This is a genomic window from Pseudomonas sp. NFXW11 (assembly GCF_049887815.1).
Taxonomy (GTDB): Bacteria; Pseudomonadota; Gammaproteobacteria; order Pseudomonadales; family Pseudomonadaceae; genus Aquipseudomonas.
Window position 1 is genome coordinate 56,043 of the sequence record NZ_JAGEKI010000004.1, and the last position, 57,504, is coordinate 113,546.

Annotated in this window: 48 protein-coding genes and 3 pseudogenes (2 of these 51 running past the window's edge); 30 read left to right on the plus strand and 21 right to left on the minus strand. The window is 61.4% G+C overall.

All coding sequences use genetic code 11. From position 1 onward, the window contains the following. Together J4P02_RS08115 and J4P02_RS08120 are read left to right on the plus strand one after the other, a co-directional pair. On the plus strand, positions 1–321 hold the end of the coding sequence (locus J4P02_RS08115; protein ID WP_426189063.1) for a DMT family transporter. It extends 543 nt beyond the left edge of the window; only the last 321 of its 864 coding nucleotides appear in the window; its start codon lies beyond the left edge, outside the window; its stop codon occupies positions 319–321. Positions 322–643: 322 nt separating this feature from the next. Then, positions 644–1,018 carry a type 1 fimbrial protein gene (locus J4P02_RS08120; RefSeq protein WP_426189064.1) on the plus strand — a complete coding sequence of 125 codons (375 nt, stop codon included), beginning with the start codon at positions 644–646 and terminating at the stop codon, positions 1,016–1,018. Positions 1,019–1,038: 20 nt separating this feature from the next. Here the strand turns inward: J4P02_RS08120 and J4P02_RS08125 are convergent, their stop codons facing one another. Together J4P02_RS08125 and J4P02_RS08130 are read right to left on the minus strand one after the other, a co-directional pair. Further along, on the minus strand, positions 1,039–1,929 hold the full coding sequence (locus J4P02_RS08125) for a DMT family transporter (RefSeq protein ID WP_426189065.1): 891 nt from the start codon (positions 1,927–1,929) through the stop codon (positions 1,039–1,041). A 71-nt stretch (positions 1,930–2,000) separates the two neighbouring features. After that, positions 2,001–3,626, minus strand: coding sequence for a methyl-accepting chemotaxis protein (locus tag J4P02_RS08130; protein ID WP_426189066.1), 1,626 nt, complete (start codon positions 3,624–3,626; stop codon positions 2,001–2,003). A gap of 390 nt (positions 3,627–4,016) precedes the next feature. On the opposite strand from J4P02_RS08130, the gene aceK reads away from it, so the two are divergent. From aceK to J4P02_RS08160, 6 genes are all read left to right on the plus strand, one after another. Continuing rightward, a complete protein-coding gene (aceK, locus tag J4P02_RS08135) occupies positions 4,017–5,735 on the plus strand; it encodes a bifunctional isocitrate dehydrogenase kinase/phosphatase (protein ID WP_426189067.1) in 1,719 nt (572 codons plus the stop codon). Positions 5,736–5,891: 156 nt separating this feature from the next. Continuing rightward, positions 5,892–9,785, plus strand: coding sequence for an ATP-dependent RNA helicase HrpA (gene hrpA / locus J4P02_RS08140; protein ID WP_426189068.1), 3,894 nt, complete (start codon positions 5,892–5,894; stop codon positions 9,783–9,785). A gap of 323 nt (positions 9,786–10,108) precedes the next feature. Beyond that, positions 10,109–11,230 (plus strand): beta-ketoacyl-ACP synthase III, encoded by a 1,122-nt coding sequence (locus J4P02_RS08145; protein WP_426189069.1) that lies wholly within the window; start codon positions 10,109–10,111, stop codon positions 11,228–11,230. 77 nt (positions 11,231–11,307) lie between these two features. Then, positions 11,308–11,922, plus strand: coding sequence for an RNA polymerase sigma factor (locus J4P02_RS08150; RefSeq protein ID WP_426189070.1), 615 nt, complete (start codon positions 11,308–11,310; stop codon positions 11,920–11,922). Then, positions 11,916–12,149 carry an anti-sigma factor family protein gene (locus tag J4P02_RS08155; RefSeq protein ID WP_426189071.1) on the plus strand — a complete coding sequence of 78 codons (234 nt, stop codon included), beginning with the start codon at positions 11,916–11,918 and terminating at the stop codon, positions 12,147–12,149. The genes J4P02_RS08150 and J4P02_RS08155 overlap by 7 nt, the downstream gene beginning before the upstream one ends. Positions 12,150–12,444: 295 nt before the next feature. Next, complete coding sequence (locus tag J4P02_RS08160; RefSeq protein WP_426189072.1) at positions 12,445–13,779, plus strand: OprO/OprP family phosphate-selective porin; 1,335 nt, start codon at positions 12,445–12,447, stop codon at positions 13,777–13,779. Positions 13,780–13,877: 98 nt separating this feature from the next. Here the strand turns inward: J4P02_RS08160 and J4P02_RS08165 are convergent, their stop codons facing one another. Further along, on the minus strand, positions 13,878–14,279 hold the full coding sequence (locus tag J4P02_RS08165) for a nuclear transport factor 2 family protein (protein WP_426189073.1): 402 nt from the start codon (positions 14,277–14,279) through the stop codon (positions 13,878–13,880). Further along, positions 14,260–15,627: an MFS transporter gene (locus J4P02_RS08170; RefSeq protein WP_426189074.1), complete on the minus strand. Its 1,368-nt coding sequence runs from the start codon at positions 15,625–15,627 to the stop codon at positions 14,260–14,262. The genes J4P02_RS08165 and J4P02_RS08170 overlap by 20 nt, the downstream gene beginning before the upstream one ends. A gap of 85 nt (positions 15,628–15,712) precedes the next feature. Between J4P02_RS08170 and J4P02_RS08175 the strand changes: the two genes are divergently transcribed. Both J4P02_RS08175 and J4P02_RS08180 read left to right on the plus strand, forming a co-directional pair. Beyond that, entirely contained in the window at positions 15,713–16,621 is a 909-nt protein-coding gene (locus J4P02_RS08175) for a LysR family transcriptional regulator (RefSeq protein ID WP_426189075.1), read from the plus strand. A 67-nt stretch (positions 16,622–16,688) separates the two neighbouring features. Continuing rightward, positions 16,689–17,813 carry a GNAT family N-acetyltransferase gene (locus J4P02_RS08180; RefSeq protein WP_426189076.1) on the plus strand — a complete coding sequence of 375 codons (1,125 nt, stop codon included), beginning with the start codon at positions 16,689–16,691 and terminating at the stop codon, positions 17,811–17,813. A gap of 16 nt (positions 17,814–17,829) precedes the next feature. On the opposite strand, the gene aqpZ is transcribed toward J4P02_RS08180, so the two are convergent. The 5 genes from aqpZ to J4P02_RS08205 form a co-directional block, all read right to left on the minus strand. Further along, positions 17,830–18,528 carry an aquaporin Z gene (gene aqpZ / locus J4P02_RS08185; protein ID WP_426189077.1) on the minus strand — a complete coding sequence of 233 codons (699 nt, stop codon included), beginning with the start codon at positions 18,526–18,528 and terminating at the stop codon, positions 17,830–17,832. A 189-nt stretch (positions 18,529–18,717) separates the two neighbouring features. Continuing rightward, entirely contained in the window at positions 18,718–20,550 is a 1,833-nt protein-coding gene (locus J4P02_RS08190; protein WP_426189078.1) for an ABC transporter ATP-binding protein, read from the minus strand. 90 nt (positions 20,551–20,640) lie between these two features. Beyond that, the gene (locus J4P02_RS08195; RefSeq protein ID WP_426189079.1) at positions 20,641–21,204 is read right to left on the minus strand and encodes a peptidylprolyl isomerase; all 564 of its coding nucleotides are present in this window, start codon (positions 21,202–21,204) and stop codon (positions 20,641–20,643) included. Positions 21,205–21,207: 3 nt separating this feature from the next. Continuing rightward, complete coding sequence (locus tag J4P02_RS08200; RefSeq protein WP_426189080.1) at positions 21,208–22,011, minus strand: alpha/beta fold hydrolase; 804 nt, start codon at positions 22,009–22,011, stop codon at positions 21,208–21,210. Positions 22,012–22,041: 30 nt separating this feature from the next. Then, a complete protein-coding gene (locus tag J4P02_RS08205) occupies positions 22,042–22,965 on the minus strand; it encodes a LysR family transcriptional regulator (RefSeq protein WP_426189081.1) in 924 nt (307 codons plus the stop codon). Between the two features lie 50 nt (positions 22,966–23,015). On the opposite strand from J4P02_RS08205, the gene J4P02_RS08210 reads away from it, so the two are divergent. From J4P02_RS08210 to J4P02_RS08220, 3 genes are all read left to right on the plus strand, one after another. Beyond that, entirely contained in the window at positions 23,016–23,330 is a 315-nt protein-coding gene (locus tag J4P02_RS08210) for a 3-phosphoglycerate kinase (protein WP_426189082.1), read from the plus strand. 158 nt (positions 23,331–23,488) lie between these two features. Beyond that, a complete protein-coding gene (locus J4P02_RS08215) occupies positions 23,489–24,088 on the plus strand; it encodes an FMN-dependent NADH-azoreductase (RefSeq protein WP_426189083.1) in 600 nt (199 codons plus the stop codon). A 265-nt stretch (positions 24,089–24,353) separates the two neighbouring features. After that, positions 24,354–25,217 (plus strand): carboxylate/amino acid/amine transporter, encoded by an 864-nt coding sequence (locus tag J4P02_RS08220; RefSeq protein WP_426189084.1) that lies wholly within the window; start codon positions 24,354–24,356, stop codon positions 25,215–25,217. Between the two features lie 144 nt (positions 25,218–25,361). Here the strand turns inward: J4P02_RS08220 and J4P02_RS08225 are convergent, their stop codons facing one another. Further along, positions 25,362–26,660, minus strand: a complete 1,299-nt coding sequence (locus J4P02_RS08225; RefSeq protein ID WP_426189085.1) for a mechanosensitive ion channel family protein — start codon at positions 26,658–26,660, stop codon at positions 25,362–25,364. Between the two features lie 193 nt (positions 26,661–26,853). Here J4P02_RS08225 and J4P02_RS08230 point away from each other — a divergent pair, with 193 nt between their 5' ends. Further along, entirely contained in the window at positions 26,854–28,200 is a 1,347-nt protein-coding gene (locus J4P02_RS08230) for a DEAD/DEAH box helicase (protein ID WP_426189086.1), read from the plus strand. A 50-nt stretch (positions 28,201–28,250) separates the two neighbouring features. Here the strand turns inward: J4P02_RS08230 and J4P02_RS08235 are convergent. Further along, positions 28,251–28,433: pseudogene (locus tag J4P02_RS08235) on the minus strand (addiction module antidote protein); the annotation flags it as partial. A gap of 223 nt (positions 28,434–28,656) precedes the next feature. On the opposite strand from J4P02_RS08235, the gene J4P02_RS08240 reads away from it, so the two are divergent. The 8 genes and pseudogenes from J4P02_RS08240 to J4P02_RS08275 all read left to right on the plus strand — a co-directional run bounded on the left by J4P02_RS08240 (position 28,657) and on the right by J4P02_RS08275 (position 43,678). Then, complete coding sequence (locus J4P02_RS08240) at positions 28,657–30,399, plus strand: ShlB/FhaC/HecB family hemolysin secretion/activation protein (protein ID WP_426189087.1); 1,743 nt, start codon at positions 28,657–28,659, stop codon at positions 30,397–30,399. Positions 30,400–30,426: 27 nt separating this feature from the next. Continuing rightward, positions 30,427–39,657, plus strand: coding sequence for a hemagglutinin repeat-containing protein (locus J4P02_RS08245; protein ID WP_426189088.1), 9,231 nt, complete (start codon positions 30,427–30,429; stop codon positions 39,655–39,657). Positions 39,658–40,052: 395 nt separating this feature from the next. Beyond that, positions 40,053–40,445, plus strand: a complete 393-nt coding sequence (locus tag J4P02_RS08250) for a hypothetical protein (protein ID WP_426189089.1) — start codon at positions 40,053–40,055, stop codon at positions 40,443–40,445. Positions 40,446–40,519: 74 nt separating this feature from the next. Further along, entirely contained in the window at positions 40,520–40,870 is a 351-nt protein-coding gene (locus J4P02_RS08255; RefSeq protein ID WP_426189090.1) for a DUF596 domain-containing protein, read from the plus strand. Between the two features lie 122 nt (positions 40,871–40,992). Further along, positions 40,993–41,844 (plus strand): annotated as a pseudogene (locus J4P02_RS08260) (IS3 family transposase); the annotation flags it as partial. 68 nt (positions 41,845–41,912) lie between these two features. Then, positions 41,913–42,347, plus strand: coding sequence for a hypothetical protein (locus tag J4P02_RS08265; protein WP_426189091.1), 435 nt, complete (start codon positions 41,913–41,915; stop codon positions 42,345–42,347). 40 nt (positions 42,348–42,387) lie between these two features. Next, positions 42,388–42,891, plus strand: a complete 504-nt coding sequence (locus J4P02_RS08270) for an SMI1/KNR4 family protein (protein WP_426189092.1) — start codon at positions 42,388–42,390, stop codon at positions 42,889–42,891. 181 nt (positions 42,892–43,072) lie between these two features. Then, positions 43,073–43,678, plus strand: a complete 606-nt coding sequence (locus J4P02_RS08275; protein ID WP_426189093.1) for a hypothetical protein — start codon at positions 43,073–43,075, stop codon at positions 43,676–43,678. A 30-nt stretch (positions 43,679–43,708) separates the two neighbouring features. On the opposite strand, the gene J4P02_RS08280 is transcribed toward J4P02_RS08275, so the two are convergent. Next, positions 43,709–43,981 (minus strand): hypothetical protein, encoded by a 273-nt coding sequence (locus J4P02_RS08280; RefSeq protein WP_426189094.1) that lies wholly within the window; start codon positions 43,979–43,981, stop codon positions 43,709–43,711. Between the two features lie 287 nt (positions 43,982–44,268). On the opposite strand from J4P02_RS08280, the gene J4P02_RS08285 reads away from it, so the two are divergent. Continuing rightward, positions 44,269–44,850, plus strand: a complete 582-nt coding sequence (locus J4P02_RS08285) for a hypothetical protein (RefSeq protein WP_426189095.1) — start codon at positions 44,269–44,271, stop codon at positions 44,848–44,850. Between the two features lie 153 nt (positions 44,851–45,003). Here the strand turns inward: J4P02_RS08285 and J4P02_RS08290 are convergent, their stop codons facing one another. The 3 genes from J4P02_RS08290 to J4P02_RS08300 all read right to left on the minus strand — a co-directional run bounded on the left by J4P02_RS08290 (position 45,004) and on the right by J4P02_RS08300 (position 47,295). Further along, positions 45,004–45,951, minus strand: coding sequence for an AraC family transcriptional regulator (locus tag J4P02_RS08290; protein ID WP_426189096.1), 948 nt, complete (start codon positions 45,949–45,951; stop codon positions 45,004–45,006). A gap of 105 nt (positions 45,952–46,056) precedes the next feature. Beyond that, positions 46,057–46,800: a DUF899 domain-containing protein gene (locus tag J4P02_RS08295; RefSeq protein WP_426189097.1), complete on the minus strand. Its 744-nt coding sequence runs from the start codon at positions 46,798–46,800 to the stop codon at positions 46,057–46,059. Positions 46,801–47,103: 303 nt separating this feature from the next. Next, entirely contained in the window at positions 47,104–47,295 is a 192-nt protein-coding gene (locus J4P02_RS08300) for a hypothetical protein (protein ID WP_426189098.1), read from the minus strand. 351 nt (positions 47,296–47,646) lie between these two features. On the opposite strand from J4P02_RS08300, the gene J4P02_RS08305 reads away from it, so the two are divergent. The 3 genes from J4P02_RS08305 to J4P02_RS08315 all read left to right on the plus strand — a co-directional run bounded on the left by J4P02_RS08305 (position 47,647) and on the right by J4P02_RS08315 (position 49,953). Then, a complete protein-coding gene (locus J4P02_RS08305) occupies positions 47,647–48,483 on the plus strand; it encodes a CvfB family protein (protein WP_426189099.1) in 837 nt (278 codons plus the stop codon). A 29-nt stretch (positions 48,484–48,512) separates the two neighbouring features. After that, positions 48,513–48,935, plus strand: a complete 423-nt coding sequence (locus tag J4P02_RS08310) for a DUF2177 family protein (RefSeq protein ID WP_426189100.1) — start codon at positions 48,513–48,515, stop codon at positions 48,933–48,935. A gap of 94 nt (positions 48,936–49,029) precedes the next feature. Continuing rightward, positions 49,030–49,953 carry a DMT family transporter gene (locus tag J4P02_RS08315; protein WP_426189101.1) on the plus strand — a complete coding sequence of 308 codons (924 nt, stop codon included), beginning with the start codon at positions 49,030–49,032 and terminating at the stop codon, positions 49,951–49,953. Here J4P02_RS08315 and J4P02_RS08320 read toward each other — a convergent pair. Beyond that, on the minus strand, positions 49,950–51,113 hold the full coding sequence (locus tag J4P02_RS08320; protein WP_426189102.1) for an MFS transporter: 1,164 nt from the start codon (positions 51,111–51,113) through the stop codon (positions 49,950–49,952). The genes J4P02_RS08315 and J4P02_RS08320 overlap by 4 nt on opposite strands. 104 nt (positions 51,114–51,217) lie before the next feature. On the opposite strand from J4P02_RS08320, the gene ptrR reads away from it, so the two are divergent. After that, entirely contained in the window at positions 51,218–52,096 is an 879-nt protein-coding gene (gene ptrR, locus J4P02_RS08325) for a putrescine utilization regulator PtrR (RefSeq protein WP_426189103.1), read from the plus strand. Between the two features lie 133 nt (positions 52,097–52,229). Then, positions 52,230–52,358 carry a PA1414 family protein gene (locus J4P02_RS08330; protein WP_011059908.1) on the plus strand — a complete coding sequence of 43 codons (129 nt, stop codon included), beginning with the start codon at positions 52,230–52,232 and terminating at the stop codon, positions 52,356–52,358. Between the two features lie 91 nt (positions 52,359–52,449). On the opposite strand, the gene J4P02_RS08335 is transcribed toward J4P02_RS08330, so the two are convergent. From J4P02_RS08335 to speB, 5 genes and pseudogenes are all read right to left on the minus strand, one after another. Further along, positions 52,450–52,707 (minus strand): acyl carrier protein, encoded by a 258-nt coding sequence (locus J4P02_RS08335; RefSeq protein WP_426189104.1) that lies wholly within the window; start codon positions 52,705–52,707, stop codon positions 52,450–52,452. Between the two features lie 28 nt (positions 52,708–52,735). Then, a complete protein-coding gene (locus J4P02_RS08340) occupies positions 52,736–52,993 on the minus strand; it encodes an acyl carrier protein (RefSeq protein WP_426189105.1) in 258 nt (85 codons plus the stop codon). Between the two features lie 298 nt (positions 52,994–53,291). Beyond that, positions 53,292–54,680, minus strand: coding sequence for a sodium:solute symporter (locus tag J4P02_RS08345; RefSeq protein WP_426189106.1), 1,389 nt, complete (start codon positions 54,678–54,680; stop codon positions 53,292–53,294). A 176-nt stretch (positions 54,681–54,856) separates the two neighbouring features. After that, positions 54,857–55,009 (minus strand): annotated as a pseudogene (locus J4P02_RS08350) (DUF4440 domain-containing protein); the annotation flags it as partial. 9 nt (positions 55,010–55,018) lie between these two features. Next, complete coding sequence (gene speB / locus J4P02_RS08355) at positions 55,019–55,969, minus strand: agmatinase (RefSeq protein ID WP_426189107.1); 951 nt, start codon at positions 55,967–55,969, stop codon at positions 55,019–55,021. A gap of 358 nt (positions 55,970–56,327) precedes the next feature. Here speB and J4P02_RS08360 point away from each other — a divergent pair, with 358 nt between their 5' ends. Together J4P02_RS08360 and J4P02_RS08365 are read left to right on the plus strand one after the other, a co-directional pair. Continuing rightward, positions 56,328–57,221 carry a LysR family transcriptional regulator gene (locus J4P02_RS08360; protein ID WP_426189108.1) on the plus strand — a complete coding sequence of 298 codons (894 nt, stop codon included), beginning with the start codon at positions 56,328–56,330 and terminating at the stop codon, positions 57,219–57,221. A 9-nt stretch (positions 57,222–57,230) separates the two neighbouring features. After that, positions 57,231–57,504, plus strand: partial view of a tRNA-uridine aminocarboxypropyltransferase gene (locus tag J4P02_RS08365; RefSeq protein WP_426189109.1) — the start only. The gene runs 332 nt beyond the window's last position; only the first 274 of its 606 coding nucleotides appear in the window; its start codon is at positions 57,231–57,233; its stop codon lies beyond the right edge, outside the window.

Here is a 57,504-nt window from a genome sequence, read left to right on the forward strand (position 1 = left end):
TTGCCGGTGCAGTACCTGGCAGGTTTGCTGCTGTGCGCACTGTTCGTGCCGTTCCAGCCGTTTCACTTCGAACACAGCCTGGGCTTGCTGATTCCCGTGCTGTGGATGGGCCTGGTGGTGTCGGTACTGGCCACGCTGCTGCTGTACCGACTGATCGCCCAGGGCAACCTGGTGAATGTCACCAGCCTGTTCTACCTGGTGCCGGCGGTGACCGCGCTGATGGACTACGCCTTCTTCGGCAATCGCCTGGCGCTGCTGAGCCTGATCGGCATGGGCCTGATCATTGTCGGGCTGGTGTTCGTCTTCCGTAAAAGCGCCTAAGCGCTGCACCTGAGCACAGCGGCCGGGTGCAATGCCCGGCCGCTGTCCTTTCTCCATTGATTGCATGAATGATCGACTATAGCCTTGGATGGTGGCTATATGACATCAGTGTCGCCAAGGTCTCTAGGCCGAGGAAAGCAGGGCGCTTATCGCCCTTGGGCAAAAGTGCAGCAGGCTGTTTGAACGAACCCTCGAGGTTCAATAAATAACCAGATGATTGGACTTTTTTCAGGGTATTCCCAAATGGTCCATCAGCTAAACCCTAAAAGTTAAAGCCGGTACCTAGACTGACGACACAGTCCTTACACAAAGGAGAGTCAGCATGAACGTCAAGTTCGCCGTCACCGCGTTTGGCTTGTTGTTAGGACTATCAAGCAGCTGCTTCGCCGCAGCCCCCGTTGCCCAGGGCGTCATCCGTTTTACCGGCAGCATCGTCGAAACCAATTGCGCCTCCAGCGCTGCTAGCAGCGGCTTGAAACTGCGCCAGTGCCCCCAAGGTTCCCGGGGCGGCAGCATCGATGTGCAGCGCGTCGACCCCATGGCCAGAAGTGGCCTGGCGTCTTCCCGGGTCAAGGTCAAGCTGCTGGCCGACAGCGGTACCCAGGGCCGCTATTACGATCAGCGTTATGCCTTTGTCGACCAGGCCGGCAAGCCGCTGGTTTCCGGGACTTACCTGATTACCTTGAGCGTTCCCTGAAACCGCAAGCGGGATTCAGCTCAGGCCGGTTTCGCTGCCGGCCGCAGCACCAGCCACAGCGCGGCGGCAATCAGCGCGCCGCCGTAGAGGTGGGCCATGGACAGTGGTTCGCCCAGCAGCAAGGCCCCCCAGAGCACGCCGAACGGCGGAATCATGAAGGTCACGGTCATCGAGCGCACCGGGCCTATGGCGCTCAGCAGGCGGAAATACAGCACGTAGGCGAACGCCGTGCAGCCTAGGCCCAGACCCAGCAGCGATAGCCAAACGTTCCAGCCGCCCCAGTTGGCTGGTGGATGCTGGATGGCCTGGTAGGCGAACAGCGGCAACAGCAACAGGGTGGCGCCGAGCATGCTGCCCAGGGCCGAGAGGCGGCTGTCCAGGCCGCCGGCCTGGTCCAGCCAGCGCCGGGCGAGGAACCCGGCAAAGCCGTAGCAGGTGGTGGCCAGCAAGCAGGAGAGGGCGCCCAGCAGCAGGTCGTGGTCGAAGGCCACGGGGCCGGCGCGGGTCAGGATGCCCACGCCGAACAGCCCCAGGCAGACCCCGGCCAACTTGCTCGGGCTCAAGCGTTCGTGGAAAAACAGGCCGCCGATCAGTACCCCCATCAACGGCGTGGTGGCGTTGAAGATCGCCGAGTAGCCCGCTGGCAACACCAGAGCCGCCACCGAATACAGGGTGGCGGGCAAGCCGGAGTTGATCACCCCCAGCAGCAGTACGGTCTTGAGCTTGCCGCGAAAGTCCCAGTCGATGCGCATCAGTGCCAGCAGCACCAGCAGGCCCGCAGCGGCGATCGACACGCGGAAAAACGCCGTGGGCACACTGCCCAGCACCGGGGCGATGATGCGCATGAACAGAAAGCTCGCGCCCCAGATGGCGGCCAGCGACAGCAGGCGCAGGAGATCGACAGGTCTCACGGCAAATTCCTTTCTTGAAGGGCGGGAATCTTGCCGAGAGCCTCAGTGCCTGGCAAACCTTATCGCATGCTTTACAGGATAAATCGCGTGACCAGGCCGTTAAGGTCTATCGCCAATCGCGACAGTTCCTGGCTGGCAGCCGAAGTCTGGGTGGCCCCGGCGGCGGTCTGGGTCGACAGGTCGCGAATGTTCACCAGGCTGCGGTCCACGTCCCGGGCCACCAGGGCCTGCTGTTCGGCAGCGCTGGCGATCACCAGGTTGCGCTGGCTGATTTGCGAGATGGCCCCGGTGATTTTCTCCAGGGCAGTGCCGGCGTCGTTGGCCCGTTGCAGGGTCTGTCCAGCCTGCTCGGCGCTGCTTTGCAAGGCGCCGACCGTGGCTTCGGTGCCGTGCTGGATGCTGCTGATCATCTGCTCGATCTCTTCGGTAGAGTCTTGGGTACGCCGGGCCAGGGAGCGTACCTCGTCGGCCACCACGGCAAAACCACGCCCGGCCTCGCCGGCCCGGGCCGCTTCGATGGCGGCGTTGAGCGCCAGCAGGTTGGTCTGCCCGGCGATGCCGCGGATCACCTCCAGCACCTTGCTGATGTCCTGGGCCTGGGTGGCCAGCCCCTGGGCTTGCTGCGAGGCTCCGAGCACTTCGCCCACCAGGCTCTGGATCGACTCGATGGTTTCACTGACCTGGCGCTGGCCATGCTGGCTGTCCTGGTCCGAGGTGCGCGAGGCTTCGGCGCTGGACACCGCGTTGCTCGCCACTTCATCCACTGCGGCGCTCATTTCGGTGACGGCGGTGGCGGCCTGTTCGATTTCATCGTTCTGCGCTTGCAGGCCACGGGTGCTCTGTTCCATCACCGAGCTCATCTCTTCGGCGGCCGAGGCCAGTTGCCGGGAAGAGTCGGCAATGCCGCGGATGGTCGCGCGCAGGTTGTCCTGCATGGTGGCCAGGGCACCGAGCAGTTGCGCCGGCTCGTCCCGGCCCTGGCTGTCGATGGGCTGGCTGAGGTCGCCGGCGGCCACCGTGCGCGCCACGGCCAATGCCTGGGCCAGGGGCGCGGTGATGCTGCGGGTGAGCAGCCAGGCCAGCAGCAGGGTGCCGATCAGTGCGGTGACGATCAGGCTGCCGACTATCCACTGCGAGCGCTCATAGAGTGCGGCGGCCTGTTCCGCGGCGCTGTCGGCACCGCCCTGGTTGAACCGGATCAGCTCTTCCAAGGCCTGGTCCAGCACCTTGCCCTGGGGCGCCAGCTCGTTGTTGAGGCGGGCGTAGGCCTGCTGGGTCGCGCCGGCGTCGATCTGCTGGATGACCTGTTCGAGAATGCTGCCGTACAGGGTCACGCCCTGTTTCAGCCGTTCAAGCATGGCAGCCTCCTGTTCATTGCTCAGCAGGCGCTTGTGCCGTTCCAGGCGCTGGGCCAGTTCCTGGCGTTGCTCATTGATGATGCGCTTGCTGTTGTCGCGGCTCTGACGCTGCTCATTGGCAATCAGCCGCAGCGCTTCCAGGCGGATAGTGGCGATATTGGCTGCGCCGTCATGGATGTTCTCGATGCTCGGCATCCACGACGCTTCTATGACTTTCGCACTCTCGCGCAAGCTGGCCATCTGGCCCAGGCAGAACAGCCCGACTACCACCAGCAGGCTGGCCAGCAGGGCAAAGCTCAGGCTGGCGCGTAAACCGATTCGAATGTTCCTGATCGACATCATGTGCTCCTTGAAGACTATGGAAAAAACCTTGGGCCCTCGTGAATTGGCGTTGTTGGTAGAGGGGGGAGGAGTCTTATATGTCAAAGTGCCATCATTCTGAAAGTGCCGAGATAGAGCCTTTGTAGCCAAAATTACAGACGCTTTACGGTTCAGGTGAGGTGATTTTCGACCGCCCTAAAGGGCTCACGCCGCAGCCTGGGCGGCCGACAGATGAATCGATTAAGTGGCAAGAGGGCTGACTCAAAGGGTTTTTATTGACCGATCGGTCGATTAAAAAACTTCGATGCAGAAGGCAGGGTCAAGCTTTGGCGAGGCAAAAATGCGCTTCTCCTCAGGTCGCTTCACTGGCTAAGCTCTGGCAACTCAAATTCCCGCAGAGGTCTACCTATGCCGCAGCCATGGCCCGCCGCCGATATCGCCCGAATGATCCTCGACGGCTTCGACGACTACCGCGAGCACTTCCGCCAGATCACCGACGGTGCCCGGCAGCGCTTCGAGCAGGCGCAGTGGCAGCAGGCGCAAACGGCCTCGGCCGCGCGGATCAACCTGTACGAGGAAAAGGTCGGGGAAACCGTGGCCCGGCTGCACCAGGCCTTCAGTGATGACTCGCTGATGGATGTCGGCCAGTGGCCGCTGGTGAAAAGTGCCTATATCAGCCTGATCGACCTGCGTTTCGACGATGAGCTGTCCGAGACCTGGTACAACTCGATCTTCTGCGGGCTGTTCAGCCATGACCTGATCAGCGACGGCTGCATGTTCATCCACACCACCCGCCCCAGCCTGCGTCGGGCGCGGTCTGCGCAAACCCGCAGCTATCAGCCGCGAGGCGATCTGTCCGGGATGCTGGCCCAGGTGTTCAGCGACTACCGCTTCAGCGAGGACTACGCCGACCTGCCCGGCGACCTGCGGCGCTTGCTGGGGCAACTGCGCGAAAGCCTGCCGGACTGGGTGTGCAAGGACCCGGAGCTGACCCTGGAGCTGTTTTCCTCGGTGCTCTACCGCAACAAGGGCGCCTACCTGGTGGGGCGCATCTTCACCCACGAGGAACAGTGGCCGCTGGTGATTCCGCTGCTGCACCGCGAGGGCCGGGGCATCCAGATCGATGCCCTGATCACCGACGAGGCTGATGTGTCGATCATCTTCTCCTTCACCCGTTCCTACTTCATGGTGGACGTGCCGGTGCCGGCGGAGTTCATCGGCTTTCTCAAGCGCATCTTGCCGGGCAAGCACATCGCCGAGCTGTACACCTCCATCGGTTTCTACAAGCACGGCAAGTCGGAGTTCTACCGCGCGCTGATCAACCACCTGGCCAACACCGACGACCGCTTCATCATGGCCCCCGGGGTGCGCGGCATGGTCATGAGCGTGTTCACCCTGCCGGGCTTCAACACGGTGTTCAAGATCATCAAGGACCGTTTCTCGCCGTCGAAGAACGTCGACCGGGCCACGGTGATCGAGAAGTACCGCCTGGTGAAAAGCGTCGATCGGGTCGGGCGCATGGCCGACACCCAGGAGTTCGCCGACTTCCGTTTCCCCCTGAGCAAGTTCGACCCGGCGTGCCTGGAGGAACTGCTGGAAGTGGCGCCGTCCACCGTGGCGGTGGAAGACCAGACGGTGCTGATTCGCCACTGCTGGACCGAGCGCCGCATGACTCCGCTCAACCTCTACCTGGAACACGCCAACCCCGACCAGGTACGCGAGGCCCTGGAGGACTACGGCCTGGCGATCAAGCAACTGGCGGCGGCCAATATCTTCCCCGGCGACATGCTGCTGAAGAACTTCGGCGTTACCCGTCACGGCCGGGTGGTGTTCTACGATTACGACGAGATCTGCTATCTCACCGAGGCCAACTTCCGCCACATTCCGGCGCCGCGCACCCCGGAAGACGAGATGGCCTCCGAGCCCTGGTATTCCATTGGCCCCCACGACGTGTTCCCCGAGGAATTCCCGCCGTTCCTGTTCGCCGATGCCGGCCAGCGCAAACTGTTCGCCCAGTTGCACGGCGAGCTGTACAACGCCGACTACTGGAAGGGCCTGCAGGAGGCGATCCGCGCCGGCAAGATCATCGATGTCTTTCCTTACCGGCGCCAAGGCCTGGAAGAATGACGGCAGCGACAAGTTTCGAGCTTCAAGCGGCAAGTCAGTGACGTGGGCTGGTAGTGTGTGGCTGGCCTCTGCCGCCCTTGATTTGAAAGCTGCAAGCCAAAAGCGCGACGCTGCGTTAATCTTGCGGCTTTTCGCTTGAAGCCTGCCGCTGCTCTTATGACTGATCAACTGCTGAAAAACCTCGATCAAGCCATGCTCGCCGACCGCCACCGGTTGCGTCGGCAGTTGCTCGAACTGCGCAAGAAGCCCGACGAGGCCAAGCTCGCCCAGTGGCTGGAGCGGATGCAGGCCTCGTGCAACCTGGTGACCGCGCGGCGCAATAGCGTGCCGTCGATTCGCTATGACGACAGCCTGCCGATCGCCGCCAAGCGCGACGAAATCAAGGACGCGCTGCTCAAGCATCAGGTGCTGATCATCGCCGGTGAAACCGGCTCGGGGAAAACCACCCAGCTGCCGAAGATCTGCCTGGAAATCGGTCGTGGCCAGCACGGCCTGATCGGCCATACCCAGCCGCGGCGCATCGCTGCCCGCAGCGTTGCCAGCCGGGTCGCCGAAGAGCTGGCCACGCCACTGGGATCGCTGGTGGGTTATCAGGTGCGCTTCGAGGACCAGAGCGATGCCAACACCCTGATCAAGCTGATGACCGACGGCATTCTGCTGGCGGAAACCCAGAACGATCGCTACCTGGAACGCTACGACACCATCATTGTCGACGAGGCCCACGAGCGCAGCCTGAACATCGACTTCCTCCTCGGCTACCTCAAGACCCTGCTGCCACGGCGTCCGGACCTGAAGGTGATCATCACCTCGGCGACCATCGACCTGGAGCGCTTCTCCAAGCACTTCGACGATGCGCCCATCGTTGAAGTCTCGGGCCGCACCTTCCCGGTGGAAACCTGGTATCGCCCGCTGACCCTGGAGCAGGACGAGGAGGGCAACCGGGTCGAGGACGACCTCACCGTGGACCAGGCGATCCTCGCCACCCTGGATGAAATCGCCGCCCATGAGCGCAGCGAGCGCCGTAGCCCCGGGGATGTGCTGGTGTTCCTGCCGGGCGAGCGGGAGATTCGCGACGCCGCGGAAATGCTGCGCAAGGCCCAGCTCAAGCACACCGAGATTTTGCCGCTGTACGCGCGCCTGTCGCCGGCGGAACAGCAGCGCATCTTCCAGTCCCACCCGGGGCGTCGGGTGGTGCTGGCGACTAACGTCGCCGAAACCTCGCTGACCGTGCCCGGCATTCGCTATGTGATCGACAGCGGCACCGCGCGCATCAGCCGCTACAGCTACCGGGCCAAGGTCCAGCGCTTGCCCATCGAGGCGATTTCCCAGGCCAGCGCCAATCAGCGTAAAGGTCGTTGCGGCCGGGTCGAGCCGGGGATCTGCGTGCGCCTGTACAGCGAGGAAGATTTCCTCGGCCGGCCGGAATTCACCGACCCGGAGATTTTGCGCACCAACCTGGCGGCGGTGATCCTGCAGATGCTCCATCTGCGCCTGGGGGAAATCACCGCCTTCCCCTTTATCGAACCGCCGGATGGCAAGGCCATCAGCGACGGTTTCAACCTGCTGCAGGAACTCTCGGCGGTGGACCGCAACAGCCAGCTGACGCCTCTGGGCCGGCAACTGGCGCGGCTGCCGGTGGACCCGCGCATGGGCCGCATGCTGCTGGAAGCGGCCAAGCTCGGCAGCCTGCAGGAAGTGCTGATCGTGGCCAGCGCCATGTCGATCCAGGACCCTCGCGAGCGTCCGCCGGAGCGCCAGCAGGCCGCTGACCAGGCCCATGCCCAGTGGAAGGATGTGGACTCGGACTTCGCCGCCCTGGTCAATCTGTGGCGTGGTTTCGAAGAACAGCGCCAGGCCCTGAGCGCCAGCCCGCTGCGCAACTGGTGCCGGAAGAATTTCCTGAATTACCTGCGCCTGCGCGAGTGGCGTGACTCCCATCGCCAACTGAGCCTGATCTGCCGCGACCTGCAGCTGAGCCAGAACAAGGAGCCGGCCGACTACCCGAAACTGCACAAGGCAGTGCTGGTGGGCTTGCTCAGCCAGATCGGCCAGAAGACCGAGGACGGCGACTACCTCGGCGCGCGCCAGCGGCGTTTCTGGATTCACCCGTCCTCGGGCCTGGGCAAGAAGCGCCCGCAATGGCTGATGACCGCCGAGCTGGTGGAAACCACCAAGCTCTATGCACGCATGGTGGCCAAGATCGATCCGGACTGGATCGAGCCCCTGGCCGGCCACTTGCTGAAGAAGAACCACTTCGAGCCCCATTGGGAGAAGAAGCGCGGCCAGGTGGTGGCCTACGAGCAGATCACCCTGTTCGGCCTGATCGTGGTCGGCCGGCGGCCGGTGCACTACGGCCCGGTGGACCCGCTGGTGTCCCGCGAGCTGTTTATCCGCGAGGCCCTGGTGCGCGGCGAAATCCAGTCCAAGGCCAAGTGCCTGACGGCCAACACCCAGTTGCTGGAACAGCTCGACGCCCTGGAAGCCAAGGCCCGGCGCCGGGACATCCTGGCGGACGAGGAAACCCTCTACGCCTTCTACGACGCGCGCCTGCCAGAGGAAATCCACCAGACCGCGACCTTCGACAGCTGGTACCGGGTGCACAGCCAGAAGAACCCGCAGTTGCTGATCATGCGCGAGGAAGACGTGCTGGCCCGCGAAGCCAGCGAGGTCACCGCCAAGCAGTACCCGGACACCCTGCATATCGGCGACCTGGAACTGGCCCTGAGTTATCACTTCGAGCCCAACCATCCCCGGGATGGCGTGACCCTGCGAGTGCCGGCGCCGCTGTTGCCGGCGCTGCCGGCCGAGCGCCTGGAATGGCTGGTGCCGGGGCTGATCGAAGCCAAGTGCATCGCCCTGGTGCGCAACCTGCCCAAGGCCCTGCGCAAGAACTTCGTGCCGGTGCCGGATTTCGTCAAGGCGGCCCTGCAGCGCATGGTCTTCGCTGAGGGTTCCTTGCCCCAGGCCCTGGGCCGCGAGCTGCTGCGCATGACCGGGGCGCGGGTCAGCGACGAGGCCTGGAGCGAGGCCGAGCAGCAGGTGGAAAGCCACCTGCGAATGAACCTGGAAATCGTCGACGCCCAGGGCAAGTTCCTTGGCGAAGGCCGCGACCTGGCCGAGCTTACCGCGCGTTTTGCCGAAGCCAGCCAGGCTGCCCTGGCGGTGCCGCAAACCGCCAAGAGCCAGCAGCCGGTAGAAGCCAAGGTGTTTGCCGCAGTGGCGGAGAAAACCCAGCAGAAGATTGCCGGGCTGTCGATGACGGTGTACCCGGCCCTGGTGGAAGAGGCGGGGGCGGTCAAGGAAGGGCGCTTCTCCACCGCTGCCGAAGCCGAGTTCCAGCATCGCCGGGCCTTGCAGCGGCTGCTGTTGCAGCAACTGTCCGAGCCGGCCAAGTTCCTTCGCGGCAAGTTGCCGGGGCTCACCGAGCTGGGCCTCTTGTATCGCGAGCTGGGCCGGGTCGAGGCGCTGGTGGAAGACATTCTGCTGGCCAGCCTCGACAGCTGCATTCTCGACGGTGAGACGACCTTGCCGCGGGACGGCGCTGGCCTGGCGTCCCTGGCCGAGCGCAAGCGCGGTGCCTGGACCGAGCACGCCGAGCGCCTGGCCCGCCTGACCCTGGAGATCCTCAAGCTCTGGCATGGCCTGCAAAAACGCTTCAAGGGCAAGATCGACCTGGCCCAGGCCGTGGCCCTCAACGACATCAAGGCCCAGCTAGCAAACCTGGTGTATCCGGGCTTTGTCCGGGAAACCCCGGCCCTGTGGCTCAAGGAACTGCCGCGCTATCTCAAGGCCGTGGAGCTGCGTTTCGAGAAACTCGGCAGCCAGGTGCAGAAGGACCGGGTGTGGAGCAGCGAGCTCAGTGGCCTGTGGAACCAGTACCAGACCCGCGCACAGAAGCATGCCCAGGAAGGCAAGCGCGATCCGCAGCTGGAGCTGTATCGCTGGTGGCTGGAGGAGTACCGGGTGTCGCTGTTCGCCCAGCAATTGGGGACCAAGGTGCCGATTTCCGACAAGCGCCTGAACAAGCAGTGGAGCCAGGTCGAAGCCTGAATCGCCCGCTCCCGGTAGGCGCTGGCTTGCCAGCGAAGGCGCCAGCAAGGGGGCTGCAAGGCTCGAGGGCCGGTTCGCCGGTTCGCCGGTAAGCCGGCTCCTACCGGGTGGGTTCCATCGATCTTGCAGTTGCGGCGAAAAGTCCGAGGTTATGGCAAACTCCGCCGTCATAAATACCGACCGCGGACGGCTTTTTGTCCCGAGCCTGCGGGCGGATCGAAACCAAGCGATGCCAGGAAGGCTGCCCGCTGTGGCGGCAGTCCCTTTACGGTTTGGCACGGCGGTGCCAAGACCTTCTGCCTCATCACACTAGAGGAACGACCGTGCATAACGTCGTCATCAGCGGCACCGGCCTGTTTACCCCGGCCAACAGTATTTCCAACGAAGAGCTGGTGGAGTCTTTCAACGCCTACGTGCACCAGTTCAACCGCGACAATGCCGCCGCCATCGAGCGTGGCGAAGTCCAGGCGCTGACCGAATCCAACGCCGCCTTCATCGAAAAAGCCTCGGGGATCAAGAGCCGTTTCGTCATGGACAAGGACGGCATCCTCGACCCGCAACGCATGGCCCCGCGCCTGCCGGAGCGCTCCAATGACGAGTGGTCGGTGCTCTGCCAGATGGCCGTGGCCGCCGCCGAGCAGGCCCTGCAACGGGCCGGCAAGACCGCCGCCGACATCGACGGGGTGATAGTCGCCTGCTCCAACCTGCAGCGCGCCTACCCGGCCATCGCCATCGAAGTCCAGGCTGCGCTGGGCATCCAGGGTTTCGGTTTCGACATGAACGTGGCCTGTTCTTCGGCCACCTTCGGCATCCAGGCCGCCTGCAACAGCGTGCAACTGGGCCAGGCCCGGGCGATCCTGATGGTCAACCCGGAAGTCTGCACCGGGCACCTGAACTTCCGTGACCGCGACAGCCACTTCATCTTCGGCGACGCCGCCACCGCGGTGATCATCGAGCGTGCCGACCTGGCCACTTCCAAGCATCAGTTCGATATCGTCAGCACCAAGCTGCTGACCCAGTTCTCCAACAACATCCGCAACAACTTCGGCTTCCTCAACCGCGCTGCGGAAGAGGGCGTCGGTGCCCGCGACAAGCTGTTCGTCCAGGAAGGCCGCAAGGTGTTCCGTGACGTGTGCCCGATGGTGGCCGAGCTGATCGCCGCTCACCTGGAAGAGAACCAGCTCAACGTCAGCGACGTGAAGCGCTTCTGGCTGCACCAGGCCAACCTCAGCATGAACCACCTGATCGTCAAGAAACTGCTGGGCCGCGAAGCCACGGAGGAAGAGGCACCGGTGATTCTCGACACCTATGCCAACACCAGTTCGGCGGGCTCGGTGATTGCCTTCCACAAGCACCAGGACGACCTGGCCAGTGGTTCGCTTGCGGTGCTCAGTTCCTTCGGCGCCGGTTATTCCATCGGTAGCGTGCTGCTGCGCAAGCGTTGATCTAGGGTTGGGGTGTGGCGCGCGGCCCTGGTGGTGCGTCACACCCCCTCAAACCTGCATGATTGAACGAGGCACGAATGGCTGCGGCTGATGACACGCAACTGCTAGAGCGCCTGTTGGCGGGTGAGCAAAAGGCTTACAAGGAACTGGTCGGCACCTATCAGAGCGCGATGCGCGCGGTGGCCTATGCGATTGTCGGCAACCGTCACGCCGATGAGGTGGTGCAGGATGCCTGGCTGTCGGTGGTGCGCAACCTGGCGGGGTTCCAGGGGCGCTCCAGCCTCAAGACCTGGCTCCTGACCATCACCGCCAATGCGGCCAAGGGCCGTTACAAGCAGAACCGCCGTGAGGTGCTGCTCGATGACCTGCCTGCGCCCCACGGCACCATCGGCGACGAGCGCTTTTCCGCGGGCGATGGCCACTGGCTGGTGGCCCCCTTTGCCTGGCACGAAGACACCCCCGAAGCCCTGCTCACCGAAGCCGAGCTGCGCGACTGCCTGGAACACACCCTGCTCAGCCTCTCGGAACTGCAAAGCAGCGTCTTGCTGCTGCGCGAGCGCCAGGGCCTGGAGCTGGAGGAAATCTGTAATCTTCTTGGGCTCACGCTCTCCAATGTTCGGGTGCTGTTGCACCGAGCGCGTTTGAAGGTGTTCGCCACCGTGGAGCATTTTGAGGAAACCGGCCAATGCTGACCTGTAAGGAACAAGTGGCACGATCCAGCGATTATCTCGATGGCCAATTGAGCTTTCGCGAGCGCTTGATGGTGCGCCATCACTTGCTGTTCTGCCCCAACTGCCGGCGTTTCATTCGCCAGATGCGCCTGCTCCAGGCCAGCTTGCGGGTGCTGCCCGAGCCGCCCCTGGAAGGCCTCGACGAACTGGCCGAACGCCTGGCCAGCGAGCGCCAGCGCGAACGCTGATGCCGTCACCGATGCGGGTGCCACAAGGCATCCGCACTGGCCATCAAACTGTCATCCGATCAAAGGTGACAGCCCTGCAATGTCCCCGCTTTCCCCCGCAAGGCTCGCCGCGAGCGCTCTAGTACAGGCTTTTTGCCTTATCTCATTTCGAAGTAAGAAAGTTCCCCTGTAATCAAATCTTTATCTATCAGCAACCCGGCTGAAATAACCCGTCGCCAAGATTCCCACCCAACACCAGCGGGCCAACCCCGCGTGTTTTCCAACGCTACAGACCACCAATTAGGGGAACTCTTCGATGATCCGTAAGCACTTCGCCGGTTTTGCCGCCAGCGCCCTGGCCCTGGCAGTGACCGCCCAGGCTTTCGCTGGCACCGTCACCACCGACGGCGCCGATATCGTAGTCAAAACCAAGGGCGGCCTTGAGGTTGCTACCACCGACTCCGCGTTCAGCTTCAAGCTGGGCGGTCGTCTGCAAGCCGACTATGGCCGTTTCGACGGGTTCTACACCAAGAATGGTGACAGCGGCGACGGCGCCTACTTCCGCCGCGCCTATCTGGAATTGGGCGGCACCGCCTACAAGGATTGGAAATACCAGATCAACTACGACTTCTCCCACAACTCGGGTACCGCCGATGACGGTTACTTCGACGAGGCGTCCATCTCCTACGTGGGCTTCAAGCCGGTGACCATCCGCGCTGGCCGTTTCGACGCCGACTTCGGCTTGGAGAAGGCCACTAGCTCCAAGTGGGTCACCTCCATGGAGCGTAACGCCGCCTACGAGCTGGCCGACTGGATCAACTCCCATGAGAACGGCATGGGCCTGCAGGTGAGTTCGGTAGTGGCCGACATGGCCTACTTGTCCGGCAGCGTGTCGGCCAAGGACATCAACGACAGCGACGGCGACAGCGTCAAGCAGTTCAACGCCCGTGCGGTGTTCGCGCCGATGCACGAAACCGGCAACGTCCTGCACTTCGGCCTGGACTTCGCCAGCCGTGACCTGAGCGACACCGCCTTCGACTCGCGCATTCGTCCACGCCTGGGCGTTCGCGGTATCGCCACCAACGGCGGCAACGACGCCGGCACCAACGGCAACCGTGCCACCTTCGGCGGCGGCGCTGGCCTCAACGCGTCGAACCTGACCGCTGCTGGCGCCTACGACAACGACCGGGTGTTCGGCGGTGAATTCGCCTTCGCCACCGGCCCGTTCTCGGCCCAGGCGGAATACCTGACCCGCAAGATGAAAGCCGACAGCGCCGCCTACCAGGACGTCAAGGCCACCGGCTTCTACGGTCAGTTGGCCTACACCCTGACCGGCGAGTCCCGCGTGTACAAACTCGACGGCGCCAAGTTCGACACCATCAAGCCCGAGAACAAGCAGTACGGTGCCTGGGAAGTGTTCTACCGCTACGACAACATCAAGGTCGATGACAAGAACATCGTGACCGCCAGCGCCACCCGTGAAGTCGGCGATGCCAAGGCCACCATGAACACCATCGGGGTCAACTGGTACGCCAACGAGGCGATCAAGGTTTCCGCCAACTACATCAAGGTCAACACCGACAAGATCACCAACAGCGTTGGCGATGACAGCGGCGATGCCCTGGTAGCCCGTGTGCAGTACGTGTTCTAAGGTTGTTGCAACACCTCGTTAGAGCTCTTTCTCATCCGTTATAGCTCCTTTCGTTTCAACCCCGCCTCGGCGGGGTTTTTTTTGCCCTGAAGCAAGGCTCAGGGGCAGGTGGTTTCGTGCAGGTACAGCCACTGCGTTGCCTCAGGCTGCACACGGATAATGGCCAGGGACAGGCGCGACGACTCGACCTGCGCCAGGCGGTGGGTTTCCTTGTAGCGGATCGCTGCGCTCTGGCCTTCCTGCCAGACGCAGCGCACTTCGCTGATCTCGATTTGCAGCCCGGGGCGCTGGCCCAGGGCGCCGCGAAACAGCTGTTCCACTTGCTCGCGGCCGATCAGGGCGCCGCCGGTGGTGACCATCTGGAAATCCTCGGCGAACAGCGGCAGCAGTTGTTCGAGGCTGCTCGCTGCGTCGCCGTGGGGGTTGCTGAACACGCTGTGAATCAGCTGGTGGATCCAGTGCACGCTGAATTGCGCCTGTTTAATGAGGGTGTTGGGCATGGGAGACCTTGTGCGGGTTGAGCCGGCCCAAGGCCAGCAGGGGAAGCAGGCCGGCCAGGGCGGCCAGCAGCAGACTCAGGTGAAAGGCGGCGAGCACCTCGAACCACCCCAGCAGCAGGTTGTTGAGCATCAGCAGCAGGGCCGCGCCCAGGCTGAAGGCCATCTGCCGGTTGAGGTTCCAGATCACGCTGGCCTTGTGCGTATCGCCGCCGTCGAAATCCAGCAGGGCGGTGGTTTGCGCGGTGTTGGCGCCGGCACCGCCGCCCAGGCCCATCAGCAGGTAGGCGAGCATGATCAGCGGCAGGTCGGCCGCCGAATCGACCGCGCACAGGCTGGCGATGCCGGCGCTGTGCAGCACCAGAGCGATGGCGAACAGGCGGGGCGCGCCGAACCTGTTGTAGTAGCGCCCGCAGGCCAGCATCGCCAGCAGCGCGCCCAAGGCGTACAGCAGCATGAACTGGCCGCTGTGCTGGGCGCTCAGGTGCAGGCTGTCCTGGAGGAAGAACAGGCTCAGCAGGTTGACCCCGGTGAAGATCCCGGGAATGGCATGGTAGATGCCCACCGACAGGCCCAGGCGCGGATTCTTCAGCAGCCGCAGTTCGACTATCGGCTGCGGGCAACGGCGGCAGTGGCGCCCGTACAGCGCGGCGAACAACAGCCCGGCCAACAGCCCCGGCAACGCCTGGTACCCCGCATGACCGCTGCCATACAACGACAGGCCCAGCAGCAGGCCGCCGAGGCTGGCACTGAGCAGTAGCAGGCCGCGCAGGTCGGGGCGGGCCGGCCGTGCCGGGGTCTCGTGGCCAATCCAGCACCCGGCCAGCAAGGCGGTGAGCAGCGACAGCGGCAGGCTGGCGAGGAACACCCAGTGCCAGGAGGCGTGGTCGACTATGGCCCCGCCCAGGGTTGGCGACAGCGCCGGGGCCAGCAGGGCCACGGCCATCACCAGGGTGGAAATCCGTGCCCGTTGCGCGCCCTGGAACAGGTTGAAGGTCAGTGCCTGGCCCAGGGGAATCAACAGGCCGCCGGCCATGCCCTGGATCAGCCGCCAGAACACCAGCCACAAGAAGTCCTCGGCCAGCCCACAGAGCAGGGCGGCCAGGCTGAACAGCAGCATCGAGGCACAAAGGATTTGCCGGCTGCCGAACCGCGCCGCCAACCAGGTGCTGAGGGGAATCACCAGGGTCAGGCCGAGGATGTAGGCATTGGCCACCCAGGCCACGCTGGCGCTGGACACCTGCAACTGTGCGGCGATGCTCGGCAGGGCCACCGCCGACATGAAGATGTTGACGCAATCGATAAAGAACCCGAGGAGAAATACCACCGCCACTTTGTATCTGTAGGTCATGCCGCCTCCGTAATCAGCGCGCAGCTTAGGGAGCTTGGGCGCGGGCTGTCGAGGCACCTATACTTGACGCATTGTTTAAAGAGATTTGACAGTGAGCCAGAATTTCCACGACCAGTTGCACCGGGTGCAGACCTTTATCGCGGTGGTCGATTTCGCCTCCTACACCCGCGCCGCGCATTACCTGGGCATCAGCAAGGCCATGGCCAGCCTGCATATCAAGGCACTGGAGCAAGCCCTGGCAACCACCCTGCTGGTGCGCACCACGCGGCATATCGGGCTGACCGAAAGTGGTCAGGATCTCTACGATGAATTCAAGGGGATTGTCGCCACAATCGATACGGCTTTCGACAATGTGCTGCACGGCCGCAATCGGGTGTCCGGCAAGTTGCGTATCAGTTCCACCGCGGAATATGCCCAGAGCTTTATCCTGCCGATCCTGCCGCTGTTCACCGCACGCTACCCCGAGGTGCGCCTGAGCTATCACTTCAATTCATCGTTGAATGACCTGGTGGCGGAAAAGCTCGACCTGGTGATCCGCCTCGGCCACTTGCCGGACTCGGGGTTCAAGGGCCGGCGACTGGCGGACTACGGCATTCTCCTGGTGGCCGCTCCGGCATTGCTCCAGGGCCTGGCGCTGACCCAGGTCGAGGACCTGGCCGCTCTGCCGTGGATCGGCAACAGCAACCTGGCCGGGCCCCCCGCCTGGTCTTTCCAGCATCCGCGTCGAGGCCAGGTGGAACTGCGAATCGAGCCCGGGCATGAGTCCAACTCGGCGACTGCGATTCGCGCCCTGGCCCTGGCCGGGCTGGGGCTGGCGGTGCTGCCGGAGTGGCTGGTGCTCGACGACCTGGCCAATGGGCGCCTGGTGCAGGTGCTGCCCGAGTACAGCCTGGCACGGCAACCGGTGCATGTGCTGTTTGCCAACAGCCCGCACCTGCCGCGCAAGTCTCGGGTGTTCATCGATTTTCTTGCCGAGCACCTGGGGCGCGCCTGAGTGTTTCGATGAACCCGGCGATGGGGGATACTCGCCGAGTTGTCCGCGCCCAATCCTGGAGCCCCTGATGCCGCTGCAATCCCTGAACAGTCTGTCTGCCGTCGATCCCGTGCAATGGGATGGGCTGCTTCAGGACGGGCAACCCTTCGTCCGCCATGCCTTTCTCAGTGCCCTGGAAGACAGCGGCAGCCTCGGCCCGCGCTCCGGCTGGCAGGCCGAGCACCTGCTGCATGTGGAACAAGGTCGCCTGTTGGCGGCGCTGCCCAGCTACCGCAAATGGCACTCCTACGGCGAATACGTGTTCGACCATGGCTGGGCCGATGCCTGTGAACGGGCCGGGATCGACTATTACCCCAAGCTGCTGACGGCGGTGCCCTTCAGCCCGGTGAGCGGCGCCCGGGTGCTGGCGGCGTCCCAGGCCGATGCCTTCGAACTGCTGAAAAGCCTGCCGGGTTATCTGGAGATCGAGGGGCTGTCCAGCGCCCATATCAATTTCACCGACGACTTCAGCGACGCCGCCCTGGAGCAGCAGCCGGGCTGGTTGCAGCGCCTGGGCTGCCAGTTCCACTGGCACAACCGCGGCTACCGGGATTTCCAGGATTTCCTCGATGCCCTGAGTTCGCGCAAGCGCAAGCAGATGCGCAAGGAGCGCGAGCAGGTGGCGGGGCAGGGGCTGGATTTCCAGTGGCTCGAAGGCCATGAGCTGGACGAGGCACAGTGGGATTTTGTCTACGCCTGCTACGCCAATACCTATGCGGTGCGGCGCCAGTCGCCCTACCTGACCCGGGCGTTTTTCAGCCTGCTGGCCGAACGCATGCCCGAGGCCATTCGCGTGGTCCTGGCCAAGCAGGGCGGGCGCCCGGTGGCCATGGCGTTCAGCCTGGTGGGCGGCGACAGTTTCTACGGCCGCTACTGGGGCTGCCTGGCGGAGTACGACCGCCTGCATTTCGAGACTTGTTTCTACCAGGGCATGGAATACGCGATCGCCCAGGGCTTGCAGCGTTTCGACGCCGGGGCCCAGGGCGAGCACAAGCTGATTCGCGGTTTCGAACCGGTGCTGACCCGCTCCTGGCATTACCTGCGCCACCCCGGCCTGAAGGCCGCGGTGAAGGATTTCCTGCAACAGGAGCGGGCCGGAACGCGGGCCTATGCCGAAGAGGCAAGGGACGCCTTGCCCTATCGCCAGGCGTGACCCTCGGCGCTTTTGCTCAGCTGTCTTCCTGGCCCAGCCAGCGATAGACCACGCCGCCGACCACCGCGCCCAGCAGCGGCGCCAGCCAGAACAGCCACAGCTGGTGCAGCGCCCAGCCACCAACGATCAGCGCCGGGCCGGTGCTGCGGGCCGGGTTGACCGAGGTGTTGGTCACCGGGATCGAGATCAGGTGGATCAGGGTCAGGGCCAGGCCGATGGCGATGGGCGCCAGCCCCGCCGGGGCACGCTTGTCGGTGGCGCCGAGAATGATCACCACGAACATGCCGGTCATCACCAGCTCACAGACAAACCCCGCGGCCATGGAGTAGCCGCCGGGGGAGTGCTCGCCATAACCGTTGGAGGCCAGCCCCGAGGCCAGCTCGAAGCCCGGTTTGCCGCTGGCGATAAAGTACAGCAAGGCGGCGGCGATCACCCCGCCGAGCACCTGCGCCACGATATAGGCCGGCAGCTCTTTGGCCGGGAAGCGCCCGCCCACCACCAGCCCGACGGACACCGCGGGGTTCAGGTGGCAGCCGGAGATATGGCCGATGGCGAAGGCCATGGTCAGCACCGTCAGGCCAAAAGCCAGGGCCACGCCCAGCAGGCCGATGCCGACGTTGGGAAAGGCCGCCGCCAATACGGCGCTGCCGCAACCGCCAAGCACCAGCCAGAAGGTGCCGAGCAACTCAGTCACAGAACGTTTGAACAAAGACATGGGGGAGTCCTTGATAGGTCAACCTATCAACGCGATACAGCGGTTATGCATCCCGCAGGTTAACTGCAGGTTCCGCTCCGGAACCTAGGCTCAGTACAGCAGGCTTTGGGCGCAATTCCAGCGCCGTAAAAAAAACGCCAGGGCCCCTGGAATCAGGGCCCTGGCGTTGTTCAAGGTGCTGCAACGGGTTCAGTCGACGCCGACGAAACCGCCGGTCTGGTGTTGCCACAGCCGCGCGTACAAACCGCCATGGGCCAGCAGTTCGGCATGGGTGCCGGTCTCGGCGATACGCCCGTGTTCCAGCACCACCAGGCGGTCCATGCGGGCGATGGTGGAGAGGCGGTGGGCGATGGCGATCACCGTCTTGCCTTGCATCAGGGTCTCCAGGCTTTCCTGGATGGCCGCTTCCACTTCCGAGTCCAGGGCCGAGGTGGCCTCGTCCATGATCAGGATCGGCGCGTCCTTGAGCAGCACCCGGGCAATGGCGATGCGCTGGCGCTGGCCGCCGGAGAGCTTGACCCCGCGTTCGCCCACATGGGCATCGAAGCCGGTGTGCCCCTGGGCATCGGACAGCAGCGGGATGAACTCGTCGGCCCGGGCCTTGCGCACCGCTTCCCAGAGTTCCTCGTCGCTGGCATCCGGGCGGCCGTAGAGCAGGTTGTCGCGGATCGAGCGGTGCAGCAGCGAGGTGTCCTGGGTGATCATGCCGATGCGTTCGCGCAGGCTTTCCTGGGTCACCTCGGCGATGTTCTGGCCGTCGATGAGGATCTGCCCGCCCTGCAGGTCGTAGAGGCGCAGCAGCAGGTTGACCAGGGTCGACTTGCCGGCGCCGGACGGGCCGATCAAGCCGATTTTCTCCCCGGGGCGGATGTCCAGGTTGAGGTTGCTGATGACCTTGTTGGCCTTGCCGTAGTGGAATTCGACCTGCTCGAAACGCACCCCGCCCTCGGCCACCACCAGTTTGGGCGCCTGCTCGCGGTCGGTGAGTTGCAATGGCTGGGCGATGCTTTGCAAGCCGTCCTCGACCATGCCGATGTTTTCGAAGATGCCGTTGATCACCCACATGATCCAGCCGGACATGTTGACGATGCGGATCACCAGGCCGGTGGCCAGGGCGATGGCCCCGGCGCTGATCAGCGACTGGCTCCAGAGCCACAGGGCGAGGCCCGTGGTGCTGGCGATCAACAGGCCGTTGAGGCTGGTGATGGTCACGTCCATGGCGGTGACCACGCGGCCTGCCAGCTGGGTTTTCTCGGTCTGCTCGGCGATCGCCTCACGGGCATAGCCCTGTTCGAAACGGGTGTGGGCGAACAGCTTGAGGGTGGTGATGTTGGTGTAGCCGTCGACGATCCGCCCCATCAGTTTGGAACGGGCGTCGGAGGCCTCCACCGAACGCCTCTGGATGCGCGGCACGAAGTAGCGCATGGCGCCGATGAAGCCGGCGATCCACAGCAGCAGCGGGATCATCAGGCGCCAGTCGGCATCGGCGAACAGCACCAGGGAGCCGACCGCGTAGATGGTCACGTGCCACAGGGCGTCGATCACCTGCACCGAGGAATCCTGCAAGGAATAGCCGGTCTGCATGATGCGCTGGGCAATGCGCCCGGCGAAGTCGTTCTGGAAGAAGTTCAGGCTCTGGCGCAGCACGTAGCTGTGGTTCTGCCAGCGGATCAGGCTGGTCATGCCGGGGTTGATGGTCTGGTGCATCAGCAGGTCGTGCAGGCCCACCATCAGCGGCCGGAACAACAGCGCCACCACCGCCATCCAGGCCAGCTCCAGGCCGTGGTCGCTGAACACCTGGACGCTGGGCGTGCCCTGGGCCAGGTCGATGATGGTGCTCAGGTAGCTGAACAGCGACACCTCGATCAGGGCCACGAACAGGCCCACCACCAGCAGGGCGACAAAGCTCGGCCAGACCTGCTTGATGTAGTGGAAGTAGAAGGGCAAGACCCGATTGGGCGGGGTGCTGCTGGGGGCGTCGCGGAAGATATCGATCAGCTGTTCAAAACGACGATAGAGCATGGGGGTCTACAGCCCGTGGTGCGGGCTCTCCTGTGCGAAAAGCGGACGGGGCGCCGGGTAGGGCGCCACCGTCGGGACAGGCAGCTGGACTCAGTCGATACGCTTGGCCGACTTGATCAGTACCGGGTCGACGGGCACGTTCTGCATGCCCTGCTTGGTGGTGGTCTGGGAGTTGACGATCTGGTCCACCACGTCCATGCCGCTCACCACCTTGGCGAACACTGCGTAGCCGGCATCGCGGCCCGGATCGAGGAAGGCGTTGTCGGCGACGTTGATAAAGAACTGGCTGGTGGCCGAGTTGGGGTTCGAAGTACGGGCCATGGACAGGGTGCCACGCACGTTATGCAGGCCGTTGGACGCTTCGTTCTTGATCGGGTCGCGGGTGTCTTTCTGCACCATCTGCGGGGTGAAGCCGCCGCCTTGCACCATGAACCCGGGGATCACCCGGTGGAAGATGGTGTTGGTGTAGAAGCCGCTGTCGACGTAGTCGAGGAAGTTCTTGCTGGAGATCGGTGCCTTGACCGGATCCAGTTCCACTTCGATCTTGCCGAAGCTGGTGTCCAGCAGCACGTGGGGCGCCTTGGCCGGTTGCGCGGCCATCAGGTTGGCGGCGAAGAGGACGGAGCCGGCGACGAGGGCGAGTTTTTTCAGCATGGGTCAGTGATCCTGGGTGGTGGTGTCGACTGTGGTTAGAAAATCCAGCAGGGTTTGGTTGAAGCGCTGTGGCTGGTCCAGTGGCGTGGCATGGCGGGAATCCTCGATCACCACCAGCTGCGCATCGGGCAGCAGTTTGACATAAGCCTCCTTGGCCGCCACCGGGGTGTAGTCGCGGTCGGCGCTGACCACCAGGGTTGGACAGGTGATGCGGCCCAGACGTTCCAGCACCCCCCAGCCGACGATGGCGTCGAAGCTGGCGAGATAAGCACGTTTGTCGTTCCTTGCCCAGCGTTCGGCCATCTTCTGCCGCAGCTCGCCCTGTTCGGGCTTGGGAAACAGGCGCGGGCCCAGGGCCTTGCCGATGGCCGCCGGGCTCAGCAGGCGCGCCAGGCCCCAGCGCCGCAGCCACTGCCAGCGGTCGTTAGCGGTGCGCACCTTGACCTCGGGGGCGCTGTTGACGATGCACAGGCTCTTCAGCAGCTGCGGCTGGTCCACCGCCAGCTGGAAGCCGATCATGCCGCCCATGGACAGGCCGACATAATGCGCGGGGCCCAGGTTCAGGTGCTCGATCAGCGCCAGCAGGTCGGCGGTGAAGCCCTGGATGCTGTAGCGCTCCCGGGGCTTGTCGGAGCGCCCGTGGCCGCGCACGTCGGGGACAATCAGGCGGTAGCGCGCGGACAGCTGGGGAATCTGCTTTTCCCAGTCCTCGGCGCTGGAGCCCAGGCCGTGTACCAGCAGCAGGGGCTGGCCCCGGCCGTACTCCTCGTAGTGCAGTGTGCAACCTTCATGCTCGAAATAGGCCATGGCAGAACTCCTGTTCTGGTAGGGGGTACATCAGGCTTGTGGTGGCGCGGCAAAGGGCGCATCCAGGGGCGCGGTGTCGAAGGTGCGCAGCAGTTCCACGAGGATCTGCGTGGCCGGGCCCAGGGGTTTGTCCTTGTTGGAATAGAGGAAGAAGGTCGGGTGGCGGCTGCCGCCCTGGTCCAGGGGCAGGACCTTGAGCACGCCTTCACGCAGCTCGCGGTCGATCAGGTGCCGCGGCAGCCAGGCGAAGCCCAGGCCGCTGCTGACGAATTTCGAGGCGGTGGCCAGGCTGCCCACGGTCCAGCGCTGTTCGGCGCCGAGCCAGCCGACATCCCGTGGTTGCTGGCGGCCGGAGTCGCGGATCACCACTTGCAGCTGGCTTTCCAGGTCTTGGAAATGCAGCACCCGCTGCAGGCGGTGCAGGGCGTGTTCCGGGTGGGCCACGGCGACGAATTCCACGGCGCTGAGCTCGGTGCCCAGGTAGCCGGAAATATTGAAGCCGCTGATGGCCAGGTCGGCCACCCCTTCGAGCAGCACTTCCTCGACCCCGGACAGCACCTCCTCGCGCAGGCGCACGCGACAGCCACGGCTTTGCGGCATAAAGGCGGTGAGGGCGCGTACCAGTCGCGCATTGGGGTAGGCGGCGTCCACCACCAGGCGCACCTCGGCTTCCCAGCCTTGCTCCATATGGTGGGCCAGGTCTTCCAGCTGGCTGGCCTGCTTGACCAGTTGCCGCGAACGGCGCAGCAGCACGCCACCGGCCTCGGTCAGCACCGCCTTGCGCCCGTCGATGCGCAGCAGCGGCACGCCGAGCTGGTCCTGCATGCGAGCCACGGTATAGCTGACCGAGGATTGCGAACGGTGCAGGGCTTCGGCGGCCTGGGCGAAACCGCCGTGGTCCACCACCGCCTGCAGGGTGCGCCATTGATCCAGGGTCACGCGGGGCGCTTTCATCAGGGGTTCCTCTTGTCCTAAGCTGGCGCTCCTTGAATGGAGACTGCCGAATGCGAAAATTCTGTTGTGTGTTGCTGGCGCTGTTGCCCTTGAGCGCCTGGGCCTACCCCATCGATGTCGACAAGCAGTTGAACGGCCTGAGCATCGACTACACCACTTACGCCACCGATGAAGACATCGGCTCCATCCAGTTGAACAACTTCGGCAAGAGCGATGCCGTCTGCTCGGTGGTGTTCCGCAACGGCCCCGAGGCGCCACGCACCCGCAAGGTGGAAGTGGCCGCCGGGCAGAGCAAGAACGTCACCGCCAAGTTCAACCGCAAGATCATCAAGCTGCGCCTGGAGCTGAACTGCCAGGGCAAATGATCGGGGCTGGGCCAGCCTGCGTGATTGCTGCGGGGCTGGCTCAGCTTATAAACGAATTTGTTGATTGGTTATAGCAGTTATTTGCGCTTTTTCATCGATATCACTCTGTTTAATCTGCGCCCCATCGACTTATGCATACCCCGATGGAGGCTTCAGCCATGTCCCGCGTCCTGATCATTGAAAGCAGCGCCCGCCAGCAGGATTCCGTATCCCGGCAACTGACCCAGACTTTTGTCCAGCAATGGCAGGCCGCCCATCCCGGCGACTCGATCACGGTTCGCGACCTGGCCCGCCACCCGGTGCCGCATCTGGATGCCAACCTGCTGGGCGGCTGGATGAAACCCGCCGAGCAACGCAACGCCGCCGAGCAGGAATCCCTGCAACGCTCCAATGAACTGACCGATGAACTGCTGGCGGCCGATGTACTGGTGATGGCCGCACCGATGTACAACTTCGCCATACCCAGCACCCTCAAGGCCTGGCTCGACCATGTACTGCGCGCCGGGGTTACCTTCAAGTACACCGAGACCGGCCCCCAGGGCCTGCTCACCGGCAAGCGCGCCTATGTGCTGACCGCGCGCGGTGGCATCTATGCCGGCAGCAGCGCCGATCACCAGGAACCCTACCTGCGCCAGGTGATGGCCTTTATCGGCATCCACGACGTTGAGTTCATTCACGCCGAAGGCATGAACCTGGGAGGCGACTTCCAGGAGAAGGGCCTGAACCAGGCCAATGCCAAGCTGGCCCAGGTGGCCTGAGCCGCGCTCATCTGGCGGACCGACGGCGCCCCTGCAGCGGCTCGCAGGCGGCGCCGTTAATCCGCAGATAATCCGCCGCTGTTGAAGTAGCGCCTGCGCATCCCCCTTCAAGCCGGTTCGCGCATCGAACCTCCCTTTGCACTGGTTGCTCCTTCAGTGCCGACGCCCGATTGCACGCCTAGCGAGATCGGGCTTTTTTTTGCCCGGGATTTCATCTGCCCGGGCAAAACCGCTATCGTCGCCGCCATCCAATGATGAGGCGAACATGGGCTATCTACTTTTTGTCACCCTGATCCAGGCGTTTTCCTTCAACCTGATCGGCGAATACCTGGCCGGGCATGTCGACAGTTATTTCGCGGTGCTGGTGCGGGTGCTGCTGGCGGGGCTGGTGTTCATTCCCCTGACTCGCTGGCGCCGGGTGGAGCCGGCCTTTATGCGCGGCATGCTGCTGATCGGCGCCTTGCAGTTCGGCATCACCTACGTGTGCCTGTACCTGAGCTTTCGCGTGTTGACGGTGCCCGAGGTGCTGCTGTTCACCATCCTCACGCCCCTGCACGTGACCCTGATCGAAGACGCCCTGAATCGGCGCTTCAATCCCTGGGGCCTGCTGGCGGCGCTGGTGGCGGTGGCCGGGGCGCTGGTGATTCGCTACGACCGGATCAACCCGGATTTCTTCATGGGCTTTTTGTTGCTGCAACTGGCCAACTTCACCTATGCCGCCGGGCAGGTGCTGTACAAGCACCTGGTGGCGCGCTACCCCAGCGACCTGCCGCATTACCGGCGCTTCGGCTACTTCTACCTGGGGGCGCTGCTGGTGGTGCTGCCGGCCTTCCTGCTGTTCGGCAAGGCCCATTACCTGCCGGATGCACCGCTGCAATGGGCGGTGCTGCTGTTTCTCGGCCTGGTGGCCACGGCCCTGGGCCTGTACTGGTGGAACAAGGGCGCGTGCCTGGTGAGCGGCGCGACCCTGGCGGTGATGAACAACCTGCATGTGCCGGTGGGGCTGCTGCTGAACCTGCTGATCTGGAACCGCCATGAAGACCTGGGGCGCTTGCTGCTGGGCGGGTTGGTGATTCTCGGGGCGGTGTGGATCAGCCGGCGGGGCGGCCGGCCTGTGCTGGCCAGCTGAGCCCGTTGTGGCGAGGGAGCTTGCTCCCGCCCGGCCACCTGGGTGGCCGCAAGAGCGGCTTGCGCGATCGGCCTGAAGCCGTGCCCAGGCCGCCTTGGGCGGGCGCTGCCCGCCAGCGGGAGCAAGCTCCCTCGCCACGCTTGCTTATAGGGCGTGCTTCTCCGGTTGCGGAATATGGCTGGCGCCCAGCACCGCCGGTAGCAAGCCGGCCCGCAGGTCGCCGCCACTGGGCTGCTGGTACAGGTTCAGGCCGAATTCCGGCATTACTGCCAGCAGGTAGTCGAAGATATCGCCCTGGATGCGCTCGTAGTCGGCCCACACCGTGGTGCGGGTGAAGCAGTAGATCTCCAGCGGAATGCCCTGGGCCGTGGCCTGCATCTGTCGCACCATGCAGGTCATGTTCGGCTGGATTTCCGGGTGGCTCTTGAGGTACGCCAGGGCGTAGGCGCGGAAGGTGCCGATATTGGTCATGCGCCGGCGGTTGGCCGACAGCGCGGCGACATTGCCCTGGGCCTCGTTCCAGCTTTTCAGCTCGGCCTGCTTGCGCCCGATGTAGTCGGTGAGCAGGCGCACCTTGCTCAGCCGCACTTCCTCATCGTCATGCAGAAAACGCACGCCGCTGGCGTCGATAAACAGGCTGCGCTTGATCCGTCGCCCGCCCGACTGCTGCATGCCGCGCCAGTTGCGGAAGGATTCCGACATCAGCCGCCAGGTGGGGATGGAGACGATGGTCTTGTCGAAGTTCTGCACCTTGACCGTGTGCAGGGTGATGTCCACCACATCGCCGTCGGCGCCCACCTGGGGCATCTCGATCCAGTCGCCGACCCGCAGCATGTCGTTGCTGGTGAGCTGCACGCTGGCGACGAAGGACAGCAGGGTGTCCTTGTACACCAACAGGATCACCGCTGACATGGCACCCAGGCCCGACAGCAGCAACAGCGGCGAACGGTCGATCAAGGTGGCCACAATGATGATCGCGCCGAACACGTAGAGCACCATCTTCGCCAGTTGCACGTAGCCCTTGATCGAGCGGGTGCGGGCGTGTTCGGTGCGTGCGTAGATGTCCAGCAGGGCATTGAGCAGGGCGCTCAGGGCCAGCAGTTGGAACAGGATGGTGAAGGCCATCGCCAGGTTGCCGAGGAACAGCAGGGCGGTCTTGCTCAGTTCCGGCACCAGGTGCAGGCCGAACTGGATCACCAGGGACGGGGTCATCTGCGCCAGGCGGTGGAACACCTTGTTCTGGCGCAGGTCGTTGAGCCAGTGCAGGGCCGGCTGGCGACCCAGTAACCTGACCGCGTGCAGCACCACGTAGCGCGCCACTCGTCCGAGCAGCAGGGCCACCACCAGCAACAGGGTCAGGCCGATGCCGGCATGCAGCAGCGGGTGTTGGTCGAGAGCTCCCCAGAGGTCCTGGGTATTGAGCCAGAGCTGTTTGAAGTCCATGGGCTAAAACGATTCTTCTCTGCGGGGAAAGGGGAGGATTAGAGCATTCAACCTCGACAAAGTTACCCTTTGGGACAAATCGGCTAACAAAAAACCATTTCTTTGCTGCCCTTTGCATAAAGAAACTCGGCCTTGGCGCTCGAAACCGTTACCCTATGCAGCTGTTTTTCTGCACATCTTCGAGGTAGCACCCGTGTTTTCCCAATTCGCCCTGCACGAACGCCTGCTCAAAGCCGTGGCCGAGCTTAATTTTGTCGAGCCGACCCCGGTACAGGCCGCGGCTATTCCGCTCGCGCTGCAAGGGCGTGACCTGCGGGTGACGGCGCAAACCGGCAGCGGCAAGACCGCGGCCTTTATCCTGCCGATCCTCAATCGCCTGATCGGCCCGGCGAAGGTTCGCGTCAGCATCAAGACCCTGATCCTGCTGCCGACCCGCGAACTGGCCCAGCAAACCCTGAAGGAAGCCGAGCGCTTTTCGCAGTTCACCTTTATCAAGTCCGGCCTGATCACCGGCGGTGAAGACTTCAAGGTCCAGGCCGCCATGCTGCGCAAGGTGCCGGACATTCTGATCGGCACCCCGGGGCGCCTGCTGGAGCACCTGAACGCCGGTAACCTCGACCTCAAGGAAGTCGAAGTGCTGGTGCTGGACGAAGCCGACCGCATGCTCGACATGGGCTTTGCCGAAGACGTGCAGCGCCTGGTGGACGAATGCCCGAGTCGCCAGCAGACCATGCTGTTCTCCGCCACCACCGGCGGTTCCGGCCTGCGCGAGATGGTCGCCAAGGTGCTCAAGAATGCCGAGCACCTGCAGCTCAACAGTGTCAGCCAGCTCAACGAGACCACCCGTCAGCAGATCATCACGGCCGACCACAACCAGCACAAAGAGCAGATCGTCAATTGGCTGCTGGCCAACGAGACCTACCAGAAGGCGATCATCTTCACCAATACCCGGGCCATGGCCGACCGCATCTACGGCCGCCTGGTGGCCCAGGAATACAAGGCCTTCGTGCTGCACGGCGAGAAGGACCAGAAGGACCGCAAGCTGGCCATCGACCGCCTGAAGCAGGGCGCGGTGAAGATCCTGGTGGCCACCGATGTGGCCGCCCGTGGCCTGGATGTGGACGGCCTGGACCTGGTGATCAACTTCGACATGCCCCGCAGCGGTGACGAGTACGTGCACCGCATCGGCCGTACCGGCCGCGCCGGCAAGGATGGTCTGGCCATCTCGCTGATCTGCCATGGCGACTGGAACCTGATGTCGAGCATCGAGCGCTACCTCAAGCAGAGCTTCGAGCGCCGCACCATCAAGGAAGTCAAAGGCACCTACGGCGGGCCGAAGAAGGTCAAGGCTTCCGGCAAGGCGGTGGGCACCAAGAAGAAAAAGACCGACACCAAGGGCGACAAGAAAAAGTCCCTGGCCAAGGCGCCGAACAAGCGCAAGAGCAGCAACCGGCCGAAAAGCGAAAGCCCGGCCCTGGTCAGCCAGGACGGCCTGGCCCCGCTCAAGCGCCGCAAGCCACAGGCTCCGGCGGCTGAATAAGCCCGCGGCCTGATGCTGATAAAAAGCCCGGACCTGGTCCGGGCTTTTTTTCAACTGGCCTTTGGCTTCTCCCCCTGTGTCGGCAGGGCCTGCAGGTCGATACCCAGGGCATGAATCACTTTCAGCACCGTATCGAAGCGCGGCTTGGCGCCAGGGGCGAAGGCTTTGTACAGACTTTCCCGGCCCATGCCGGCATCCCGGGCAATCTGCGTCATGCCCCGGGTCTTCGAGATCGTGGGATCTGGGCAATTTCGCAGCAGTTCTTCCCCAAACATTCAGGATCGTCTGATTTTTCAGCTTTAGCGACAGCCCTAGCATCCGGCCCCGCAATAGGCGTTGCGATCAAGGAAAGATGCCATCCATCGATGATGGCAACGCCAAATTGACGCCAGAATGATGGCGAATTAGTATCGCGCGCCTTTTCTCCACTCTTGCCCCTGTTTCGAAGGACCGAACATGTCTCTCTCTACCCTCGGGATGAGGTTGTGCTGCGCCTGTTTCTGCCTGCTGTTGCTCAGCCCGTTGCAGCTCGCAGTTGCCGAGCCACTGCCTGCTCCCCGATTCAACCCCGGCGACCAGGACCTGATCCGTGACCGACAGAACCGCCTGCTGGAAGAACAGCAGCGGCGCCTGGAAGAGCTCAAGGAACTGCCCGGCAAGAGCATCGCGCCCGTTGCCCCGGCGGCACCGAGCGACAGTCGCTGCTTTGCCATCAAGCACATTGAGCTCAAGGGCGCCGAGGCTCTGTCCGCCTCCGAGCGCGAGCGCCTGCTCCAGCCCTATAGCGGCCAGTGCCTGGGGGTGGCCCAGCTCAACGAGCTGCTCAAGGTCATCACCGACCGCTATATCGACAAGGGCCTGGTCACCAGTCGCGCCTACCTGCCGCAACAGGATCTTTCCAGCGGCCAGCTGCAAGTGCTGGTGGTGGAAGGCAAGCTCGAAGGGCTGAAGACCACCGACGACAGCCAGCTCAGTGCTCGGGAACTGTACATGGCCTTTCCCGGCAGCAGCGGCGAGTTGCTCAACCTGCGGCAGATCGAGCAGATGGTGGACCAGCTCAACCGCCTGCCATCGAACCAGGCGCAGATGGAACTGGCCCCGGGCCAGGCCGTGGGCGGCAGCACGGTGCTGGTCAAGAACACCCCGCAAAAGCCCTGGCGCGCAGGTTTGTCGCGCAGCAACGACGGCCAGAAGAGTACCGGCGAACAACAGTGGGGCAGCTCTTTCGAGTGGGACAGCCCCCTGGGCCTGGCTGACCAGCTGGTGCTGCGCGGTGGCCACGACGCCATCAGCGACCACCAGAAAACCTCGCGCAACGCCATGCTCTATTACAACCTGCCGTTTGGCTGGTGGAACCTCAGCTACAGCTACAGCCAGAGTGAATACCGCTCCCTGGCCCAGGGGCAGGGCTTCAACTTCAAGCAGAGCGGCGACAGCCAGAGCCATCAGTTGCGGGTGGAGCGGGTGATCGATCGCGACTCGGTCAGCAAGACGTCCTTGAACGCCGGCCTGACCCACTTGCGCACCAACAACTACATCGAAGACAGCAAGCTCGCCAACAGCAGCAACCGCATCAGCGAAGCGCAGTTCGGCATCAACCACGGCCGGCGCATTGGCGGTGCCTTCGTCAACTTCGACCTGGGGATGCAAGAAGGTATTGGTGCCCTGGATGCCCAGCGCGAAAACCAGCGGGACAAGTACGGCAATCGCCAGGCCAATGCCCGCTATCGCAAGTACAGCGCCACCGCCAGCTATATGCAGCCGTTCAAGCTGTGGGACCAATCCCTGGTGTTCAGCAGCCTGGTCACCGGCCAGCGCAGCGAGGACATCCTCTTCAGTTCGCAGCGCATGAGCCTGGGCAGCCAGTCGTCTATTCGCGGCTACAAGGACCAGAGCCTCAATGGCGACAGCGGCTACTACTGGCGCAACGACCTGCGCTGGACTCACCCGGTGACCTGGGACTGGCTGCGCCCGGTGTTCGCCGAGTACGGCACCGGCATCGGCTATGACCTGGGGGCCATTCGCAACGACCGCTACAACGCCGAGCAGCATGGCCGGGTGTCCAGCGATTCGATCGAATTGTTTGCCCGCGGCAAGCACCTCGCCGCCAGCGTCACCTTTGCCCATTCCCTCGAACGGCCCGAAGCCCTGAGTGAACGGGAAGCACCGATCTATTTCCGCCTGGACCTGTTCCTCTAATTCCGCTCTTTACCCGAGATACCCGACATGGACGTTGGACAATTTGCCTTCCTGGCCCGCCAGCCTTCGGCTGCCTTGCAATCCCGCGAGTCGTTCTGGGGCCTGCCCAAGCGTGGCCTGGCGTTCATCCTGGCCAACATGATGTTCTGGCAGCCGCTGGTGGTGATGGCCGACGGCATTGTGGTCAATGGCAGCGGCACCCACCTTGGCCAGGCGGCCAATGGCGTGCCCATCGTCAATATTGCCGCGCCCAATGGCAGCGGGCTGTCCCACAACCAGTTCAGCGACTACAACGTCGGCCAGCAGGGGGTGATCCTCAATAACGCCACCAACCGCACCCAGTCCACCCAGCTGGGCGGGATCATTCTCGGTAACAGCGGCCTGGGCGGTCGTGCGGCCAATGTGATTCTCAACGAGGTCAACGGCGGCAGCCCCAGCCAGCTCAAGGGTTACACCGAAGTGGCGGGGCAGTCGGCCCATGTGATTGTCGCCAACCCCTACGGCATCACCTGCAATGGCTGCGGTTTTATCAATACGCCGCAAGCCACCCTGACCACCGGCAAGCCGGTGATTGAGAACGGCCAGTTGCAGCGTTACCAGGTGGAGCAGGGCAGCGTGGCCATTGAAGGTGCACAGCTCAATGTAAAGAACCTCGACCGCTTCGAAATCATCACCCGCAGCGCCAGGATCAACGCCGATATTCATGCCCAGCAACTGGCGATAGTCACCGGGGCCAACGATGTCGACGCCAAGACGCTTAAAGCCACAGCGCGCACCGCCAACCCGACGGATGCACCGCAACTGGCCATCGATTCTTCGGCCCTGGGCGGCATGTACGCCGGGGCCATCAAGCTGGTGAGCAGCGAAGCCGGTGTGGGGGTGAAGCTGGCGGGGGACATGGCCGCCAGCGGCGGCGACCTGCAGCTCGATGCCAACGGCAAGCTGACCCTGGCTCGGGCGCAGGCCCAGGGTGATGTGCAGCTCAAGGCGCAGGAGCTGCTCCTGACCGAGTCGGTGTATGCCCAGCAGAACGCCAAGGTGGTTGCCGCTGATCGACTGACCCTGGAGAAAAACTTGAGTGCGGGTGGCAACCTGCATCTGCAAGGCCAGCAAATGCACAGCCGTGGCCAGCTCAATGCCGGCCTCAGGCAGCAAGACGGCGTTGAGGTCGCCAACCCGCAAAGCCATCTGCAACTTCAGGGCGGCAGCCTGACCAACACGGGCAGCATCAATGCCCAGGGCAGCCTGAGCAGTGACTTGCAGCACCTGGACAACCAGGGCGCAACCTTGGCGGCGGCAGGCGAGATCCAGCTCAAGGCCAATAGCCTGGATAACCGCGGCGGCCAGCTGATTGGCCAGGCAGCACTGACCTTTGACGGTGCCAGCCTGGACAACCGCGGCGGCACCCTGGCTGCCGGGCAGGCGCTGAAGGTGACGGCCAAGACCCTGGACAACCGCGACCAGGGCCTGATCCTCGGCAAGAGCGCGGGCCTGACCCTGAATACGGACAGCCTGGACAACCGCCACGGCACCCTGCAAGCCAACCGGGGCGAGCTCAAGGCCGAGGTCAAGCAGCTGCTCGATAACGGCAACGGCAAGATCCTCACCGGCGCTGGCAACCTGAGCCTTGAGGCGGATGAGCTGCGCAACCAGCAAGGACGACTGAATGCCCAGGGCGGCAAGCTGGAAGTCAAAGGTGCAGTGTTCGATAACAGCCAGGGCGATGCCCGTGGCGAACAGCTGCAGGTCACCAGCAGCACCCGCCTGCACAACGACGGGGGGCATTTGCTGAGCACCGTCGGGGCACTGGCGCTCAAGGGGGGCGAGGTCCGCAATAGCGGTGGTGAGATCGTCAGCCAGAAGCACCTTGAGCTCGATGTCGCCAGCTTGTTGAACCAGCAGGGCAGCCTCAGCGCCGAGAGCATCGGCCTGACGCTTTCTGGCAAGCTGGACAACGACGCCGGGTTGATCGAATCCCGGGAAAACCTGGTGCTGGACGCCGCTTCGCTGAGCAACGCCAAGGGCCGCCTGCGCGCCTTGGGCTCCGAGGGCGACAGCCGTTTCAGCATCGGTGGGCGTTTCGACAATGACCAAGGGCTGGTGGAAGTCGGCAGCCAACGCCTGTTCCTCAACAGTGGCGGCTTGAGCAACCAGCAAGGAGCGGTGCGCCACCTGGGGCAGCAAGGTTTCGAACTGTCGCTGGCGGATGCCGGTAATGCCGGTGGCAGCTTCATGACCAACAGTCGGCTGGATCTGGACCTGGCGGACTGGAGCAACACCAGCCTGATCCAGGCGCAGAAGATCGGCCTCAAGGTCGGCACCTTCACCCAGACCGCCAGCGGCAAGCTGGTTTCGGTGGAGGGGATCGAAGCCAGCGGCAATCACTGGATCAACGATGGCGGCCTGGAAACCGACGGCGACCTGAAGTTGAACCTCAGCGGCGCCTACCAGGGCAACGGACTACTCAAGAGCCAGGGCCGCATGAGTTTTGCCGCCGCCCGCGCTGACCTTGGCCAAGCGGCCCAGGTACGCAGTGGCGGCGCTGCCGATTTCACCCTTGGCAGCCACTTGCAGAACCTCGGCAACCTCACCGCTGGCGGCGATTTGCAACTCAAGGTCGACAGCCTGAGTAACCAGGGCACCCTGGGGGCGGGCAATGCCCTGCATATTGAAACCCCGACCCTGGTCAACCAGGGCGGGCTGATCTTCAGCGGCGCCGACATGCGCCTGCAAACCAGCAGCCTGACCAACGACAAGGGTGACATCTACAGCCTCGGCCGCCTGGATGTGCACGCACCCGGGCAACAGCCTGCGAGCCTGATCGAGAACATCTCCGGCACCCTGGAAAGTGCCCACGGCATGCAGTTGCTGGCCAACCGCCTGGTCAACCGCAAGGAGAAGTTCGCCTATATTCCGGCCCTGACTTCCGGGCGCATCACCCTGTATGTCACCGACAATTGCAAGGGTGACCACTGCGAAGCCTCTTATGGGGTCAACGAGGTCTATGGCACGAAAATCACCGAGGATTCCCAGCGCGGCAACCTGATTTCCGGTGCCGAGCTGACCTTCAAGGGTGATAGCTTCGAAAACCGCTTCAGCACGGTTGCCGCTGCTGGCGACATCAACCTGCACAGCAACAGCCTGAAGAACATCGGCGCCGGCGGTGGCGAGATCCGCGACTCTGCCTATTACATCTACACCAAGGACGAAGGCTCCTACTTCAACTTCGTCAACCGGATCGGCAGCTACAACGCCTACAACGATCCGACCTCCGCCAGCTACAACCCCACGGCGATGCCCCTGGGGGCGATTGCCATCGGCAGCCTCACCAATTTCAGCAGGGTTGAAACCACGGGCAGCGGCGAAGTGGCCGCAGCGGTGATCCAGGGTGCCGGCAAGGTGGATATCAGCGGCACCCAGCAGCTGGAAAACAGCGTGATCCGCCCCGGTGCAACAGTCGCCGGCGGCGCCAGCAGGGTCGGCTTGACCACAGTGGACAGCAGCAGCCAGGCGCTGCCGCAGCTCAACCTGCAAGCGGCCCCGGACCTGCGGCAACAGGCGGTCGACCCACTGGCGTTGCCAGGTTTCAGCTTGCCGTCCGGCGAGAGTGGGCTGTTCAAGGTCAGCCGCGACCCGCAGCACAAGTACCTGATTGAAACCAACCCGGCGTTCACCAACCTCAAGCAGTTCATGAGTTCGGACTACCTGCTCAGCCGTATCGGCTTCAACAGCGACCAGGCTCAACGTCGCCTGGGTGATGGGCTCTACGAGCAACGGCTGGTCCGCGAAGCGGTGATTGCCCGCACCGGCCAGCGCTTTATCGCTGGTCTGGACAGCGACGAGGCGATGTTCCGCTACCTGATGGATAACGCCATCGCCAGCAAGAACGCCTTGAACCTGTCGCCGGGCATCGCCTTGACCGCAGCCCAGGTGGCGGCCCTGACCCACGACATCGTGTGGATGCAGGAACAGCAGGTCAACGGCGAGAAGGTGCTGGTGCCGGTGCTGTACATGGCCCAGGCCAATAACCGCCTGGCGCCCAATGGCGCCTTGATCCAGGGGCGCGAGCTGAACCTGATCGGCGGCGACACCCTGGTCAACCAGGGCACCTTGCGTGCCAGTGAGCAGTTGCAAGCCACGGCCCGGAACATCGACAACAGCGGCTTGATGGAAGCCAACGAGCGCCTGGCGCTGCTGGCCAGCCAAAGCATACGCAACGCCCAGGGCGGGATTCTCAAGGGCAAGGACGTCAGCCTGCTGGCGACCCAGGGCGACGTGCTCAACGAGCGCTCGAAAGTCGGCCAGGACAGCCGTTATGGCGGCGGCACCCAGCACAACGACTACCTCGACAGCGCGGCCCGGGTCGAAGCGAGCAACCGCCTGGAGATCAATGCCGGGCGCGATATCCGCAACAGCGGCAGCGTGCTCCAGGCCGGGGGCGATGCGAGCCTCAAGGCGGGGCGTGACCTGGCGCTGGTGGCCACCGAGCAAGTGAACAGCAGCAGTGGGCGCCACAAGAAAAGCAGCTGGAGTCAGAGTCTGACCAGCCAGGTGGGGAGCGAGGTGCGGGTTGCTGGTGATCTGAAGGCCGTGGCTGGTCGTGACATCAGCGCCATCGCCAGCAGTATCGAAGCCACTCGCAGTATCACCATGGCTGCCACCGAGAACCTGACCTTGGCCTCGGCGGCGAATGAACAGCACGCTTATAACAAAGGCAAGAAAGTCACGAGTCAGAAGGATGAAGTTCGGCAGGTGTCGACCCGCCTCAAAGGTGGTGGAGATGTGACCCTGAGTGCAGGGCAGGAATTGGCGCTGATCGCTAGCCAGGTAACGGCGGGCGACGAGGCCTATTTGGTTGCAGGTAAAAATCTTGCCCTCAAATCTGCCGAAGATCAGGACTACAGCTTCTACAGCAAAACCAAGAAATCTTCGTCAGGTAAGAAGTTCCGTCTTGATGAGACCGAGAGCATTTCCAATGTGGGGAGCTTGGTCAGTGCCGGTACTAACACTGTCTTGGTGGCCGGTGAAAACCTGCAACTGCAAGGCAGTGCGGTGACCGCCGACAAGGGAGGTGCACAACTGGTAGCAGGTAAAGATGTTCAGATCTTTGCTGCCACTGATTCTGAAAGTGATCGCCATGAGCGTAAGCAGAGCAAGAGAAGTTGGGGTGGGCTGAAGTCGAGCAAAGTCGAAGACAAAGTTCGCGAAACTCGTACAACAGCTGTCGGCAGCATGGTGTCCGGCGATACCGTCAGCGTGACTGCCGGTAGGGATGCGACGCTAATCGGGTCTTCGCTGGTCAGTACGCAGGACCTGAGCCTACAGGCTGTTCGAGATCTTACGATTGATGCTGCGGACAACACATTCTCGCGCACGGAGATGCACAAGCAGAAAAACCGTGACCTGACGGGCGTGTTGACGGCCAACAAGCTTGGCGTGGATGACATCACCGGCAATCAGCATCTTTCCATTAGCAGCCGAAAGCATAACGGCACAGCTCAGGAAACGACCCTAACTGGCAGCACCATCGGCTCCAGTGCCGGGAACGTAAAGCTGAATGCGGGGCGTGAGCTTAAGGTGGTTGCCAGTGATCTTGTCAGTACCAAGGACATGTCGCTGAACGGAGCGGATGTCTCCATCGCGGCAGGTACTGAAACAGCCAAGCAAACCAGTGTTGATAGTTCGAAGAGCCTGGCGGTTGGGCGGGTGATTGGCGGCATGGTGATTGATACCGTCAAAAGTATCCGTAATGACATTCGTGCCGCCAAGGAAGCTGATGATGGTCGACTCAAGGCAGTCAAAAGCGCTCAAGCGCTTCTTTCTGCTTACAACGCAGCGGGCAACCTGGATTCAGGTTCTGCGCAAGAGTCTGAGGGTAAGCCAGCCAACAGTAGCGGCTCGCTGATCAAGATCGGTACCGAGCTTGCCAATACACGCACTAAAAGTTCCAGCGAATACAACGGCGAAACCGCAAAACAATCGACCCTGACCAGCGGTGCGGGGTTGGTTATTAATGCTGGGGGCAATGGTGAAGGGGCCAAGGGTGATATCCATGTTATTGGCAGTCATCTAAAGGCTGAAAACACGGCCTTGATAGCCAAGAACGATATCGTGCTGCAAAGCGCTCAAGATCGTGCGCAATGGGATAATCAGAACACCAACAGTAAAACAAGTATTGGCGCCAGTTTTAATATTGGCGATCAAAACGGCTTTACTTTGGATCTTGGGGCACAGATTGCCAAAGGCATGGGGACTGGACATTCGGTCACTCAGGTCAATAGCACCGTCGATACTGGTTTATTGCTTTTGACCAGTGGTCAAGACACTACCTTGGCTGGGGCGCAAGTAAAAGCAGACACAATAAAGGCTGATATTGGCGGCAACTTGAATATCGCCTCTCGGCAAGATGCAGCCAGCCAGAAGAACCAGCAAAAGAGCGCTGGTGCTGGAGTCAGTCTCTGTGTCCCACCGTTTTGCTACGGAGCCATGGTCACCGCTTCGGGAAATATCGCTGGTAGCAAGATGAACAGCGATTACAAGGCGGTAACAGACCAGACAGGGTTGTATGCGGGTAAAGGCGGATATGACATTCATGTTGGTGAGACCACTCAGTTGCAGGGAGCGGTCATCGCCAGTGATGCCAACGCTGAGAAGAACCGTCTGGATACGGGACGCCTGCTTGTCAGTGACATCAAGAACAAGAGTGAAATAAAAAGCCAAGCCGCGAGCTTGAGCGCTTCCTATACCAGCACCAAATTGGACAACCCGCGCGGTCCAGAGACTCCTGACGATCAACGGAAGTGGGCTCATTCGGAGACCGGGGGCACCCTGCCGATCGCGCTCAAAGAGTCGGACCACAGCAGCACCCGCAGTGCCATCAGTGAGGGAACCATTACCGTTCGCGACCCGGCAGGCATCAATGATCTGGTGGGCCTGAATCGTGATACGGCCAACGCCAATCAGCGCCTGGACCGCCCTGACGAGAAGGCCATGCAGGAGCGTATTGACCTTATCCAGAGTTCAGTGCAACTGGCGAGCAGCGCTATCAATACTGTCGCCAAGGCTAAAGCGGATGTGGCCAACAAGGCGAAGCGAGAAGCAGAGAAGTCGCAGAACCCAGAGCAGATAGCGGCAGCCAATGCCGCTGCTCAGGATGCGACTAGTTGGAATGTGGGTGGCGACAAGCGAATCATGGCTGATATCGCCTCTGGCTTGGTTGCCGCCGGGTTGGGAGGGGCAGGAGGTTCGACGGCTGTTGGTGTTGTTGCTTACTCGTCATCGGCTGACGTCTTCACGAAGATCGGCGATTACGCAAATGCTCGACACCATGATCCCAAGGCGGACAGTGCTACCAAGGCGGCTTGGGCTGAGGGCGGTGCGGCAAGGGTTTTGCTGCATGCATTGGCGGGTGCAGCTATCGGTTTGTCTAGCGGGAACGCCGGAAGTGGTGCGTTAGGTGCTGGGGCATCTGCGTCTCTTATGCCTGCTATTGCTGAGGCGTTGAAGAGCAGTGGTATTGAGAGTCATAACCAGGATGCCATTGCGACACTAATTGCAACTAGCTTAGGCGGGAGTTTTGGAGCTGTTGGAGGGATTTCTGGCTCTGTTGTTGCTGGAGGGAATGCATCTGGAGTTGATGTTTACAATCGTAAGATGCATCGTGAACAAGAAATTCCTCTGTTGAAGAAGAAAGCAGAGGAGTTGGAAAAGAAATTTGGTAAGCCAGAGTCAGATGCGTTGTGGGAAGATCTTCTGCTTTTGGCAAGTGGTGCAAAACTAGATGAAGGAGAAAAAGCGCGTTTAGATGCTCTGGATAAGAGATGGGGGAACGATCCTACAGCCGACTGGTTCAGATTGGAACTGGGTATTGCAAAAGAAGAAGTTAGGAAGCTGGCTGATCAAAAAATTCCTTTAACTTGGGCAGATGGACGTCCAATTGTTGCACACGGCGCTCCTGTCTATGCATTTTCCTCGACCGATGCACAGTTTAAGGACTCGAGTTTATTTAATGTTCTAGGTAAAGGTTACTATGGCGAGTTGTCTCTTGCTGAGAAATGGGCTCAATATGGTAAGCAGCAAACGACGGAGCATGCTAAAGAGATTCTAGATATCTCCACCTCCTATCTGAGTACCAAAGACGCAGCTGATCGACTAATGTCTTTGGCAGTGAAGAATACGGAGTCGGTAGGCATATTCGATGAAGTGATTCTTACGCTTGGGATGCCGGGCGGTAAAGTCACTCTCAAGGCGATATTGGAAGTTCTCGCAGAAAGGGGCGCGGCGAAGAAGGCTGTGGCGGCGGAAGCTGAGAGTCTTGCTGCTCAAGGCGCTGCTAATGCAACTGAGACAAAATTCATCTCTCAGGCAGAGGCTAAGCTGGCAGGCTTTAAACCCTGCTGTTTTGCCGCCGGCACTATGGTCGCGACTCCCAATGGGGAGCGTGCTATTGAAACGCTCAAGATCGGTGATGTTGTTTGGAGCAAGCCTGAAGAGGGCGGAGAACCCTTTGCGGCAGCCATCACCGCAACTCATGTTCGTACTGATCAGCCGATCTATCGCTTGGGGTTGAGGAAGGACGGTTTAGACGGTGTTACAGCGTCGGAGACGCTGGAGGTGACCCCCGGGCATCCATTCTATGTTCCGGCACGCAAGGGTTTTGTCCCTCTGATTGAGCTCAAGTCCGGTGATCGCTTGCAGTCGTTAGGGGATGGGGCTGGTGAAGGCAGCTCGATTACCGTCGAGTCCGTCGACCTGCTGCAACCTCAGGGGCGAACCTACAACCTGACGGTGGATATTGGCCATACGTTCTATGTTGGTAAGCTTGGTACGTGGGTGCATAACGTTGGGCCTTGCTATAGTTGTAGCAATGGGTCGTGTTCGATCCATGAAGTATTACCTGAGATATCTAGTGGTGCAAAAGCTAGCGTGGATGCGCCCAAGGGTGGGTTTGGGCCTACTTATCGGCCAGCAGATAGCGACCAATTTGAAAAGATTCTGACTTCGTATTACGGTGCGGATAAAACTGGCAGCAGGGTCGGAAACGGCGGATTGGCTGACGCTGTGCGTTATGAGAAAGCTACAGGCGACATGTTGTCTCCTGCTGGGCATGAGCAAAAAGCCATCGAGGTCAGTAATAGACTAAGTGATCTAGTTCGTAGTGCTGACAATCAACCACCCGGCAAATACCCTTACAGTCAGCGGGATATTGATTTTGCTAAACAGCTAATAAAGGATATCGACAATGCTCTTGGCCGATGAGTACTTCAGAAAGTTTGTTCTGTGGTTGGTTTCTTTACCCTTCTTTTCCGCTGAAGCTCTGGAGGCTTCATTGAAAGAGTTAGGCGGGGTGGGTGGCATTATTGAGAACTCATACTACATATCCGCGTACGAGTTTTTAGGTTGCACTCTGGTGCAGAAAAATTCATTTGAACACATACTGGAGTTTCTTCGGGGTTTCGAGTTGGAATTGAGTGAGAATCCTGAGTGTCGGTACTATTTTGTTGAGTCTATAGTCGACCATTCTCTGGTTCGTGGTGATGATCTCGAGACGTTAATAAGTGCGGCGCCTGACAACTACAAAACATTTTTGCGTAGACGGTTTTTGCCGAGGTAAGACTGGTTCGTTGCTGCAAAAGCGACTGGGAGTCCGGTAGTTGATGCTGAAAAAAGCTGCCCTGGACCGCATTGCACAGAACCCCAAAGGCCCTGATCTGACAGGCAAGCAGCCTGGTGCTGTGCTGCAAGCGCAATCACAGAAGAGAATTGATGATCTCGCTGTGCAGTACAACACCAAATCAATTGAGCCGAAGGATTTTCAATTGAATTTGGGTGGTAAGGTATTGAAGACCGATCTTCATGTTAGCAAGGGGGCACCGGTCTATATGGGGGCTACCACATCCGATGTGGTGTCTTACTTTAGGCAGTTAGCTGGGGTTGAGAGTATGCCTGTAGCTAAAGTTATCCCTGGGAAGGGGACAATGTATACAGCTAAAACTGACGCTGGAGCCCGAATAATCCTTCGAGACTTTTCCACTTCTTCGCAGTAGACAGGGGCTTCTTGGACGATAGATGTTATGGATAAATCCATTAATGGCGGAAGAATGGTGGAGATCAAGTTCAAATGATTGAGGAACTCTATAAGTCGGTGTTGCGAAGCGCGTTTGGGCTCTCAATGGGCGTTATATGGCAGCATATGGCGGTTGAGCTTCTTGGCTCGTCTGTTGACTACGCGCGCCGAGTCAATCTGTTCTTCTCTCTGATGGAACGTTTGATGTTGGAGGGGAACATAAGACTTGCGCATGATGGCCTTTTCCTTTTTGGTACTATCCAAGATCAGCTAGACGTGCTCAAGGAAGCGTGGCCTGAAGATCCAGGTGAAGACGATCTTGATGGCTTCGGACTTTGGTTTATCACAGAAGCCCCTGCTGGGGTTGTATGGATAGACTCGGATGGGAAGGAGTTTTGGACTTAGTTCGTAAGTTCAGGTGCTGCAAAAGGTATTCAAAAGGTTTCTGGATTTGGATAGGTAGTGTAGTGGTCTAATGAAACCGGACACTCATTTAGGCGAGAATGCTCGCCAGATAGAGGTGTTTGATGACCAAACAACGTCGTTCATTTTCCGCTGAATTCAAACGCGAGGCCGCAGGCCTCGTGCTTGATCAAGGCTATAGCCACATCGAAGCCTGTCGGTCCCTTGGCGTTGTCGAGTCTGCGCTGCGTCGCTGGGTTAACCAGCTTCAGCAAGAGCGCAATGGCGTGACTCCGCAAAGCAAAGCGTTGACTCCCGAGCAGCAAAAAATCCAGGAGTTGGAAGCCCGGATCAATCGGCTGGAACGGAAAAAAACGATCCTAAAAAAGGCCACCGCGCTCTTGATGGCCGAGGAACATAATTGATCAACTTCGTTCTGAAGAGCCTGTTGATCTGTTGTGCTCGGTATTTGAAGTCACCCGATCTTGCTATTACGCGCACTGCCGCAAGCGTCGATCTCCGAACGTTGAGCGGATGGTTTTGCGCAGCCGCGTGAACGAGTTGTTCTCCCAAAGCCGCAGCATCATGTTCATGATGCGTGAGGACGGCATAGAGATTAGGCGATTCAAGGTACGCAAACTGATGAGCGAGATGAAACTGGTCAGCAAGCAGCCCGGCTCACATGCCTATAAAAAGGCGACAGTGGAGCGGCCAGATATTCCGAACGTGCTGGATCGGGAGTTCACTATAGAGAAGCCGAATAAGGTCTGGTGCGGTGATATTACCTATATCTGGGCTCAAGGCCGCTGGCACTATGTGGCGGCTGTGATCGATCTGTTCGCCCGCCGTGTAGTGGGCTGGGCATTCTCATCGAAGCCAGATGCCGACCTGGTGATCAGGCTTTGGACATGGCGTATATAAAGTCGGGCTCCCCAGTCTCAAATGTTGTTGGCGAAGGGACTGTGGGTAATGTTTATATAAAAACTCAAGATGGGTGGATGACCATAACTTCTGGCAGGGTTTCTAAACATAAAGGATGGGAATGATGTCGGCTGGCTTGTTTGTTCCGATCAGAGTGGTTCCTGATTTTCAGAACCTCGTAGGAGAACTTTTCACTTTTCTTTCCGGTTTTTTTAAATCGGCAGGTCAATTAAAGGTTGGTGTAAATCTTGGAGGGGGCGGGGAGCTGATTGATAGTTTGGTTTTTGTGAGTGATCATGAGCAGAAACTTCTTTGCTGGATCAGTTTTATGGAGGTTGCTGAAGATTTGAGAGAGAACTCGGAAGTAGATCTGCCTATTATTGCTCAAGTTACAAGGAGTTCGATAGAGCATATGTTATTTTCAGTGGCTGTTGCCTATTTAATAGGGAAAACGTTCGGAGGTCGGGTGATATATGACGATGCTCATGTGTATTTTGATTGTCAGAAAGATGTTTATGCGTTTTCCGAAGTTGAGAAGTATTTGACTGCTAGGTTGTGATGGTACTTGCGAGTGCATGTGGTGTGGGGAGTTGTGAAATATGAAAATCAGTGATGATCCTAATGAGAAGCAAAAATTATTTGATTCTTATTATGGTAAGGGTGATTTTTTAACGATAAATAAATTTGAGCGTGATATTGGTTATGGGCTTCCGGTGGCCTATAAAAGTATTGTTTCTGAGTATAATGGTGCATTTGTTGTAAATAAGAATGCTTTTCGGTTCTATAGTCAGTTTGTCGAACGGGAGGTGGTTTTTGGTGTAGGGCTTTTTCTACCTTACGGAAGTATTGATGGTGTAACGGAAACTATGGAGCTCAAGCGAAGATATCCGCCGGAAGGCTTTAATAAGGGGTTGGTTGTTTTTTCGGCGTTAGGGAATGGTGATGCTCTCTGTTTTGATTATCGGGAGTGTTTGAATGACAATCCCCCTGTAGTTGTTTGGCATCACGAAGGTATGTCGGAAGAAAGTGGGGTATCCTTGGTTGCAGATAGTTTTGAAGGGTTTTTACAGTCTCTGTATGAAGAGAATGACGATGATGACTGACTTTCAATAGCTATCTTGGTTTTTACATGCCTTGGCATCTAATCAGTTCCAAGTCTGATGATTGGGAAGATATGCTCTTGAAGATTTTGCAGGTGCCTTGCAGGGTTAGGAGAATTTTATTTCTTGCAATAATGTTTGTGGGTATATGTGGATTTTTAAATTTCAATAGGTAAAAGGAAATATGTCTGCTCTAGATGTCAGTTGGCAACCTGGATTTGGCTCAATATTTACTTGGTTTGCAATGGATAAATATGGGCGGATTGCCGTGATGGTGAACAACTGCTTCGGTGACTTGCCCAAGGCGTTGCTCAAGGTTGCTGCGGTTGAGTCACTGCTCGATCGAATGAATGAATATATGTGGGAGGAGTCAAAAGAGTTTTGTGATTATCCGGTGCCGAAAAATGGCGGTTTTGATTTGGACCTGTATTCCGCTTGTCGTCACCGAAGTTGTTTGTGCAAGAAGTCTATTGTAGATAGTCTTGAAAGTGAGCTGGCGAAAATGGGTCATTACAGTGAAACGAATTTGCCTGTCAATAAGGGTCTTTTTGTCTATCACGCCATTGAAGGCAGCTATGAGGGTGAGGACTATCCGGTAGGGTACGATGGCAACACCGTGATGGGTGACTACTTCAGATATCTAGTCCCGACAGTTTTCGCGTCGATTGAGGATTTTCCTCAACCATTGCGCAGAGGCATCGCTGTTTCGAATCAGTTGGACTTTACAGTTGATCGGTTGCTGTACAACGAACGTATCAATGAATATTTTCCCACTCTGTATTCAGGCTAAAGGGGGCGGCTTTGTACCGCCCCTACCTGTTTATGCAGATAGCTGCCCCTGCATCCGTCGTCCCGCCACATCCATCAAGTCACAGCCATCGCGCAGCAAAATGCTGCACACCAGCGCCAGTTCCTGTAGCACCACTGTGCCTTTGGGCTCCTCATCAGAAGTGGCGAAGTTTTCCAGCAGTTGAGTTGCGGCTCGGATGCGATGCGCCGCTGCATCGTGCAGCACATCAATGGGAGCCTGGGTATCGATCAGCAGTGAGGGAATATTGCAGTCGTGGCCGGTAATGGCTTGATAACGCGTCATCTGTTGAGCCTCGTTGGTATGACTGAGATCTCTGGAATTCAGGTCGCCAAACCCGGTCGTCCTTCCAACGACTCCCCCGACTATATCCATCCCGCTCCCTGCACTTAAAGCCCGATTCCTACTGCAGCTTCTGCTTCTGTCGTAGGGCAATTCCTATTTTGCCGAGCGTCTTTTTTCGAGCCCTTCCAGCGGCCAGTTCCTGGCTTACAATGCCGCCCCTCGGTGCCTGTCACTGGCCGCTTCAGGGCCCTGGCACCTGGTTGAAACCCATTCAAGGAAGATTCGTCATGCGTCTGCTGTCCCTGCTGTTCTCCCTCGCGTTGCTCGTCGGTTGCGCCTCCACGCCGGACTATTACATCTCGCCCAAGCCGGTGCAGATTCCCACCACCGCCACTTACTGGATCGATACCTTCAACCTGCAACTGGTGGGTGAGAGCGAGCGCTTTCTGCCCGAGGACAAGCTGCGCCAGCAGCTGGGCATGGAGTTGATCCGGCAACTGGGCAGTGCCAACCGCTACGCCGCCAGCAAGGAAAGCGCCGACTACCTGCTGGAGGTGGATGCGGTGTACAAGCGCCGTCTCAGCGATTCCCAGGGTGGGCTGGTGTCGCTGATCGTCGATGACAACACGATCCTGGCCAGTGTCGATTTCGGCTACAAGGTCCAGGTCAAGCGCGAGGGCACCGAGGTGCTGCATTTCGCCCAGCAGCGCGATGGCTTGCAACCGGCCGGGGCCATGGGCCAGTTGCGCAATATGAAGACCATGCTCGGGGCGATCAGTAACAGTGGCAATTCGGATGTGGAGGCGTTCTACGTCAAGGCCTTGCCGCGCTATATCGTTCGGGATATTGCCGGCATTCCTTCGCGTTGAATCGATGTTTGGTGGGATTGTAGGAGCGAGCTTGCTCGCGATGAGCTCGAGGGGCGCCGGGTTGTTTCAGTCGTGGCGCGTTATCGGTTACGTCCATCGCGAGCAAGCTCGCTCCTACAGGGGGGGGGGCGGGGTGTCAGTTGGTCTTTTGGCTTACAGCTTCCTGACTGGAATACAGATCTCGCACTCCAGCTCCCCGGTCGCGGCATCGTAGAAGGCACCTGCCGGGTAACGTTCGAAGGCCGGGCGCGGGTCGAATTGCAGGCCGCTCCTGGGCAGCCAGTCGCGGCACAGTTCGACCCAGGCGTCGGCGATATCCGGGCCCAGGCCGCGGTAGTGGGCTGTTGCATAGAGGCCGCCGGGCAGGGTGGTGACCACGGCCGGGGCGCTGGCCTTGAAGTCTTCGGCCACTTCCACGCAGGCGTCGTAGCGGCATTTGTCGGCGGGGGTGAGGTCCGGGTCGTCGTGGCCGATACCGTAGCGCGCGCGGTTGGACAGTTGGTTTTCCAGCATCCAGGGCGCGACGGTCTCGCGCCAGAAGCGGCCGATGCCCGGGCCGTAGGCGCCGATATAGCGCAGGTAGGCCACGCGGGTGGCCGGCAGTTGCTGCAGGGTGACTTCCATGGTGGTGTCCTTCAGGTGCATGAAGGCATCAGGATCGTCGAACGCGGGAATGTGGGTCTGATCAGGATTGCGCAATTCTCGCAGGCGCCGTTCGCGGATGTCGTCCAGGCGACGGTGCCAGCGTTTCGGTTCGGTGTCGCGCCAGGTACTGGGGGACACCGAAAAATGCTGCTTGAAGGCCCGGGAAAAGGCCTCGCCGGAACCGAAACCGACTTTCAGGGCAATCTCCAGCACCGAGGCTGCGGGGCGGCTGGCCATCAGGTAGGCGCCACAGGCCAGGCGCCGGCGCCGCAGGTAGGCGCCCAGGGGCTCGCCGACCCAGGCGCTGAATAGGCGGTGGAAGTGGTAGGGCGAGAAATGCGCCACCTGCGCCAGGTCCGCCAGTTCCAGGGGCTGGTCCAGGTGTTGGTCGATATGCTCCAGCACCCGGTTCATGCGCAGGGTGTATTCGTGGAGGCTGTGGTAGGCGGCGCTCATGTCTTCAGCTTAGTTGGCTGTGGGGGTTGGTTGGTGCAGTCTGCCGCAGATTTGCGCCCTGGGTGAGGGGGATTCGCCGGCAGGCCTTTGCCGGCGAACAGGCGCTCAATCATCACCGCAGCAACTGCTGCCCTTGCCTTCGGGCGCTTGGGTGTAGCGGTCATGGTGACGCACCCAGTTCATGATCGGCCCTTCGTTGCGGCCCTTGGGTGTCAGGTCGAGAAAGTTGTAGGTCCCCAGCAACAGGTCCAGGCCCCGGGCATAGGTGGAGTAGGTGTGAAAGATCTCACCCTGGGGGTTGCGATAGAACACGCTCAAACCGGGCAATTCCTGCTCTTCGCCGCTGGCTTGCTCATAGTTGTAGGTGGCATTGCCTGCCGCCAGTTGCTCGTCGCTGAGGCTGACGCCGAAGTCCTGGTTGAAGTCGCTGCCGGCGCTGGAGTACCAGTCGAAGTGCCAGCCCATGCGTCGGCGAAAGGCCTGGAACTCTTCATAGGGCGCGTGGGACACCGCCACCAGGCTGACGTCGTGATGGGCCAGGTGCTGGTTGGCGCCGTCGAAGTGATCGGCCAGGAACGAGCAGCCCTTGCAGCCTTCCGCCCAGCCGGCGCCGAACATGAAGTGATACACCAGCAGCTGGCTGCGGGCGCCGAACAGCTCGGCCAGGCTCAAGGGGCCGTTGGCGCCTTGAAACTGATAGGGCTTGTCGACCTTCACCCAGGGCAGCGCCCGACGCTCGGCGCTGAGCTGGTCGCGCTGGCGGGTGAAGGCCTTCTCGCGGATCAGGTGCTGCTTGCGGGCTTGCAGCCATTGTTCCCGGGAGACCACGGGATGATCGGTGCTGGGCATGGCATCTCTCCTCAAGGCGTTGGGGCTATGGGTCTTACACACGCTAGTCGTTTAACGTGCGGGCAAATCGACAAGCCGCCCAGCGGTTTTCGATCAGGAGCAGGCCTGGGGACTGGCTGAACGTCGGCAAAGCGTGCCGGTCACAATCTTCTGAAGCACCGCTGAGAGGTTTTATGCAGGAGGCGGCAAAGGTGTCGGCCATGCCTGTGGAGGCAGGACGCTGGTCGATTTCTGGCGGGGGAGAGGAGAGCAGTCCTGGCGCTTTGCAGGCAAAGCGCCAAGGGACCGGAAAGCGTGCGGGGGTTACTTCTTGCCGAGGCTGATCTGCTTGGAGGGGCCGAATGTCTGGCCGCTGACGCCTTTGGCAATTTGCTGGATTTCACCGCCGGACTTCAGGAATGCGGCGATCTGTTCATTGATCGATTCGCTGGTTTCAACGGCGGGAGCTGGTTTTGCCTTGCTGCTGTTGGATGCTTTTACGCGCATGGTGGCCATTTAACCTTTGGGGAAATTAAGCTGGCCGCGTATCTTAACAGAAATAACTGTTTTTTGCTTGAATCAGCTCTTTGCAATAGGGTAGCGACTTTGCTCTTTTCCTAAGTTGATCTCGTCGAGATGTTCCTAAGTGGCTGTTTTAAATAAGGACCTGCCCTGGCTCGGGCGGGTTTGGGGCTGCTTGCGCCAAGGCCGTGATGCCCTTGATTGCCGGACGAACGGCTGATAATCCGCAGGCAAAGCTAGAAAAATCAATGGCTTTCACGGATTTTTCCAATCGGTGCGCTTAGCAGCGCCTACGCCCGTGTGGAAAACAGGTAGAATGCCGCCCACGCAATGAGGGTATTGGAAATGGCTTTAGTCGGGCGCTACAACAGTTTGCAAGTGGTTAAACACACTAACTTTGGTTTGTATCTGGACGGTGGAGCGGATGGCGAAATCCTTTTGCCCAATCGTTATATTCCCAAGGATATTCCCAGTGAAGATGAAGACTGGCTGAATGTCTTCGTTTACCTGGACAGTGCCGACAAGTTAATCGCAACTACCGAAAAGCCGAAAGTTCAAGTTGGCGAATTCGCCAGTCTTAAAGTGGTCGAGGTCAACAGTATCGGGGTGTTCCTGGATTGGGGCCTGCCCAAGGATCTGCTGCTGCCGTACTCCGAGGAAAAGCGTCAGTTGAATGCCGGCGACTACTGCGTGGTGCATGTCTACCTGGACAAGCATACTCGCCGTATCACTGCCACAGCGCGTCTGGATCGCTACCTGGACAAGACTCCGGGCAACTACCAGGCGGGTCAGGAAGTTGACTTGCTGGTGGCCGAGTCCACCGATATGGGCTTCAAGGCGATCATCAACAACAAGCACTGGGGCTTGATCCACAAGAACGAAGTGTTCAAGTTCATGCGTTCCGGCATGCAAGAGAAAGGCTTTATCAAGGAAGTGCGTGCCGACGGCAAGATCAGCCTCAGCCTGCAACCTGTAGGGGAGCAGGCGGCCAGTGGCCTGAATGCGAAGATCCTCGCCAAGTTGCGGGAAAACAACGGCACCCTGGCGGTCAGTGACAAGAGCGACCCGGCCTTGATCAGCCGTTTGTTCGGGGTCAGCAAGGGCAACTTCAAGAAGGCCATCGGCGCGCTCTACAAGCAGGGCCAGATTGTCATTCATGCGGACCGTATCGAACTAAGCTGAAACTCGACTCCCACCAGCGGTCGAGGCTTATGAAAACCATGCTGGTTGCCGGGTTCGCCACCTTGCTGGCGTTCCTGCTGCTCGACGCCCTGTGGCTGGGGTTGATGATGGGCCCTCACTACCGGGCCCAACTGGGGCCGCTGCTGCTGGAACAGCCACGGTTGTTGCCGGCGGCGCTGTTCTATCTCCTCTATCTCTCGGGTTGCCTGCTGTTCGCCGTGCGGCCGGCCTTGCAGCAGGGCGGCTGGCGACGGGCCGGGCGCTTGGGCGCGTTGCTCGGGCTGGTGGCCTACGGCACCTACGACCTGAGCAACTGGGCGACCCTGCAGGCCTGGTCGGCCTCCCTGGCGCTGCTGGATTTGGCCTGGGGCGTGCTGCTCAGTGCCCTGGCCTGTGCTTTGGGCGTCTATTGCGCAGATCGCTGGGCCTCGGGCAGCGGCCCTAGGCCGTAACCGCGTGTTCCGCCAGCATGGTTTCGGGGTTGCCCGGAGCCTGGTTTTTTCAGTGGGTGATTGTGATGTGGTTGATTCAATGTGAGGGCGTGCGGTGAGCATCGAACGGCGCAATGCCGATGGATTTGCCCTGCAGGTGATGCTCGGGCTGTGCCTGATCTGGGGCGTGCAGCAGGTGATGATCAAGTGGGCCGCGGCGGACATTGCCCCCGTGATGCAGGCCGCGGCCCGTTCCGGGATCTCGGCGCTGCTGGTGGCCCTGCTGATGTGCTGGAAAGGCGGCTGGTCGCAGCTGTCCAGCACCTGGCGTGGCGGCTTGCTGGCCGGTGCGCTGTTCGGCCTGGAGTTCCTGTTTATCGCCGAGGGCCTGAAGCTCACCAGCGCTGCCCATATGTCGGTGTTCCTCTATACCGCGCCGATCTTCACTGCCCTGGGCATCAACTGGCTGCTGCCCAGCGAACGCCTGCGGCGTTTGCAGTGGCTGGGCATCGTGCTGGCCTTTATCGGTATCAGCATTGCCTTCGCCGGCGGCATCTCCCTGGACAACCTCGACCGGCGCATGCTGCTGGGCGATGCCCTGGGCTTGCTGGCGGGCCTGGCCTGGGGCGCGACCACTGTGGTGGTGCGTGCCTCGCGGCTGTCGGAGGCGCCGGCGACCCTGACCCTGTTCTATCAGTTGATTGTCGGTTTCGTCGGCCTGCTGCTGATTGCCGTGCTCAGCGGCCAGGTGACCCAGGTCCGCCTGACCCCGGTGGCCGTGGCCAGTGTGCTGTTCCAGGGCCTGGTGGTGTCGTTCTTCAGCTACCTGACCTGGTTCTGGCTGCTGCGGCGTTATCTGGCGGCGAACCTGGCGGTGTTCTCCTTCATGACGCCGATGTTCGGTGTCACCTTTGGCGTGCTGCTGCTGGGCGAGCCCCTGAGCCTGAACTTCGTGATGGGCGCGGTGCTGGTGCTGCTGGGCATTACCTTCGTCAGCGCCGAGCAGTGGTTGCGGCGGCAGATCCGTCGCTGGCTCTAGCCTTCAAGTGCCGGGCAGCGCTGCGCTTGGGGGCGTGGTTGCCAGAGCAACGCGCCGCTGAGCAACAGGCCGGCTCCGGCGATCATCAGCGCCAGCTGTAGGCTGCCGCTGAAGTGGCTGCTCAGGGCGGCCAGCAAGGGGCCGCTCAACTGGCCCAGGGCGAAGCAGGCGGTGAGCAGCCCGGCATTGCGCTGCGCCGAGTGCGGCGCCAGTTCCCGCGAGCGCTGCATCACCAGTTGCATGCAGGCCAGGAATGGCGTGCCGCACAGCAACACTCCCAATACCAGCCCCAGGCCACTGCCCAGCAGGCAGGCGAAGACGCCCATCGCTTGCAGCCACAGGGTTGCCATCAGCCAGTGGCGGCTGCCATTCGGGCGCTGCCGGCGCAGGCTGGCCAGGGCCACGCCGACGGCGGCGGCCAGGCCGAACCCGGGCCAGAACAGATCGGCTTGCCACTGTCCCTGGAACTGCGCGTTGGCCATTTGTGCGAGGAAGGTCGCGGGGATGATGTAACCCACGCCATACAGGCCATAGACCAGCCCCAGGCGGCCGACGCTCTGCTCTCTGGGCGCGAGGTTGTGGGGGGCATTGCCCGGGGTTGCCGAGGCCTGGGGCAGGATCGGCAAGATCACCAGCAGCATCAGCAGGGCCACTGCGGCGTACAGCAGCCACAGCTCGGCCGAACCTTGCCCCAGCAGGTTGCAGCCCAGGGCCAGCAGGCCGGTCAGCATGATTCCCAGGCCGGGGCCGGCGAACACCAGGGCGCCCAGGCGCGGGCGGCCCGCGGCCTGGGCCAGGGGTTGGCTCAGGGCAGTGATCATCACCAGCACCCAGGCGCTGGCCACACCGGTGCCGAAGCGCAGCAGCAGGTGTGGCCAGAAACCCCAGGCCCAGCACGAGGCCAGGGTCAGCAGTACGCACAGCCACAACCCGCCCAGCAGGCGGGCCCGCACCTGGGCTGGGCGGCGGGCGAACATGGCGTCCAGGGCGCCAATGAAGTAGCCCAGGTAGTTGGCGGCGGCAATCAGCCCGGCGGCGGTCAGGTCGACCTGACCTTCGTTGATCAGGTGCGGCAGTTGTGGGGTCAGGGCAAAGCGACCAATACCCATGGCCATCATCAGGGCAATGAAACTGGCGAGTAGGCGTAGCAAGGGCGACATGATCGGGCATCCATCGGTGGGAACAATGAGCCTCAGGCTAGGGGTGATTGACTTTCTTTAAAAATGAATAATATTGAGAAACTTATTCAGTTTTGGAGAGGGTCATGGAGTTCAGCCAGTTGCGTATCTTCCAGGCCGTGGCCGAGGAAGGCTCCATAACCCGAGCCGCTGAGCGCTTGCACCGGGTGCCGTCGAACCTGTCGACCCGGCTCAGGCAATTGGAAGAACAGCTTGGTGTCGAGCTGTTCCTGCGCGAGCGCCAGCGCCTGCAGCTGTCGCCGGCAGGCAAGGTGCTGCTGGATTACGCCGGGCGTCTGTTCGCCCTGCATGACGAGGCCCAGGCCGCGGTGCAGGGCGGCGAGCCGGCGGGGGATTTCGTTCTGGGCACCATGTACAGCACGGCAGCTATCCAGTTGCCTGCGCTGCTGGCGCGCTATCACCGCCGCTACCCGGCGGTGAACCTGCAGGTGCAGTCCGGGCCCAGCGGCGAGTTGCTCGAAGGCTTGCTCAGCGGGCGCCTGGACGCGGCCCTGGTGGATGGCCCACTGCAACTGGCGGGGCTGGATGGTGTGCCGCTGTGTGACGAAACCCTGGTGCTGATCAGCGAACTGGGCCATCCGCCGATCCGCAGCGCTCGGGATGTGGAGGGCCGTGCCGTGTTCACCTTCCGCCAGGGCTGTTCTTATCGCATGCGCCTGGAGTCCTGGTTTTCGCACTATCACGCCGCCATGGGCCGGGCCATGGAGATTGAGTCCTACCAGGGCATGCTGGCCTGTGTGATCGCTGGTTCCGGCGTGGCGCTGATGGCTCGCTCGATGCTCGACAGCCTGCCGGGGCGCGAGAGTGTGGCGGTGCATGTGCTGGCCGAGCCCTTCGCCCGGGCCACCACTTGGCTGATGTGGCGCAAGGGCATGCTGGGGGCCAATCTCAATGCCTGGATCGAAATGCAGCAGGGCACGCAAGCCTTGCGCGCCCATGGCTGATTCACCCTGGCCGATTCGCCTCAATCCAGTAACAGTTCATTGCGATTGCGGAGCAGCGCAGCGTAAAAGATCGGGCTATTATCTGCTTGAGGCGGCGCAGTATCGCCGCTCGGCACGACCCTGAGGGGGCACTATGAAAGACAAACTGCAAAGCTGGCTGCACGACCTTGGTGTCGCACTGGGCCTGATCGAGCCACCGCTGCAACCGGTGCCGATTCCTACCGACGAAGAGCTGCGGCGCCGTCAGCAACGCCGCCGTTGAACTCGACGCGAGCGCGGAGTGCAGACTCCGTCTCGCGCCTGCCTTGGCCCATCACCCAATGCCGGGCTACAAGCCCTGCGTATCCCTTTCGCTAGCGATTTTGCCAGGACTTGGCCTGCAACCATTCGATCAGGTCGGCGACCCGTTGCAGCTGTTCGAGCGCCGGATTGGTTGCGCGGGTGGAGGTGGGCAGGTCGAACCTGTCTTCCAGCTGCCAGAGCAGAGCCTCGATATCATCCAGCTCCAACCCCAGTGCCTGCAGTTGGCTGCTGTCGTCGAATTCGACGCCTGCCTCCAGCCTGCGGCGGATCAGCGGGTACAGCACCAGCCGAGCATCGGCCCGAGTCATGGGGTACCTCCTTCCTGTGCTCAGGAGGTCATGCGGGGCGGCAGGCGTTGGCGCGGGTCTTTTCCAGGATGACCAGGCTCAGCTCGTTGATCGAGCCTATCCGGTACAGGGCCTGTTCCAGGTCAAGGCGGATCTGGAATTCGTATTCCAGGCTGCGCAGCAGGGCCTGGAGGTCCAGGGAGTAGGTATCGGCCGCATGGGCCTGGCTGGGGGAGACCTGCCATTTCTCGGCCATCTGTGCGTCGATGGCATGGCAGATACTTTGCTGGATATCGAAGCGGTCCATAGGCACCTCGGAGCAGGGAAGATTCTTGTTCTAGGACCCTGTCCAAGGGTGGGGCGATAGCGTGCCGCGAGGCTGCCAGCGATCCTTGTACTGTTACGTCGTGGTTACAGTCGTCGCTGAGTCAGAGTACAGCACAGGTTTTTTCTCATGGGGATCACCGTTCGTCTTCTGAAGGTTGTTCTGTATGGGCCTGCAGGCCACGTAAACCGGCGCTTTGGCTTTTTACTGGGCAAAAAAAACGGGTGTGGCCACCGACGCCACACCCGCCGAAGAAAAGATTCAGGTGCCTGGCTTCAGGTCAGATCGCGTTGGCCACCGGCACCGTGCGTCGGGACATAAGGCTCACCAGCACGAAACTCACCAGGCCCACGGCCAGGCTGTAGTAGATCGGGGTGTTGGCGTCCAGGCCATCTTTGAACATGAAGAACAGCGCGGTGACAAAGCCCAGGCTCATGCTGGTGATGGCGCCGGCGGTGGTAGCGCGTTTCCAGTAGATGGCACCGATCAGCGGGATCAGCATGCCGCCCACCAGCAGGTTGTAGGCCAGGGTCAGGGCGCTGATCACATCGCTGACCACCAGGGCGATAGCCAGTACCACCACGCCCAGCAGCAGGGTGGCGATGCGGTTTTCGTGGACGTCGCTGTTGCTGCTGGTGCGTCCACCACGCAGCCGCGGTAGCAGGTCCTGAGTCACGGTGGTGGAGGCCGCCAGCAGGCCGGCGCTGGCGGTGGACATCAGCGCCGCCAGGGCGGCGGCAATCACCAGGCCGCGGATGCCGTTGGGCAGGCTGGCCTCGACGATGCTGGCGAAGGCGTTGTTGACGTTGTCCAGGTCTGGCAGCACCACCTTGGCGGCCATGCCGATCAGCGCGCCGGCCAGGCCGTAGAGCACGCAATAGATGCCGGCAGCGGTACCGGCGACCTTGGCCACCTTTTCGCTACGAGCGGTGAACACCCGCTGCCAGATGTCCTGGCCGATGAAGATGCCGAAGAAGTAGATCAGGAAGTAGGTGAGGATGGTGTCCCAGCCGATGGCGGTGAAGTCGAAATAACTGGCCGGCAGCTTGGCCACCAGGGTGTCCCAGCCGCCGGCGTCGACGATCGACAGGGGCATCAGCAGGAACACCAGGCCCACGGTCATGATCAGGAACTGCACGATATCGGTCAGGGTCAGCGACCACATGCCGCCAATGGTGGAGTACAGCACCACCACGCCGCCGCCCACCAGGATCGAGACCCAGAATGGCAAGCCGAACAGCACCTGCATCACGGTGCCGATGGCGATGGTCGATGTGGCGCCGATCATCAGCGCGTACACCAGCATGATCAGGCCGCTGGCATGGCGTGCCGCCGGGTTGTAGCGGCGCTCCAGCACCTGGGTCACGGTGTAGATCTTCAGCTTCAGCAGGGGCTTGGCCAGGAACAGGCTGAGGCCGACGATGCCCAGGCCGATGGCGCCGCACAGCCAGAAGCCGGAAATGCCGTGCACGTAACCCAGGCGCACGGTGCCGATGGTCGAGGCGCCGCCCAGTACGGTGGCGGCCATGGTGCCCAGGTAAAAGCCGGGCCCGAGGTTGCGGCCGGCCACCAGATAGTCGTCACGGGTCTTGGCTCGGCGCATGCCGTACCAGCCCAGGGTGATCATGCCGGCGGCATAGATCAGTACTACGAGAATATCCAAGCCCATGTTCAGTTCCTCACAAGCAGATTGTTATTGTTGTTACCCGCTTATGCGGGTGGTCGCGGATACAGGCGGTTGGGTCATGCCGGAACCCGTAGGCGCTGGCTTGCCAGCGAAGCGTCCTCAGGTTCCTTAGGGCTCATTCGCCAGCCAGCCGGCTGCCATGCGGGTCAGGCGGCCTGGCGCAGGCTGACGACGGCGTTGCTCGAGGTGCACGACAGCACCTCGAAACCGTCCTCGGCGCTGAACGCCGCGAAGTAGGCTTCGCGGTCGTTACGGGCAAAGGCCGAGACCCGTTCGGCTGCGGCGTTGAGGACGTTCAGCTGGTCGCTCATGGCCGGGACTCAGCGATGGGCCACGCCGGGCAGTACGCAGAGCATTTCGTACAGCAGGTTGGCGCCCAGCAGCGAGGTGTTGCCGGTGGTGTCATAAGGCGGCGAAACCTCCACCAGGTCGCAGCCCACCAGGTCCAGGCCCTGGCAGCCACGGATGATCTCGATGGCCTGGATGGTGGTCAGCCCACCGATTTCCGGGGTGCCAGTGCCTGGGGCCCAGGCCGGGTCGATGCCGTCGATATCGAAGCTCAGGTACACCGGGCCATCGCCGACTTTCTGGCGAACTTCGGCCATCAGGGGCGCCAGGGAGTGGTGCCAGCACTCTTCGGCCTGGACCACCCGGAAGCCCTGCTTGCGGCTCCAGTTGAAGTCTTCGGCGGTGTAGCCCTGGGCCCGCAGGCCAATCTGCACCACCCGGTCGCAGTCCAGCAGGCCTTCTTCCACGGCGCGGCGGAAGGTGGTGCCGTGGGCGATTTTCTCGCCGAACATATGGTCGTTGACGTCGGCGTGGGCATCGATGTGCACCAGCCCGACCTTGCCGTGTTTCTTGTGGATGGCCCGCAGGATCGGCAGGGTGATGGTGTGGTCGCCACCCAGGGTCAGGGGAATCACCTGGTGCTCGAGGATGCTGTCGTAGGCTTCCTCGATGATGCGCACCGCGTCCAGCAGGTTGAAGGTGTTGATCGCCACGTCACCGATATCGGCGACATTCAGCGAGTCGAAGGGCGCGGCGCCGGTGGCCATGTTGTAGGGGCGGATCATCACCGATTCGGCGCGGATTTCCCGCGGGCCGAAGCGGGTGCCGGCGCGCAGCGAGGTGCCGATATCCAGGGGCACGCCGACAAAGGCGGCGTCCAGGCCGGCAGCAGTGGGAACATGGGGAAGACGCATCATGGTGGCGATGCCGCCGAAGCGCGGCATTTCGTTGCCGCCCAGTGGCTGATGGAGTTTCTTGTCCACGGGAGGGGCCTCATCGTTGTTTTATATTTATGGGGTCGAGGGCGCAGCGGGGCCGGCACGCACGACCAAGTGGCAGTGATTCTGCGAAATGCCGTGCAGGGAAAGAATCGCTGCGGACAAATACTTAGTTCAGAATTTTCTAAACTAATGGCCGAGGGCAGGCTAGACTGCCGCGCTGCTCCCAATAGCCCGGGTGGCAAAGGAGCTTGCTCCTGCTCGGTGGCCCAGCCGCCGTTAACCGGGGGGCGGGTCAGATTGATTAGGTGCACGGATGCTATCGGGGCTGCTTTGCCGCCCGGCGCGAGCCAGCGCCCTCGTCACAGGGACGTTGTCGTTTTGCCTGTTACCGGAGCCTGCCATGGCCAACGCTTTACCTGATCTGAAACTATTGCGCATCTTCGTCAGCGTGGTGCGCCATCAGGGGTTCGCCAATGCCCAGCACGAGCTCAATCTCTCCACCTCGGCCATCAGCACCTACATGAGCCAACTCGAGTCGTCCCTCGGCCTGGTGCTCTGCCACCGGGGGCGAGGCGGTTTCAGCCTGACCAGCAAGGGCGAGCTGTTCCACCAGGAAACCCTGCGCCTGCTGGGCGAACTGGAGGGTTTCGAACAGTACGCCGCGGCCCTCAAGGGCGAATTGCGCGGCACCCTGAACCTGGGGGTGATCGACTCCACCGTCAGCGACAAGGCCCTGCCGTTCGCCGAGGCCATTGGCGCCTACAGCCAGGAGCATCCGGCGGTGCATTTGCACCTGTCGGTGATGAGTCCCTACGAGTTGCAGCTGGGGGTCCAGGACAATCGCCTGGACCTGGCCATCGGCGCCTTCTCCACGCGCATGAGCGGCTTGCTGTATATGCCGCTGTACCGCGAGCAGCACTGGCTGTATTGCAGCAACCGCCATCCGCTGTTCAGCGAGCGGCGCATTCCCGAGCAGGTGATAACCCAGCAGCGCATGGTCGGTCGCGGCTACTGGAGCCAGGCCGAACTGGCCCGGCACGGTTTCAAGCACAGCGCGGCGACGGTGGAGAGCATGGAGGCGCAGTTGATCCTGGTGCTGTCTGGCGCCTATATCGGCTACCTGCCGGAGCACTACGCCCAGGCCTGGGCCGACAAGGGCGATTTGCGCGTGCTGCTGCCGGCGACCTTCGGCTACCAGGCGCCGTTCTCGATGATCATGCGTCGGGGGCGCGGCCGTGAACCGCTGATCCAGACTTTCCGCGATCTGCTCAAGGCGCAGCTCAACCAGCCATAAGGAATTCCCATGTCCCGAGCACGCTGTGCCCGTTGCCTGCGCCCCACCGGCCATTGCCTGTGCCCGCTGATTCCGCACCTGCCCAGTCGCACCCGAGTGCTGCTGTTGCAGCACCCCAGCGAGGTCAATCATGCGTTGAACACCGCGCGGCTGGCGGCATTGGGGCTGAGCAATGCCCAACTGCTGGTAGGCGAGGTGTTCGAGGATCTGCCGAGGTTGCTCGACTGTCCCGGTTATCAGCCACGCCTGCTGTTCCCGGCGGACGATGCCCAGCCCTTGCAGG

Excerpts from the sequence above, each read along its gene's own strand:
- J4P02_RS08335 (WP_426189104.1), bottom strand. The coding sequence starts at position 52,707 with ATGACTCGGGCCGATGCTCGGCTGGTGCTGTACCCGCTGATCCGCCGC.
- J4P02_RS08180 (WP_426189076.1), top strand. The coding sequence starts at position 16,689 with ATGCCGCTGCAATCCCTGAACAGTCTGTCTGCCGTCGATCCCGTGCAA.
- J4P02_RS08240 (WP_426189087.1), top strand. The coding sequence starts at position 28,657 with ATGTCTCTCTCTACCCTCGGGATGAGGTTGTGCTGCGCCTGTTTCTGC.
- J4P02_RS08360 (WP_426189108.1), top strand. The coding sequence starts at position 56,328 with ATGGCCAACGCTTTACCTGATCTGAAACTATTGCGCATCTTCGTCAGC.
- J4P02_RS08165 (WP_426189073.1), bottom strand. The coding sequence starts at position 14,279 with ATGCCCAACACCCTCATTAAACAGGCGCAATTCAGCGTGCACTGGATC.
- J4P02_RS08130 (WP_426189066.1), bottom strand. The coding sequence starts at position 3,626 with ATGTCGATCAGGAACATTCGAATCGGTTTACGCGCCAGCCTGAGCTTT.
- J4P02_RS08255 (WP_426189090.1), top strand. The coding sequence starts at position 40,520 with ATGATTGAGGAACTCTATAAGTCGGTGTTGCGAAGCGCGTTTGGGCTC.
- aqpZ (WP_426189077.1), bottom strand. The coding sequence starts at position 18,528 with ATGTCTTTGTTCAAACGTTCTGTGACTGAGTTGCTCGGCACCTTCTGG.
- J4P02_RS08275 (WP_426189093.1), top strand. The coding sequence starts at position 43,073 with ATGTCTGCTCTAGATGTCAGTTGGCAACCTGGATTTGGCTCAATATTT.
- J4P02_RS08160 (WP_426189072.1), top strand. The coding sequence starts at position 12,445 with ATGATCCGTAAGCACTTCGCCGGTTTTGCCGCCAGCGCCCTGGCCCTG.
- J4P02_RS08270 (WP_426189092.1), top strand. The coding sequence starts at position 42,388 with ATGAAAATCAGTGATGATCCTAATGAGAAGCAAAAATTATTTGATTCT.
- J4P02_RS08265 (WP_426189091.1), top strand. The coding sequence starts at position 41,913 with ATGTCGGCTGGCTTGTTTGTTCCGATCAGAGTGGTTCCTGATTTTCAG.
- aceK (WP_426189067.1), top strand. The coding sequence starts at position 4,017 with ATGCCGCAGCCATGGCCCGCCGCCGATATCGCCCGAATGATCCTCGAC.
- J4P02_RS08210 (WP_426189082.1), top strand. The coding sequence starts at position 23,016 with ATGCGAAAATTCTGTTGTGTGTTGCTGGCGCTGTTGCCCTTGAGCGCC.
- J4P02_RS08290 (WP_426189096.1), bottom strand. The coding sequence starts at position 45,951 with ATGAGCGCCGCCTACCACAGCCTCCACGAATACACCCTGCGCATGAAC.
- J4P02_RS08300 (WP_426189098.1), bottom strand. The coding sequence starts at position 47,295 with ATGGCCACCATGCGCGTAAAAGCATCCAACAGCAGCAAGGCAAAACCA.
- J4P02_RS08225 (WP_426189085.1), bottom strand. The coding sequence starts at position 26,660 with ATGGACTTCAAACAGCTCTGGCTCAATACCCAGGACCTCTGGGGAGCT.
- J4P02_RS08220 (WP_426189084.1), top strand. The coding sequence starts at position 24,354 with ATGGGCTATCTACTTTTTGTCACCCTGATCCAGGCGTTTTCCTTCAAC.
- J4P02_RS08245 (WP_426189088.1), top strand. The coding sequence starts at position 30,427 with ATGGACGTTGGACAATTTGCCTTCCTGGCCCGCCAGCCTTCGGCTGCC.
- J4P02_RS08280 (WP_426189094.1), bottom strand. The coding sequence starts at position 43,981 with ATGACGCGTTATCAAGCCATTACCGGCCACGACTGCAATATTCCCTCA.
- J4P02_RS08190 (WP_426189078.1), bottom strand. The coding sequence starts at position 20,550 with ATGCTCTATCGTCGTTTTGAACAGCTGATCGATATCTTCCGCGACGCC.
- J4P02_RS08340 (WP_426189105.1), bottom strand. The coding sequence starts at position 52,993 with ATGGACCGCTTCGATATCCAGCAAAGTATCTGCCATGCCATCGACGCA.
- J4P02_RS08215 (WP_426189083.1), top strand. The coding sequence starts at position 23,489 with ATGTCCCGCGTCCTGATCATTGAAAGCAGCGCCCGCCAGCAGGATTCC.
- J4P02_RS08170 (WP_426189074.1), bottom strand. The coding sequence starts at position 15,627 with ATGACCTACAGATACAAAGTGGCGGTGGTATTTCTCCTCGGGTTCTTT.
- J4P02_RS08150 (WP_426189070.1), top strand. The coding sequence starts at position 11,308 with ATGGCTGCGGCTGATGACACGCAACTGCTAGAGCGCCTGTTGGCGGGT.
- J4P02_RS08155 (WP_426189071.1), top strand. The coding sequence starts at position 11,916 with ATGCTGACCTGTAAGGAACAAGTGGCACGATCCAGCGATTATCTCGAT.
- J4P02_RS08320 (WP_426189102.1), bottom strand. The coding sequence starts at position 51,113 with ATGTCGCCCTTGCTACGCCTACTCGCCAGTTTCATTGCCCTGATGATG.
- J4P02_RS08285 (WP_426189095.1), top strand. The coding sequence starts at position 44,269 with ATGCGTCTGCTGTCCCTGCTGTTCTCCCTCGCGTTGCTCGTCGGTTGC.
- J4P02_RS08205 (WP_426189081.1), bottom strand. The coding sequence starts at position 22,965 with ATGAAAGCGCCCCGCGTGACCCTGGATCAATGGCGCACCCTGCAGGCG.
- J4P02_RS08120 (WP_426189064.1), top strand. The coding sequence starts at position 644 with ATGAACGTCAAGTTCGCCGTCACCGCGTTTGGCTTGTTGTTAGGACTA.
- ptrR (WP_426189103.1), top strand. The coding sequence starts at position 51,218 with ATGGAGTTCAGCCAGTTGCGTATCTTCCAGGCCGTGGCCGAGGAAGGC.
- J4P02_RS08195 (WP_426189079.1), bottom strand. The coding sequence starts at position 21,204 with ATGCTGAAAAAACTCGCCCTCGTCGCCGGCTCCGTCCTCTTCGCCGCC.
- J4P02_RS08330 (WP_011059908.1), top strand. The coding sequence starts at position 52,230 with ATGAAAGACAAACTGCAAAGCTGGCTGCACGACCTTGGTGTCGCACTG.
- J4P02_RS08345 (WP_426189106.1), bottom strand. The coding sequence starts at position 54,680 with ATGGGCTTGGATATTCTCGTAGTACTGATCTATGCCGCCGGCATGATC.
- J4P02_RS08295 (WP_426189097.1), bottom strand. The coding sequence starts at position 46,800 with ATGCCCAGCACCGATCATCCCGTGGTCTCCCGGGAACAATGGCTGCAA.
- J4P02_RS08310 (WP_426189100.1), top strand. The coding sequence starts at position 48,513 with ATGAAAACCATGCTGGTTGCCGGGTTCGCCACCTTGCTGGCGTTCCTG.
- J4P02_RS08305 (WP_426189099.1), top strand. The coding sequence starts at position 47,647 with ATGGCTTTAGTCGGGCGCTACAACAGTTTGCAAGTGGTTAAACACACT.
- hrpA (WP_426189068.1), top strand. The coding sequence starts at position 5,892 with ATGACTGATCAACTGCTGAAAAACCTCGATCAAGCCATGCTCGCCGAC.
- J4P02_RS08200 (WP_426189080.1), bottom strand. The coding sequence starts at position 22,011 with ATGGCCTATTTCGAGCATGAAGGTTGCACACTGCACTACGAGGAGTAC.